Annotated in this window: 56 protein-coding genes and 2 pseudogenes (1 of these 58 cut by a window edge); 35 read left to right on the top strand and 23 right to left on the bottom strand. The window is 70.9% G+C overall.

Features of this window, described 5'->3' with window-relative positions; genetic code table 11:
* Nucleotides 1-311: the end of an NAD(P)H-binding protein gene (locus tag ACZ4O3_RS39175; protein ID WP_467726979.1), read on the top strand. Its footprint begins 535 nt before the window's first position; the window shows 311 of its 846 coding nt (coding positions 536-846); its start codon lies beyond the left edge, outside the window; it ends in the stop codon at nt 309-311.
* Nucleotides 312-331: 20 nt separating this feature from the next.
* On the opposite strand, the gene ACZ4O3_RS39170 is transcribed toward ACZ4O3_RS39175, so the two are convergent.
* The 8 genes from ACZ4O3_RS39170 to ACZ4O3_RS39135 all read right to left on the bottom strand — a co-directional run bounded on the left by ACZ4O3_RS39170 (nt 332) and on the right by ACZ4O3_RS39135 (nt 5,375).
* Nucleotides 332-595, bottom strand: a complete 264-nt coding sequence (locus ACZ4O3_RS39170) for a DUF3099 domain-containing protein (protein ID WP_351708939.1) — start codon at nt 593-595, stop codon at nt 332-334.
* 90 nt (nt 596-685) lie between these two features.
* Nucleotides 686-973, bottom strand: a complete 288-nt coding sequence (locus ACZ4O3_RS39165; RefSeq protein ID WP_003991226.1) for a DUF1416 domain-containing protein — start codon at nt 971-973, stop codon at nt 686-688.
* Between the two features lie 33 nt (nt 974-1,006).
* Nucleotides 1,007-1,846: a sulfurtransferase gene (locus tag ACZ4O3_RS39160; protein ID WP_362723978.1), complete on the bottom strand. Its 840-nt coding sequence runs from the start codon at nt 1,844-1,846 to the stop codon at nt 1,007-1,009.
* 117 nt (nt 1,847-1,963) lie between these two features.
* Nucleotides 1,964-2,044 (bottom strand): Ms5788A family Cys-rich leader peptide, encoded by an 81-nt coding sequence (locus tag ACZ4O3_RS39155; RefSeq protein WP_350751515.1) that lies wholly within the window; start codon nt 2,042-2,044, stop codon nt 1,964-1,966.
* Nucleotides 2,045-2,257: 213 nt separating this feature from the next.
* Nucleotides 2,258-2,995, bottom strand: a complete 738-nt coding sequence (locus ACZ4O3_RS39150; RefSeq protein ID WP_467726977.1) for an LmeA family phospholipid-binding protein — start codon at nt 2,993-2,995, stop codon at nt 2,258-2,260.
* Nucleotides 2,996-3,136: 141 nt separating this feature from the next.
* On the bottom strand, nt 3,137-4,228 hold the full coding sequence (locus tag ACZ4O3_RS39145; RefSeq protein ID WP_362723972.1) for a hypothetical protein: 1,092 nt from the start codon (nt 4,226-4,228) through the stop codon (nt 3,137-3,139).
* 9 nt (nt 4,229-4,237) lie between these two features.
* A complete protein-coding gene (locus tag ACZ4O3_RS39140) occupies nt 4,238-4,492 on the bottom strand; it encodes a MoaD/ThiS family protein (RefSeq protein ID WP_362723969.1) in 255 nt (84 codons plus the stop codon).
* Nucleotides 4,493-4,538: 46 nt separating this feature from the next.
* Nucleotides 4,539-5,375 (bottom strand): alpha/beta hydrolase, encoded by an 837-nt coding sequence (locus ACZ4O3_RS39135; RefSeq protein ID WP_362723966.1) that lies wholly within the window; start codon nt 5,373-5,375, stop codon nt 4,539-4,541.
* A 178-nt stretch (nt 5,376-5,553) separates the two neighbouring features.
* Here ACZ4O3_RS39135 and ACZ4O3_RS39130 point away from each other — a divergent pair, with 178 nt between their 5' ends.
* The 8 genes from ACZ4O3_RS39130 to ACZ4O3_RS39095 all read left to right on the top strand — a co-directional run bounded on the left by ACZ4O3_RS39130 (nt 5,554) and on the right by ACZ4O3_RS39095 (nt 12,871).
* Entirely contained in the window at nt 5,554-6,342 is a 789-nt protein-coding gene (locus ACZ4O3_RS39130; protein WP_362723964.1) for a response regulator transcription factor, read from the top strand.
* 107 nt (nt 6,343-6,449) lie between these two features.
* Nucleotides 6,450-7,472: a LacI family DNA-binding transcriptional regulator gene (locus ACZ4O3_RS39125; RefSeq protein WP_384987314.1), complete on the top strand. Its 1,023-nt coding sequence runs from the start codon at nt 6,450-6,452 to the stop codon at nt 7,470-7,472.
* Between the two features lie 267 nt (nt 7,473-7,739).
* The gene (locus ACZ4O3_RS39120) at nt 7,740-8,852 is read left to right on the top strand and encodes a S1C family serine protease (protein WP_467726974.1); all 1,113 of its coding nucleotides are present in this window, start codon (nt 7,740-7,742) and stop codon (nt 8,850-8,852) included.
* Nucleotides 8,853-8,893: 41 nt separating this feature from the next.
* A complete protein-coding gene (locus tag ACZ4O3_RS39115) occupies nt 8,894-9,124 on the top strand; it encodes a hypothetical protein (protein WP_362727281.1) in 231 nt (76 codons plus the stop codon).
* A 106-nt stretch (nt 9,125-9,230) separates the two neighbouring features.
* Nucleotides 9,231-9,965 carry a response regulator transcription factor gene (locus ACZ4O3_RS39110; RefSeq protein ID WP_467726972.1) on the top strand — a complete coding sequence of 245 codons (735 nt, stop codon included), beginning with the start codon at nt 9,231-9,233 and terminating at the stop codon, nt 9,963-9,965.
* Complete coding sequence (locus tag ACZ4O3_RS39105; RefSeq protein WP_362727277.1) at nt 9,962-11,389, top strand: sensor histidine kinase; 1,428 nt, start codon at nt 9,962-9,964, stop codon at nt 11,387-11,389. The genes ACZ4O3_RS39110 and ACZ4O3_RS39105 overlap by 4 nt, the downstream gene beginning before the upstream one ends.
* Nucleotides 11,390-11,483: 94 nt before the next feature.
* The gene (locus tag ACZ4O3_RS39100; protein WP_467726971.1) at nt 11,484-12,194 is read left to right on the top strand and encodes a PH domain-containing protein; all 711 of its coding nucleotides are present in this window, start codon (nt 11,484-11,486) and stop codon (nt 12,192-12,194) included.
* Nucleotides 12,195-12,268: 74 nt separating this feature from the next.
* Nucleotides 12,269-12,871 (top strand): PH domain-containing protein, encoded by a 603-nt coding sequence (locus tag ACZ4O3_RS39095; protein ID WP_467726969.1) that lies wholly within the window; start codon nt 12,269-12,271, stop codon nt 12,869-12,871.
* A gap of 14 nt (nt 12,872-12,885) precedes the next feature.
* On the opposite strand, the gene ACZ4O3_RS39090 is transcribed toward ACZ4O3_RS39095, so the two are convergent.
* On the bottom strand, nt 12,886-14,673 hold the full coding sequence (locus ACZ4O3_RS39090; protein ID WP_467726967.1) for an ABC transporter ATP-binding protein: 1,788 nt from the start codon (nt 14,671-14,673) through the stop codon (nt 12,886-12,888).
* Nucleotides 14,674-15,158: 485 nt separating this feature from the next.
* Nucleotides 15,159-16,955 carry a bifunctional metallophosphatase/5'-nucleotidase gene (locus ACZ4O3_RS39085; protein ID WP_467726965.1) on the bottom strand — a complete coding sequence of 599 codons (1,797 nt, stop codon included), beginning with the start codon at nt 16,953-16,955 and terminating at the stop codon, nt 15,159-15,161.
* Nucleotides 16,956-17,123: 168 nt separating this feature from the next.
* Between ACZ4O3_RS39085 and mshD the strand changes: the two genes are divergently transcribed.
* The gene (mshD, locus tag ACZ4O3_RS39080) at nt 17,124-18,053 is read left to right on the top strand and encodes a mycothiol synthase (protein ID WP_362721550.1); all 930 of its coding nucleotides are present in this window, start codon (nt 17,124-17,126) and stop codon (nt 18,051-18,053) included.
* A 47-nt stretch (nt 18,054-18,100) separates the two neighbouring features.
* On the opposite strand, the gene ACZ4O3_RS39075 is transcribed toward mshD, so the two are convergent.
* Together ACZ4O3_RS39075 and ACZ4O3_RS39070 are read right to left on the bottom strand one after the other, a co-directional pair.
* Complete coding sequence (locus tag ACZ4O3_RS39075) at nt 18,101-18,634, bottom strand: hypothetical protein (RefSeq protein WP_467727035.1); 534 nt, start codon at nt 18,632-18,634, stop codon at nt 18,101-18,103.
* Nucleotides 18,635-18,655: 21 nt separating this feature from the next.
* Nucleotides 18,656-19,119: pseudogene (locus tag ACZ4O3_RS39070) on the bottom strand (RNA polymerase sigma factor); the annotation flags it as partial.
* A gap of 112 nt (nt 19,120-19,231) precedes the next feature.
* Between ACZ4O3_RS39070 and ACZ4O3_RS39065 the strand changes: the two are divergent.
* From ACZ4O3_RS39065 to ACZ4O3_RS39025, 9 genes are all read left to right on the top strand, one after another.
* A complete protein-coding gene (locus tag ACZ4O3_RS39065; protein WP_362721556.1) occupies nt 19,232-19,660 on the top strand; it encodes a GntR family transcriptional regulator in 429 nt (142 codons plus the stop codon).
* A complete protein-coding gene (locus ACZ4O3_RS39060) occupies nt 19,657-20,535 on the top strand; it encodes an ABC transporter ATP-binding protein (RefSeq protein ID WP_467726963.1) in 879 nt (292 codons plus the stop codon). The genes ACZ4O3_RS39065 and ACZ4O3_RS39060 overlap by 4 nt, the downstream gene beginning before the upstream one ends.
* Nucleotides 20,532-21,446, top strand: a complete 915-nt coding sequence (locus tag ACZ4O3_RS39055; RefSeq protein ID WP_467726961.1) for an ABC transporter permease — start codon at nt 20,532-20,534, stop codon at nt 21,444-21,446. The genes ACZ4O3_RS39060 and ACZ4O3_RS39055 overlap by 4 nt, the downstream gene beginning before the upstream one ends.
* Entirely contained in the window at nt 21,446-22,231 is a 786-nt protein-coding gene (locus tag ACZ4O3_RS39050; protein WP_467726960.1) for a hypothetical protein, read from the top strand. The genes ACZ4O3_RS39055 and ACZ4O3_RS39050 overlap by 1 nt, the downstream gene beginning before the upstream one ends.
* 196 nt (nt 22,232-22,427) lie before the next feature.
* Complete coding sequence (locus ACZ4O3_RS39045) at nt 22,428-24,785, top strand: RNA degradosome polyphosphate kinase (RefSeq protein WP_384987344.1); 2,358 nt, start codon at nt 22,428-22,430, stop codon at nt 24,783-24,785.
* Nucleotides 24,766-25,788 (top strand): CHAD domain-containing protein, encoded by a 1,023-nt coding sequence (locus ACZ4O3_RS39040; RefSeq protein ID WP_384987346.1) that lies wholly within the window; start codon nt 24,766-24,768, stop codon nt 25,786-25,788. The genes ACZ4O3_RS39045 and ACZ4O3_RS39040 overlap by 20 nt, the downstream gene beginning before the upstream one ends.
* Nucleotides 25,785-26,201 (top strand): NUDIX hydrolase, encoded by a 417-nt coding sequence (locus tag ACZ4O3_RS39035; RefSeq protein WP_362727753.1) that lies wholly within the window; start codon nt 25,785-25,787, stop codon nt 26,199-26,201. The genes ACZ4O3_RS39040 and ACZ4O3_RS39035 overlap by 4 nt, the downstream gene beginning before the upstream one ends.
* Before the next feature lie 309 nt (nt 26,202-26,510).
* Entirely contained in the window at nt 26,511-27,365 is an 855-nt protein-coding gene (locus tag ACZ4O3_RS39030; RefSeq protein ID WP_467726958.1) for an SCO4651 family lipoprotein, read from the top strand.
* 110 nt (nt 27,366-27,475) lie between these two features.
* Nucleotides 27,476-27,637, top strand: a complete 162-nt coding sequence (locus ACZ4O3_RS39025) for a hypothetical protein (RefSeq protein ID WP_362727763.1) — start codon at nt 27,476-27,478, stop codon at nt 27,635-27,637.
* 6 nt (nt 27,638-27,643) lie between these two features.
* Here the strand turns inward: ACZ4O3_RS39025 and ACZ4O3_RS39020 are convergent, their stop codons facing one another.
* Nucleotides 27,644-28,006 carry a metal-sensitive transcriptional regulator gene (locus tag ACZ4O3_RS39020; RefSeq protein WP_362727757.1) on the bottom strand — a complete coding sequence of 121 codons (363 nt, stop codon included), beginning with the start codon at nt 28,004-28,006 and terminating at the stop codon, nt 27,644-27,646.
* 197 nt (nt 28,007-28,203) lie between these two features.
* Here ACZ4O3_RS39020 and ACZ4O3_RS39015 point away from each other — a divergent pair, with 197 nt between their 5' ends.
* From ACZ4O3_RS39015 to ACZ4O3_RS39005, 3 genes are read left to right on the top strand one after another with little or no spacing between them, the layout of a single operon-like run.
* The gene (locus ACZ4O3_RS39015) at nt 28,204-28,824 is read left to right on the top strand and encodes a DUF47 domain-containing protein (RefSeq protein WP_362727759.1); all 621 of its coding nucleotides are present in this window, start codon (nt 28,204-28,206) and stop codon (nt 28,822-28,824) included.
* A gap of 7 nt (nt 28,825-28,831) precedes the next feature.
* Nucleotides 28,832-29,830 carry an inorganic phosphate transporter gene (locus tag ACZ4O3_RS39010; protein WP_362727761.1) on the top strand — a complete coding sequence of 333 codons (999 nt, stop codon included), beginning with the start codon at nt 28,832-28,834 and terminating at the stop codon, nt 29,828-29,830.
* 59 nt (nt 29,831-29,889) lie between these two features.
* Nucleotides 29,890-30,801 (top strand): hypothetical protein, encoded by a 912-nt coding sequence (locus tag ACZ4O3_RS39005; protein WP_467726955.1) that lies wholly within the window; start codon nt 29,890-29,892, stop codon nt 30,799-30,801.
* A gap of 127 nt (nt 30,802-30,928) precedes the next feature.
* On the opposite strand, the gene pstB is transcribed toward ACZ4O3_RS39005, so the two are convergent.
* The 4 genes from pstB to pstS all read right to left on the bottom strand — a co-directional run bounded on the left by pstB (nt 30,929) and on the right by pstS (nt 35,083).
* On the bottom strand, nt 30,929-31,705 hold the full coding sequence (gene pstB / locus ACZ4O3_RS39000; RefSeq protein ID WP_467726953.1) for a phosphate ABC transporter ATP-binding protein PstB: 777 nt from the start codon (nt 31,703-31,705) through the stop codon (nt 30,929-30,931).
* Nucleotides 31,706-31,745: 40 nt separating this feature from the next.
* A complete protein-coding gene (gene pstA / locus ACZ4O3_RS38995; protein WP_362714002.1) occupies nt 31,746-32,801 on the bottom strand; it encodes a phosphate ABC transporter permease PstA in 1,056 nt (351 codons plus the stop codon).
* Nucleotides 32,798-33,805, bottom strand: a complete 1,008-nt coding sequence (gene pstC, locus ACZ4O3_RS38990; RefSeq protein ID WP_362714004.1) for a phosphate ABC transporter permease subunit PstC — start codon at nt 33,803-33,805, stop codon at nt 32,798-32,800. Before pstC ends, pstA begins: the two co-directional genes overlap by 4 nt.
* 144 nt (nt 33,806-33,949) lie before the next feature.
* The gene (pstS, locus tag ACZ4O3_RS38985) at nt 33,950-35,083 is read right to left on the bottom strand and encodes a phosphate ABC transporter substrate-binding protein PstS (protein WP_362714036.1); all 1,134 of its coding nucleotides are present in this window, start codon (nt 35,081-35,083) and stop codon (nt 33,950-33,952) included.
* A 364-nt stretch (nt 35,084-35,447) separates the two neighbouring features.
* Between pstS and ACZ4O3_RS38980 the strand changes: the two genes are divergently transcribed.
* Nucleotides 35,448-37,010: an FAD-binding oxidoreductase gene (locus ACZ4O3_RS38980; RefSeq protein WP_467726950.1), complete on the top strand. Its 1,563-nt coding sequence runs from the start codon at nt 35,448-35,450 to the stop codon at nt 37,008-37,010.
* A gap of 101 nt (nt 37,011-37,111) precedes the next feature.
* On the opposite strand, the gene ACZ4O3_RS38975 is transcribed toward ACZ4O3_RS38980, so the two are convergent.
* The 3 genes from ACZ4O3_RS38975 to ACZ4O3_RS38965 all read right to left on the bottom strand — a co-directional run bounded on the left by ACZ4O3_RS38975 (nt 37,112) and on the right by ACZ4O3_RS38965 (nt 39,861).
* Entirely contained in the window at nt 37,112-37,804 is a 693-nt protein-coding gene (locus tag ACZ4O3_RS38975; protein ID WP_362714008.1) for a phosphatase PAP2 family protein, read from the bottom strand.
* Nucleotides 37,805-37,997: 193 nt separating this feature from the next.
* Entirely contained in the window at nt 37,998-39,017 is a 1,020-nt protein-coding gene (locus ACZ4O3_RS38970; RefSeq protein WP_362714010.1) for a C40 family peptidase, read from the bottom strand.
* Between the two features lie 73 nt (nt 39,018-39,090).
* Nucleotides 39,091-39,861 (bottom strand): trypsin-like serine peptidase, encoded by a 771-nt coding sequence (locus ACZ4O3_RS38965; protein WP_362714012.1) that lies wholly within the window; start codon nt 39,859-39,861, stop codon nt 39,091-39,093.
* 436 nt (nt 39,862-40,297) lie between these two features.
* Here ACZ4O3_RS38965 and ACZ4O3_RS38960 point away from each other — a divergent pair, with 436 nt between their 5' ends.
* On the top strand, nt 40,298-40,438 hold the full coding sequence (locus ACZ4O3_RS38960; protein ID WP_467726948.1) for a hypothetical protein: 141 nt from the start codon (nt 40,298-40,300) through the stop codon (nt 40,436-40,438).
* Between the two features lie 53 nt (nt 40,439-40,491).
* Nucleotides 40,492-40,713: pseudogene (locus tag ACZ4O3_RS38955) on the top strand (Imm50 family immunity protein); the annotation flags it as partial.
* A gap of 80 nt (nt 40,714-40,793) precedes the next feature.
* Here ACZ4O3_RS38955 and ACZ4O3_RS38950 read toward each other — a convergent pair.
* Nucleotides 40,794-41,555, bottom strand: a complete 762-nt coding sequence (locus tag ACZ4O3_RS38950; RefSeq protein WP_362714038.1) for an SDR family oxidoreductase — start codon at nt 41,553-41,555, stop codon at nt 40,794-40,796.
* 195 nt (nt 41,556-41,750) lie between these two features.
* On the bottom strand, nt 41,751-42,659 hold the full coding sequence (locus tag ACZ4O3_RS38945; protein ID WP_467726946.1) for an oxidoreductase: 909 nt from the start codon (nt 42,657-42,659) through the stop codon (nt 41,751-41,753).
* Nucleotides 42,660-42,768: 109 nt separating this feature from the next.
* On the opposite strand from ACZ4O3_RS38945, the gene ACZ4O3_RS38940 reads away from it, so the two are divergent.
* The 9 genes from ACZ4O3_RS38940 to ACZ4O3_RS38900 all read left to right on the top strand — a co-directional run bounded on the left by ACZ4O3_RS38940 (nt 42,769) and on the right by ACZ4O3_RS38900 (nt 54,179).
* The gene (locus ACZ4O3_RS38940; protein WP_467726944.1) at nt 42,769-43,371 is read left to right on the top strand and encodes a TetR/AcrR family transcriptional regulator; all 603 of its coding nucleotides are present in this window, start codon (nt 42,769-42,771) and stop codon (nt 43,369-43,371) included.
* 266 nt (nt 43,372-43,637) lie between these two features.
* Nucleotides 43,638-45,011 carry a S53 family peptidase gene (locus ACZ4O3_RS38935; RefSeq protein WP_467726942.1) on the top strand — a complete coding sequence of 458 codons (1,374 nt, stop codon included), beginning with the start codon at nt 43,638-43,640 and terminating at the stop codon, nt 45,009-45,011.
* Nucleotides 45,012-45,382: 371 nt separating this feature from the next.
* Entirely contained in the window at nt 45,383-46,693 is a 1,311-nt protein-coding gene (locus ACZ4O3_RS38930; RefSeq protein WP_467726941.1) for a S53 family peptidase, read from the top strand.
* Nucleotides 46,694-47,042: 349 nt separating this feature from the next.
* Complete coding sequence (locus tag ACZ4O3_RS38925) at nt 47,043-47,351, top strand: hypothetical protein (RefSeq protein ID WP_351328461.1); 309 nt, start codon at nt 47,043-47,045, stop codon at nt 47,349-47,351.
* Between the two features lie 141 nt (nt 47,352-47,492).
* Entirely contained in the window at nt 47,493-48,326 is an 834-nt protein-coding gene (locus tag ACZ4O3_RS38920; protein WP_467726939.1) for a DUF8175 domain-containg protein, read from the top strand.
* On the top strand, nt 48,316-49,635 hold the full coding sequence (locus ACZ4O3_RS38915) for a hypothetical protein (protein WP_362714026.1): 1,320 nt from the start codon (nt 48,316-48,318) through the stop codon (nt 49,633-49,635). The genes ACZ4O3_RS38920 and ACZ4O3_RS38915 overlap by 11 nt, the downstream gene beginning before the upstream one ends.
* Nucleotides 49,632-51,191, top strand: coding sequence for an SCO6880 family protein (locus ACZ4O3_RS38910; RefSeq protein WP_362714028.1), 1,560 nt, complete (start codon nt 49,632-49,634; stop codon nt 51,189-51,191). The genes ACZ4O3_RS38915 and ACZ4O3_RS38910 overlap by 4 nt, the downstream gene beginning before the upstream one ends.
* 14 nt (nt 51,192-51,205) lie before the next feature.
* Nucleotides 51,206-52,624: an ATP-binding protein gene (locus ACZ4O3_RS38905; protein ID WP_362714030.1), complete on the top strand. Its 1,419-nt coding sequence runs from the start codon at nt 51,206-51,208 to the stop codon at nt 52,622-52,624.
* Between the two features lie 13 nt (nt 52,625-52,637).
* Nucleotides 52,638-54,179, top strand: coding sequence for a type IV secretory system conjugative DNA transfer family protein (locus ACZ4O3_RS38900; RefSeq protein WP_362714032.1), 1,542 nt, complete (start codon nt 52,638-52,640; stop codon nt 54,177-54,179).
* Here the strand turns inward: ACZ4O3_RS38900 and ACZ4O3_RS38895 are convergent.
* Nucleotides 54,176-54,733 carry a GNAT family N-acetyltransferase gene (locus ACZ4O3_RS38895; RefSeq protein ID WP_467727032.1) on the bottom strand — a complete coding sequence of 186 codons (558 nt, stop codon included), beginning with the start codon at nt 54,731-54,733 and terminating at the stop codon, nt 54,176-54,178. The genes ACZ4O3_RS38900 and ACZ4O3_RS38895 overlap by 4 nt on opposite strands.
* Before the next feature lie 104 nt (nt 54,734-54,837).
* On the opposite strand from ACZ4O3_RS38895, the gene ACZ4O3_RS38890 reads away from it, so the two are divergent.
* The gene (locus ACZ4O3_RS38890; protein WP_467726937.1) at nt 54,838-55,389 is read left to right on the top strand and encodes an isochorismatase family protein; all 552 of its coding nucleotides are present in this window, start codon (nt 54,838-54,840) and stop codon (nt 55,387-55,389) included.
* The last annotated feature ends 118 nt before the right edge of the window (nt 55,390-55,507 follow it).

Genomic DNA, 55,507 nt, shown 5'->3' with positions numbered 1-55,507 from the left:
TGCGCAAGGACGAACACACCGGCCGGATCTACGAGTTGAACGGACCGGCGGCCGTCACGCCCCAGCAGCAGGCCGAGGCCATCGGTGCGGCGCTCGGCGAGCCGGTCCGGTTCGTCGAGCTGACCCGGGCGGCGGCCTACGCGCGGATGACGGCGTTCATGCCGGAGCCGGTGGTGGCGACGACGCTGGCGGTCCTCGGCGAGCCCAACGCGGGCGAGCTGCGGCTGAGCCCGGACGTCGAGGGGGTGCTCGGCCGGCCGCCCAGGACCTTCGCCACGTGGGCCCAGCGCAACGCCGAGGCGTTCCGGTAGGCCGGGCGGCGTGCCGGGCCTCAGGGCCGGGGGCGTTTCTTCCCGTCCAGCTCGTCCCACCACTCGTCGGACTTGGGATCGCCGGAGGGGTCGTCCCACCAGCGGTCGTCGGGTCCCCGGCGATTCGCGACCATCGCGGCGACGGGCGGGATGACCATGGCCACCACGCACATCCCCACGGCGGCGGGGACGGACCAGATGCGCACGACTCCCCAGGCCAGGACGAAGAGACCGATGCAGATCCCCATCATGACGAAGTAGACGCGACGTCGCCGGGCGAGCATGCATCCAGGGTAGGTCGGGTGGGCGGACACGGCGCAGGGGCCGCACCCCGGGTCTTCGACCCCGGTGGTGCGGCCCCTGCGTCCAGCTGGTCAGACCGCGATCGCGACCTCGGCCAGGCCGCCCTGCTGGGCGACGACCGTGCGGTCGGCGGTGGCGCCGGGAACGAGGGCGCGGACGGTCCAGGTGCCCTCCGCCGCGTAGAAGCGGAACTGTCCGGTGGCGGAGGTGGGAACCTCCGCGGTGAACTCGCCGGTCGAGTCGAGCAGGCGGACGTAGCCGACCACGGGCTCGCCGTCCTTCGTCACCTGCCCCTGGATCGTGGTCTCACCGGGCTTGATCGTCGAGGCGTCCGGGCCGCCGGCCTTCGCTCCACACATACGGAAACTCCAGAGGTCTTGAAAGGTCGGGGCTTACTTGCCGGCGCCGAGCTCGATCGGAACGCCGACGAGGCTGCCGTACTCGGTCCAGGAGCCGTCGTAGTTCTTGACGTTCTCGACACCGAGCAGCTCGTGCAGGACGAACCAGGTCAGCGCGGAGCGCTCACCGATACGGCAGTAGGCGATGGTGTCCTTGGCGAGGTCCACCTGCTCCTGGGCGTAGAGCTCCTTGAGCTCGTCGTCCGACTTGAAGGTGCCGTCGTCGTTGGCGTTCTTCGACCACGGGATGTTCCGGGCGGACGGGACGTGGCCCGGGCGCTGGGACTGCTCCTGCGGCAGGTGGGCCGGGGCGAGCAGCTTGCCGGAGAACTCGTCGGGGGAACGGACGTCGACGAGGTTCTGCGTGCCGATGGCCGCCACGACGTCGTCGCGGAAGGCGCGGATCGCGGTGTTCTGCGGCTTGGCCGTGTAGGTGGTCTCGGTGCGCTCCGGGACCTCCTCGACCAGCTCGCGGGCGTCCAGCTCCCACTTCTTGCGGCCGCCGTCGAGGAGCTTGACGTTCTCGTGGCCGTAGAGCTTGAAGTACCAGTAGGCGTAGGACGCGAACCAGTTGTTGTTGCCGCCGTACAGGATCACCAGCGTGTCGTTGCCGATGCCCTTCGCCGACAGGAGCTTCTCGAAGCCCTCCTGGTCGATGAAGTCGCGGCGGACCGGGTCCTGCAGGTCCTTGGTCCAGTCGATGCGGATCGCGCCGCGGATGTGGTTCTTCTCGTAGGCGGACGTGTCCTCGTCCACCTCCACGATCGCGATGTCGGCGTTGTCCAGGTTGTCCTGGACCCAGTCGGCGTCGACCAGGACGTCGCTGCGGCTCATGCTCTTTCTCCTCCGGGGCAGGTGCGGCGGTGCGTGCGAATGCGGGGGTGCGCGTGGGCGCGCACGGATGCCCTCAGCGGGAGGGCAGGGGGGATGCGGAGGCAGCGGCCTCCACCGTCAGAAGGGGCGACAGAGCATGGCGGCGACGCGGCACAGGTCGACTGCCCGCCGCTTCGTGAGATCCGCCTGACGCTTCATGGGCTCGATCGTAGGGACGGATGACCGGGCATGTCACCGGCATGTCGCATGATGAGACACGATCGTCCGGATTGTGGGACGAGATCCGGCTCGGCGGCATGCCGGGACCGCGGCCGCCCCACCGCACCCTTCACCACATCTGCGGTACGGACGCCCCTGTCTCGACAGATGGACGGTCCCCGGCCGCCGGACCGGCGGCCGCCGTGCCGCCTTCTACCCGGCGAGCCGGACGTTCGAACCCTTCACCCCGATCTCCACACCGTCCGGCGCCGCCTGCACCCTGTCCAGCTGGATGCCGCCGGGGAGCTGACTGATCGCCTGCTGGAAGTCGGAGGCCTGCCGGAACCGGTCCTCGACGAGGCTGACCCCGGCGAGCTTGGGCAGGTTGTCGGCGTGCACCTGCACGGTGTCGTCCTTGACGGCGACCGTGCTGAGGACGTTGACCTTCTGGTGGGCGCCCACCCCGGGGACGGTGACGTCGAGGGTGACCTTGATCTTGCCGTTGCCGCCGTCGGCGAGACCGACGACCTTGCCGGTGAAGCCGAGGCCGAGGTCGGTGGGCTGGGTGTCCACGTTCTTCAGCAGCTCGGCGTAGGAGATGAGCGCGGTACCGGTCGCGGTCCGCGCGGTGGCGGAGCTGTAGTCGCCGGTGAAGGTGACGCCCTTCATGTCGGCCTTCAGATCCTCGATCCGGATCGTCTTGCCCGCGGTGCCGGTGGTGGCGTCGTAGTCCTTGATCCCGACCTCCACGTCGTCCAGCGTGCCGCCGGCGACCTGGGTGAGGAACGGGAAACCCTTGATGGAGACGTCGGGGTCGCTCGCGAGGTTCTCCGTCGTCTTCAGCTTGCCTGCGGCCTCCCCCTCGGCGAAGTGCACGGCGACGCGGTCGACGACCACGAAGAGCACGCCGAGGATGACGACGACGATCAAAAAGATACGCAGGGCTCGCATGGTGGTGGGGTCCCCCGGGTCGGCGTTCGATAACGGCGGGTTCACGCTAACCCTGACCCGGGCGACAGCCGGGAATTTGTCGAACACCTGTGACAGGTTTGAACATCAGGAGGCCCGGGGGCGCTGGTGAGCCGGCCGGGACTACCGGCCGAGCAGCCACACCACAGGTGCCGCGGCGGCCAGCGGCAGCGCCACACCCGCGGTGAAGTGGACGAACTTCGACGGGTAGTCGTAGCTCGCCACACGGTGACCGGCCAGCGCGCACGCCGCGGCACCCGCGCCGATCAGCGCGCCCTTGGTGCCCAGCCCGGTCATGTCGCCCACCGCGATGCCCGCTCCGGTCGCGGCCAGCACCGAGACGACCACCGAGGCCACCGTCGGCAGCGGCAGCGCCCGCGCCACCACGGCCACCGCGACCGCCGCCGCGCCCACCGCCGCCGCGTCCGGGTCCGCGCCCAGGAAGCCCGTCGCGATGATCGCCAGCGCGGAGGAGGCCACCGTGGCCATCAGGCCGTACATACGGGTGTCGGGGTCGGCGTGCGAGCGCAGCTGGAGGACGAGGGAGAGCAGGACCCAGATGCCCAGCGGGCCGAGGATCGCCGCCGGGGCCTGGTCCCGGCCCGCCACCAGGAGCGCGCCGTCCGCCGCCAGCGCGCCCAGGAAGGCGAGGGCGATGCCCTGCCGGGCCGGCCACATGCCGTTCAGCCGGAACCAGCCCGCCGCCGTCAGCGCCTGGAGGATCACCAGCGGGACCACCAGGGCGTACGAGGAGAGCGGGGCGGCCACCGCGAGGAGCAGGCCCAGCAGGCCCGTCAGCAGGGCTGGCTGCATCCCCGGCTCGATGATCGGCGAGCGGCCCTCCAGGCGGGCCCGCTGCGCGTCGGTGACGCGCGCGTTGCCGGCCAGGGTGGCCGGACCGTAGCCGGACCCCGGTCCGCCGGGGCCGGGAGCCGGGGGCGGGGTGTGCGTCGGCTGCTGCGCCGGTGCCTGCGGTTGCTGGGCCGCCGCCTGCGGCTGCTGCTGGGCCGGTGCGTACGTCTGCGGGGACATGTACGCCGTCTCCGCCGCCGACACCTGCGGCTGTGCCGCCTGCACCGGCGTGTGCGTCTGGGTCTCCCAGGTCTGCCCCTGCCACTGCTGGGTGGCGTACTGCTGCTCCTCGTACCCCCACTGGGGCTGGGCGGGGGGCTGCTGCTGGTACGGGTCGTAGCCCTCGTACGGCTGGTTGCTCATCGGTCTCGCTCACCCTCCTGCGAACGGCGGGAGCACCTCGACCGTGCCGCCCTCGGCCAGCCGTACCGTCTCATGCCCGCGTGTCCCCACGGGGTCACCGTCGATGAGGAAGGAGCATCGCCGCAGGACCCGCGCGAGTTCACCGGGGTGTCGCGCACGCACCGCGTCCAGCGCCTCGGCGAGGGTGTCCGCGTCGTACGGCTCCTCGGCGGTGCCGGCCGCGGCCTTCGCGGCCGCCCAGTAGCGCACCGTGACCTTGGGCATCAGCTTCCTCAAGAGACTCGATCGATCGGCTGTGTACGGGCTCAGGCTAGCCCGCCCGGGAGGCCGCCCAGTCGCCGATCCTGGCCAGCAGCCGGTCGTCGGCCGCGTGCTCGGCGTGGCCCATGCCGGGCTCCAGCCACAGCTCGGCCGTGTCACCGGCGGCGTCCGCGAGCATCCGGGGGTGGTCGACCGGGAAGTAGCCGTCGCTGTCGCCGTGCACGATCAGCAGCGGGGTGGGGGCGATCCTGGGCACCGCCTCCACCGGCGACAGCGGCACCGGGTTCCAGTCCCGGTGGTGGATACGGGTACGGAAGCCGTAGCGGCCGACCAGCCGGCCCGCCGGTCTGGTGACCAGCCAGTGGACGCGGCGCATGGGGGCGGTGCCCCGGTAGTACCAGCGGGCGGGCGACGACACCGAGACCACGGCGTCCACGCCGGGATGCAGCGCCGCGTGCCGCAGCACCACCGAGCCGCCCATCGAGAAGCCGACGGTCACCACCCGGGCGGCCCCGAAGCCCCGCGCCCAGCGCACCGCCGCCGCCAGGTCGAGGACCTCGCGGTCGCCGACGGTGGTGCGGCCGCCGGAGCGGCCGTGGCCCCGGAAGGAGAAGCTGACCACCGGGGCGTAATCCGTCAGGGCGGTCACCACCCGTCGTACATGCGGCCGGTCCACGTCGCCGGTGAAGCCGTGGGCCAGGACGAACACCAGGTCACGGGAGGGTGGCCGGGAGCCGTCGTATACGACCGAGGCGGGATCGTATACGGAATCAATGGAAATCCCGTCGTCCGTGCGCAGAAACGTCCGGATAGGAGTGCTTCTGCTCGTCTCACAGTTCGGACGAATGGCGGAACGTGCCACATGACCTGCCGGACCATTGCTCATGTGGGCTATTCTGCTGTGCAGAGGACTCGGGCAGCGCCGCCACCGGGTCCTTTTGTGCTTTCGGAACCTCTGTATACGAAGCGGGAAACTCCAGGTGACCGCGGATGTACGGGGCTCGGGAGCGCAGCGCAGTGCCCTTGCACACAGTCCTCGCAGGGACCGAGGAGGAACCAGTCTTATGAGTTCTCTGCTGCTCCTGACCAACGCCCTCCAGCCGTCTACAGAGGTGTTGCCGGCCCTCGGGCTGCTCCTGCACAACGTGCGGGTGGCTCCGGCCGAAGGCCCCGCCCTCGTCGACACCCCCGGTGCCGACGTCATCCTCATCGACGGCCGCCGCGACCTCCCCCAGGTCCGCAGCCTCTGTCAGCTACTGCGGTCGACCGGCCCCGGCTGTCCGCTGATCCTGGTCGTCACCGAGGGCGGTCTCGCCGCCGTCACCGCCGACTGGGGTATCGACGACGTGCTCCTCGACACCGCCGGCCCGGCTGAGGTCGAGGCCCGGCTGCGCCTCGCCATGGGCCGCCAGCAGATCGTCAACGACGACTCCCCCATGGAGATCCGCAACGGCGACCTCTCGGTGGACGAGGCGACGTACAGCGCCAAGCTCAAGGGACGGGTCCTCGACCTCACCTTCAAGGAGTTCGAGCTGCTCAAGTACCTCGCCCAGCACCCCGGCCGGGTGTTCACTCGTGCACAGCTGCTCCAGGAGGTCTGGGGGTACGACTACTTCGGCGGCACCCGGACCGTCGACGTACACGTACGACGGCTGCGCGCCAAGCTCGGCGTGGAGCACGAGTCCTTGATCGGGACCGTCCGGAACGTCGGTTATCGATTCGTTACCCCGGAGAAGGGTGACCGGGGCGAGCGGGTCGGCGACGAGGCCAGGGCACGGGCGGAGGGTCCAAAGCCGGAGGATGCGGACGCTTCGGCGGCCCTGGACACGGCCGAGGTACCGGCGGAGGCGTAGTGGCCGTCCGGGGGCGGCTCGGCCGCCGTCCGGACAGGGCATTGCTCCCGCAAGCCAAGCTTCGATACGCCCTGCCCAGAGCGGGTCCATCCGCGTAGACTCCGCGCGTGGCCAAGGTGACTCGGGATGATGTGGCGCGGCTGGCGGGTACGTCCACCGCCGTTGTCAGTTATGTCATCAACAACGGACCCCGGCCGGTCGCACCGGCCACGCGCGAGCGTGTCCTCGCCGCGATCAAGGAGCTGGGGTACCGGCCCGACCGGGTCGCCCAGGCGATGGCGTCCCGGCGCACGGACCTCATAGGTCTGATCATCCCGGACGCCCGGCAGCCCTTCTTCGGCGAGATGGCGCACGCGGTGGAGCAGGCCGCGTCCGAGCGCGGAAAAATGGTCCTGGTCGGCAACACCGACTACGTCGCCGAGCGCGAGGTGCACTATCTGCGCGCGTTCCTCGGGATGCGGGTCTCGGGCCTCATCCTCGTCTCCCACGCGCTGAACGATCTGGCCGCCGCGGAGATAGACGCCTGGGACGCCCGGGTGGTGCTGCTGCACGAGCGGCCGGAGGCGATCGACGACGTGGCGGTGGTGACGGACGACCTGGGCGGCGCCCAGCTCGCCGTCCGGCACCTGCTGGAGCACGGCTACGAGTACGTGGCCTGCATGGGCGGCACCGCCGAGACCCCCGCCGTCGGCGACCCGGTCTCCGACCACGTCGAGGGCTGGAAGCGGGCCATGGCGGAGGCGGGCCTGACCACGGAGGGCCGGCTGTTCGAGGCGCCGTACAACAGGTACGACGCGTACCGGGTGGCCCTGGAGACGCTGGCCGGCCCCGACCGGCCGCCGGCCATCTTCTGCTCCACCGACGACCAGGCGATCGGCGTGCTGCGGGCGGCCCGCGAGCTGCGCATCGAGGTGCCGGGGGAGCTGGCGGTGGCCGGCTTCGACGACATCAAGGAGGCGGGGCTGGCGGATCCGCCGCTGACAACGATCGCATCGGACCGTCCGGCGATGGCTCGGGCGGCGGTGGACCTCGTCCTCGACGACGGGCTGCGGGTCGCGGGGTCGCGCCGGGAGCGGTTGAAGACGTTTCCCTCGCGGCTGGTGGTGCGGGGGTCCTGCGGCTGCGGGTAGTTCCTCGGCCGCGGCCCGGTGGGGGCTTGTCGCGCAGTTCCCCGCGCCCCTTCGGGGGCGCTCACCGCGGCGCCCTGCTTTCAGGGGCGCGGGGAACTGCGCGAACGGCCCCCACCGGCCCGCACTCGCCACGAAGCCTTCATGAACGGCTTCTGAGAGACCCGCCCGACCCGCGAGAAGGTTCCTTATATCGGGCAAACGCGCTTCTCGCGGCGTTCTCAGCGGGCCCTCAGCCAGCTCTCATGGTCGCGGGACAAGCTAAATGTCATGACCGAGAGCCTCCGCCGCAGTGGCGAGTACGAGAACCCCCAGGGTCCCCAGGGTGACGCCTACCAGGGCGCGTACCCCCAGCAGCAGCACGCCTCCGCCCCCGTGAACCCGGAGTGGCCGCCCCCGCCGGCCCACCAGCCGGCCCCGCAGGCCGCCCCCGAGCCGCAGACCGCGCGGTTCCCGGAGTACACGGCGGAGCACCCGGAGCACTCGGTCCACGCCGGGCAGAAGCGCACCCGGGGCCCGATAGCCCTCCTCGCCGCGGTCGCGATCGTCGCGGCGGCCGTCGGCGGCGGCACGGCGTACGCCTTCCAGGAGCTGACCGGCAAGAACGACACCGTCTCCTCCAGCACCTCCACCAACGTGGTGCCCTCCAGCAAGAAGGGTGACGTCGCCACCATCGCCGCCGCCGTCAGCCCGAGCGTCGTCGAGATCACCGCCACCCTCAGCAACGGCACCTCCACCGGTTCCGGCGTCGTCATCAGCAGCAACGGCGAGATCGTCACCAACAACCACGTGATCTCCGGCGCCCAGTCGATCAAGGCGACGACCAGCACCGGCAAGTCCTACACCGCCGAGGTCGTCGGCACCGACAGCGCCAAGGACCTCGCCCTCGTCAAGCTCCAGGGCGCCTCCGGGCTCAAGACCGCCGCCCTCGGCGACTCCGACGGCGTCCAGGTCGGCGACACGGTCGTCGCGATCGGCTCCCCCGAGGGCCTCAGCGGCACCGTCACCAGCGGCATCGTCTCCGCGCTCGACCGGGACGTGACCGTCGCCACCGACGAGGGCCAGGACCAGCAGAGCCAGGGCGGCGGCGACGGCCAGTGGCCGTTCTCCTTCGGCGGCCGGCAGTTCAACGGCGACACGGGCTCGTCCACGACGACCTACAAGGCGATCCAGACCGACGCCTCGCTGAACCCCGGCAACTCCGGCGGCGCGCTGATCGACGCCGGCGGCAACATCATCGGCATCAACTCGGCGATGTACTCGGCCGGTTCGGACTCCTCGTCGTCCTCCTCGGACGAGGGCAGCGTCGGCCTCGGCTTCGCCATCCCGATCAACACCGTCAAGTCCGACCTGGCCAAGCTGCGGGCGGGCTCCACCAGCTGAAGCACGGCACCACGAGCAGACCGAGCGCAAGGGAGTACGTCATGATCAAGCAGATTATGCACCTCACGAGCGGTGACGACCCGGCCGGCTTCGACCTCGCCCTCGAGGTGGCGTACGAACTCAACGCACCGGCCAGGGCCGCGGCGGTGACCGTGGCGCCGCGCGCCCCGGAGATCGTGCCGGCCCCGCAGCTGATGGGCCTGCGCACGTCCGCGGACCGCCCGCACCAGCGGAAGGTGCCGCTGAGCCGGATGACCCTGGTGCGCGGTTAGGGGCGTATCGCCCCACCGGCGTGCATACCCGACAGCCCGGAAACATGCGAGGCTGAGAGGCGCCCCACCCCACCCGGAACCACCACACCCCGAGGAACCGCGAGCGATGAGCCCCGCCGAAGGCGACCGTGACCCCCAGCGCATCCTGATCGTCGACGACGAGCCGGCCGTACGTGAGGCACTCCAGCGCAGCCTCGTCTTCGAGGGGTACGAGACCGAGGTCGCCGTCGACGGAGCGGACGCGCTGGACAAGGCCACGGCCTGCAAGCCGGACCTGATCGTCCTCGACATCCAGATGCCGCGGATGGACGGCATGACCGCCGCCCGCCGCATCCGCGGGGCCGGCGACAGGACCCCGATCCTGATGCTGACGGCCCGCGACACGGTCGGCGACCGGGTCACCGGCCTCGACGCCGGGGCGGACGACTACCTGGTCAAGCCCTTCGAACTCGACGAACTCTTCGCCCGTATCCGTGCTCTCCTGCGCCGCAGCTCCTACGCGGGCACGGTCGCCGAAGGCGGCCAGGAGGACGAGGCGCTCACCTTCGCCGACCTGCGCATGGACCTGGCGACTCGCGAGGTCACCCGGGCCGGACGGCAGGTGGAGCTGACCCGCACGGAGTTCACGCTCCTGGAGATGTTCATGGCCCACCCACGCCAGGTCCTCACCCGCGAGCAGATCCTCAAGGCCGTCTGGGGCTTCGACTTCGAGCCCTCCTCCAACTCCCTCGACGTCTACGTCATGTACCTCCGCCGCAAGACCGAGGCCGGCGGCGAGCCCCGCCTCGTCCACACCGTGCGCGGCGTCGGATACGTCCTGCGCCAGGGTGGCGCCGAGTGACCGGCCTCGCCCGCCGCTTCCGCAACCTCCCGATCCGCGCCCGACTGTCGATGCTGGTCGCGGCGGCGGTGGCGTTCGCGGTGGCGGCGGTGTCGGTGACCTGCTGGTTCATCGTGCAGGGGAAGCTGTACGAGCAGTTGGAGAGCGATCTGCAGAAGCAGCAGCGCGGACCTGTGGTGTTCGACATCCTCAGCCACGCCCTCGCCGACTGCTCCCCCACCCCCCAGGACACGAACAGCTTCCGCACCAACTACGGCCAGGCGGTCACGACAAGTGGCAAGGTCTGTCTGCTGACCGGCTCGACGGGCGCGGTCGAGGTCACCCAGGGCGACAAGGACATCATCAAGTCCGGGGACACCAACACGCTCTACTTCCGCAACGGCACCGACGGGGCCGGAAACGCCGTACGCGTGATGACGCAGGTGTTCCCCACCGATACCGGGTCCTACGTCGGACTGATCGCCGCCGTTCCCCTGAAGAGCACCCAGGACACCCTCAAGGACCTCGCCCTGATCCTCCTTCTCGTCTCCGGTATCGGGGTCATCGGTGCCGGAGCCGCGGGCCTGGCTGTCGCCCGCGCCGGTCTACGCCCCGTCGACGAACTCACCGAGGCCGTCGAACACGTCGCCCGTACCGAGGACCTGAGCATCCGCATCCCGGTGGAGGAGGAGTCGGACGACGAGATCGCCCGGCTGTCCCGGTCGTTCAACAGCATGACCACCTCCCTGGCGAGCTCCCGCGAACTCCAGCGGCAGCTCATCGCCGACGCCGGCCACGAACTGCGCACCCCCCTGACCTCCCTCCGCACGAACATAGAGCTCCTCACCCGCAGCGAGGAGACGGGCCGCCCGATCCCCCCGGCGGACCGCAGGGCGCTGCTGTCCTCGGTGAAGGCGCAGATGACGGAGCTGGCGTCGCTGATCGGCGATCTCCAGGAGCTGTCCCGCTCGGAGGGCCAGCGCGGCGAACGCGTGCAGGTGGTCGCCCTCCAGGACACGATCGAGGCGGCCCTGCGCCGCGCCCGTCTGCGCGGCCCGGAACTGAAGATCACGGCGGACGTCCGGCCGTGGTTCGTGCGCGCCGAACCCTCCGCGCTGGAGCGGGCGATCGTCAACATCCTCGACAACGCCGTGAAGTTCAGCCCCGAGGGCGGCACGATCGACGTCGTCCTCGACCACGGCGTCCTCACGGTCCGCGACCACGGCCCGGGCATCCCCGCGGACGAACTCCCCCACGTCTTCGACCGCTTCTGGCGCAGCCCGAGCGCACGCGCCCTGCCGGGCTCCGGCCTCGGCCTGTCCATCGTGGCCCGCACGGTCCAGCAGGCCGGCGGCGAGGTCACCCTGGCCCACGCGTCCGGCGGCGGCACGGTGGCGACCGTACGGCTGCCGGGAGCGTCCACGCCTCCGCCCGAGACCGCGTAGCCGCCTCCTGACCTGCCTGAAGACGCCGCATCGAGGCGGCCTATCCTCTCCCCAGTCGCGCACCCGTCCGGTGCGCGCGGGGAGGGGTTCGGGCGTGGGCGAGGGTGAGTTCGAGCGGGAGTACCGCAAGCGGCGAAGACCGCCGGGAGCGTATCTGCTCCTGCTCGGGGTGGTGCTGCTCAACGCGCTCTTCCAGGCCGGCCGTCCCCATGGCGAGGGCGGGTACCGGTGGGGGCCGCCGGTCATGATCGTGCTGATCATCGTGACCCTGGTGCGGGTCCTGCTGGAGCAGTACCGGGCGTACACCAGGGTCACCAGCGCCGGGATCACCGCGCGGCGGCCCCTGCGGACCCGCACCTGGGCCTGGTCCGAGGTGTACGACATCCGGGTCGAGCCACTCCCGCGGGGCTCCGGCCGGCAGGGTCCCCGGTGGTTCACCTACCTGTACGACTACGACGGACGCCGCTTCCTGCTCCCGCACCTCGACGACTGGCAACTGCCCGACCCCTACGCCGAGGTCTCGGAGCTGTGCCTGACGGCGGACCCGGAGCGCAGCCTCAGCTGGGGACGGCGCCCGGACGTCGAGGAGCGGATCCGGCGCGGGGCCCTGCGCCGCAGGGCACGGCTGTGGGGCGGGTACGGAGCCGTCGCCATGATGGTGGTGATGTTCGTGGTCAGCCTGGCGCTGGTGTTCGCGGACCGGGCCGACCACCCCTTCCTGCTGATCGTGTGCGTGCCGGTGGTCTCGGGCGTCGCGCTGAGCGCCGTACTCCAGTGGTACTGGACCGTCCGACCGCGCAACTGACGTCACAGTGCATGGTCTTATCCTCTCCTCAGCCGCGCACCAGTTCGGTGCGGGCCCGGATGAGGGGGGCCTCGATGGGGGAGGCGACAGGCGTGGAGCGCGTGTACCGGAGACGCCGCAGGCTGCCGGGGCGGTACTTCCTGGTGGTGGGCGCGGTGATGGGGGGAGCGTTCCTACGGCTCTACACGGACGACACCGGGCTGCGCAGATGGGGCGCGCTCGGGTTCGGGCTGCTGTTCCTGGTGATCCTCGTCATGGTCCCGCTGAACCAGTACCGGGCACACACCCGGATCACGGCCCAGGGCGTCACCGCGCAGTGGGCCCTGCGCGCGCGGACCTGGGCGTGGCGGGAGGTGTACGGCATCCGGGTCGAGCGCGTCCCGGGCGGCGGCTCCGGGGTGACGTATCCGGACTGGGTCGTCTTCCTGTACGACTTCGACGGCCGCCGGTTCCCGCTGCCGCAGCTCAACAACTGGCAGCTGGACGACCCGTACGCCGAGATCACCGACATCTGCCTGACCGCGGTCCCCTACCGCGGCTTCGACTGGGAGCTGCGTCCGGCCGTCGAGGAGCAGATCGTGCGGCGGATCGCCCGGCGCAAGACGTGGTCGGTGGTGGTGGGCCTGGCGGTGGCGGTGGCGATCGTGGTGGCCGTCGTCGCCGTCGTCACCCTCTGAACCACCGCGCGCCGCTACCACCTGAGGATCAGCGTCTCGTCGGGCACCGGCGCCGGTGCCGCCGCGGTCGTCTCCGGGAGGGGACGGGCCAGGGCGGCGTAGGCGCCGCCCCGGGCGAGGAGTTCGGTGTGCGTGCCCGCCTCCACCAGGCGGCCGGCGTCGACGACCAGGACGCGGTCGGCGTCGGGGGCGAGGGTGAGGTCGTGCGTGATCACGATGGCCGTACGGCCCGCCATCAGCCTGCGCAGCGGGGCCACCACCTGGCGGGCGGCGATCGCGTCCAGGCCGGCCGTCGGCTCGTCGAGGACGAGGACCGGGGCGGCGCGCAGCATCGCGCGGGCGATGGCGATCCGCTGGAGCTGGCCGCCGGAGAGGGCGGCCGTGCCGGGGGCGATGCGGGTGTCGTAGCCCTCGGGGAGGGCGGCGACGAAGTCGTGGGCGGCGGCGGCGCGGGCCGCCTGCTCGATGTCCCCGTCCGTGGCGCCGGGGCGGCCGCACCCGATGTTCTCGCGGACGGTGCCGTTGAGGATCAGGGTCTGCTGCGGGAGCAGGGCCACGTTCTCGCGGAGGAACGCCAGGGGTATCTCCGGAAGCGGGACGCCGTCCAGGCGGATCACGCCGGCCGAGGGGTCGTAGAAACGGGTGAGGAGCTTGGAGAGGGTGGACTTGCCGGCGCCGCTCCTGCCGGTGACCAGGACCAGTTCGCCGGGTCCGGCCGCGAGGTCGATGTCGCGAAGGGAGGCGCGGCGGGCGCCCGGGTAGCGGAAGGAAACGCCGTGGAAGCTGACCCAGCCGCGCACCGGCCAGGGGCCGGCCGGACGGACGGGGTCGGTGACGGCGGGCTCGGCGTCCAGGATCTCGCCGATGCGTTCCGCGCCCGCGGTGGCCGCGGTGAGGGTGAGGCCGAGCCGGCCGAGGCTGCGGACCGGCGGGTAGAGGTAGCCGAGGAAGGCGGCGAAGGCCAGCAACTGGCCGAGGGTCATACGGCCGGCGGAGATCTCCCAGACGCCCAGCCCGATGACGGCGAGGACGCACAGGGTCTCGACGACCTCGACGAACTGCGCGTACATCTCGCTGAGCCGGGCGCCGCGCACGCTCGCCCGCATCCAGGCGCGAGCCTCGGCGTCCAGGCGCTTCTCCTCGTCCCGGTGCCGGTTGTACGCCTGGGTGAGGACGATGTTGCCGAGGGACTCCTCGACCACGGAGGTGATCGCGCCGTCGGCGGTCCGCTCGTCCTTGGCTGCCTTCCCTATCCGGCCGGAGAAGCGGCGGGCGGCGAGCAGGAACAGGGGCGCGAGGACGAAGGTGACCAGGGCCAGGTCCCAGCGCAGCCGGCAGGCGGCGGCCGCGTAGAAGACGGCGGAGAACGCGGCGGCGACGGTGCCGACGGCCCCGGACACGACCATCTGCTCGATGGCCTCGACGTCACCGGTGAGGCGCTCCACCAGGTCGCCCCGGCGGTGCTCCTGGAAGAAGTGCGGGGGCAGGCCCTGGAGGTGCCGGAAGACCTTGGCGCGCAGCCGCAGGACGAATCTCTCGGCGGTCCAGGTGGCCAGCGAGTTGCCGAGGTAGCCGACGAACGCGCCGAGTGCGGCGACGCCGAGCCAGGCGCCGGCCGGTCCCCAGAAGGCGGACAGGGAACCGGCCGCCAGGGCGTTGTCGGTGAGGTCGGCGAAGAGCAGGATCGCGGCGGTCTCGGCGAGCGCGGCCACCACCACGCAGGCGATGATCGCGCCGAGCCACCCGCGGTCACCGCGGGTCAGCGGCCAGAAGCGGCGGAAGGCCACCCGGGCTTCTCTCATGGTCGACGACTCCCTTCTGTCATCCGTCCGGGCCCGGACATGGCCGAGGCGGGGCCTCCGGCACGACCGTGCTCAACCGGTGACCCCGCCTCGCCGCAGGCCTGTGAATTGCTTTTAATTACGCCTGTAAATTCCTTGTCAGCAATTGTCGCCGACGGGGCGACGCTTCGGTTCCGGCCTCTTCGGCGCGAGCTTCCTCGGGGCCGGAGCGGGCTTGTGGTGCTTCTTGACAGGGGCGATCTTGTGGAAGCTCATGGTGTTCTCCTTCGTTGTGTCGTCTGCGCCGTTCGCTTTCGACCTGGAAAACATTACGTGCCCCACGGGCCGAAGAAAGCCATTTTCACTTAGACCTCAATGAATTACGGCTGAGATTAATTTTCAGAAGCAATGTGGAACCAAACACCGTCTCACACAGGTTTTACCGAACAGAACGGGCCCGGTGCGCGCGGGGTGCGCACACCGGGCCCGTACGGATGCCGGGGGGGTTACTGCACGATCGTGATCCGGTCCGTGGCCGGCGGCGCGAGCGGAGCCGCGGCCGAGGAGCCGGCCGTCAGGTAGTCCGCCAGGGCCGACAGGTCGTCGGTGCCGACGACGTCGCCGGTTCCCTGGCCGAGGGTGGTGAAGCCGTCGCCGCCGCCCGCGAGGAAGGAGTTGGTGGCGACGCGGTAGGTGGCCGCCGGGTCGATGGCGGTGCCGTTCAGCTTCACGGAGCCGGTGACCACACGGTCCGCGCCCGTCTTCGTCAGGTCCAGGGTGTAGGTGAGGCCCTTCGACGGCAGCAGGATCTTCGGCGCGGCCGCGTTGCCGCCGCTCACCTGCTCCTTGAGCACCTGGATGACCTGCGCCCCGGTGAAGTCCTGGAGGTTGACGGTGTTGGCGAACGGCTGGACCGTGAAGCCCTCAGCGTAGGTCACCACGCCGTCGCCCTCGGTCCCCTTGGCCGCATAGGTCAGTCCGGCCCGCACCCCGCCCGGGTTCATCAGCGCCAGATCCGTCTCCGGGTCCAGCTTCCTGCCGTACGCCAGTTGCGCGTCGGCGATCAGGTCGCCCATCGGGGACTCGGTGCCGGTGCTGTTGACGTCGGCGGAGATGTGGCCGATGGCGCGGTTGCCGATCGGGGCGGCGAGGGTGTTCCACTTCCCGATCAGCGCGGTCATGTCGGGCGCCTTGGCGACGTCCCGGGTGACCACGTGGTTGGCCGACTTCACGGCCGTGCGCGCGATGTCGCCGGTACGGCGGTCGTAGGTCAGCGTGGTGTCGGTGTAGAGGCGCCCGAAGGAGGCGGCGGACGTGACCATGCGGGGGTTGCCCGCCGGGTCGTCGACCGTGCAGACGTACGCGGTGTGGGTGTGGCCGGTGACCAGCGCGTCCACGGCCGGCGACACGTTCTTCGCGATGTCGACGATCGGGCCGGAGATGCCGCTGCCGGCGCCCGGCGCGTCACAGTCGTAGTTGTAGCTGGACGAAGCGGGGAAACCGCCCTCGTGCACCAGTGCCACGATCGACTGGACGCCCTGGCGCTGGAGCACCTTGGCGTACTTGTTGATCGTCTCGACCTCGTCCTTGAAGGCCAGCCCCTTGACACCGTCGGCGGAGACGATGCCCGGCGTGCCCTCCAGGGTGACGCCGATGAAGCCGATCCTGACGTCCTTCTTCTTCCAGACCCAGTACGGCTTCAGGATCGGCTTGTCGGTCCTGTCGTCGAGGACGTTGGCGGCCAGGTAGGGGAAGTCGGCGCCCTTGAACCTCTTGTCCGTGTAGCAGCCGTCGGTGGGGTGGCAGCCGCCGTTCTGCAGCCGCGCGAGTTCCCTGGCGCCCTCGTCGAACTCGTGGTTGCCGACCGTCGTCACGTCCAGGTCGAGCTTGTTGAGCGCCTCGATGGTGGGCTCGTCGTGGAAGAGCCCGGAGATCAGCGGGGAGGCGCCGACCATGTCACCGCCGGCGGCCGTGACCGAGTACGGGTTGCCCTTGCGGGCCTCGCGCAGGTGCGTGGCGAGGTACTCCACACCGCCCGCGTCGATCGTCTTCGTCGTCCCGTCGGCCTGGGTCTCGGTCACCCGGCCCGACGAGCCCGACGGCGGTTCCAGGTTGCCGTGCAGGTCGTTGAAGGAGAGCAGTTGGACGTCCTGGTAGCGGCTGGGGCCGTGGTGCCCGTGTCCCTTGCCGGAGTGCGCGTCGGCGGGCAGCGCGCTCGCCAGGGCTGCGACGGTGGCGAGCCCGGCGGCCGACGCGAGCAGCGCGTACGTACGCCCTCTGGACGGTCTGGACTTCGCTTGCATGGAACCCCCCTGTGGGTCTGCTGAGAAGTGGCCCGGTCCGGCGCAGCCTAGGGTCAACGCGCGTAGCACAACAGGGGGTTCATGGTTACATCTTGGTTGCCGGTTGCCCTGCCCTTTACCCTCCCCGGTGTCGCCACTTTGCCGGTCCGGCCCCGTACCCTCGTACGCATGACCAGCGACGACACCGCACGGCCGCCCATGCACTCCCGTTCCATCGACACCTACTCCGCGCTCACCCCGGACCAGGCCGAGGCCGTGCTGGGGCTGCTGGTGGAGGCGGCCCGGTCCGACGGCCAGCAGCCGGTGTCCGAGCAGGGCCGTATCCAGATCCGCGGCGGCGCCCGCGAGGGCGTCTCCCATCTGCTGCTGACCGTCGGCGGCGAACTCGTCGGCTACGCCCAACTGGAGGACACCGACCCGGTGGAGGCGCCGGCCGCGGAACTCGTCGTCCATCCCGCCCACCGGGGCCACGGCCACGGCCGCGCGCTCGGCTCCGCCCTCCTCGCGGCCTCCGGCAAGCGGCTGCGCGTGTGGGCCCACGGCGGCCACTCGGCGGCCCGCCATCTCGCCCAGGTGCTCGGCCTCACCCTGTTCCGCGAACTGCGTCAGATGCGACGCCCGCTGACCGGCCTTGACCTGCCCGACCCGAAGCTCCCCGAGGGCGTGACGGTCCGGACGTTCGTGCCCGGCCAGGACGACAGCGCCTGGCTCGCCCTGAACGCGGCCGCCTTCGCCCACCACCCCGAACAGGGCTCGCTCACCCAGCGCGACCTGGACGACCGCAGGTCCCAGCCCTGGTTCGACCCGGCGGGCTTCTTCCTGGCGGAGCGGGACGGCGAGTTGCTCGGCTTCCACTGGACGAAGGTGCACGACCAGGAACTCCTGGGCGAGGTCTACGTCCTCGGCGTCTCCCCCACCGCGCAGGGCGGCGGACTCGGCAAGTCCCTCACCACGATCGGCCTGCGCCACCTCGCGGACCGGGGCCTGCCGACGGCGATGCTCTACGTCGACGCCGACAACACGGCCGCGGTGGCGGTGTACGAACGCCTCGGCTTCACCACCCACGAGACGGACCTGATGTACCGCACGGAGACGTGAGGACCGTCGGCCGGTCGGGAGGGCTCGCCGCCGCCACGGCTCCGCCGTCAGCCGTTCCCGCAGTCGTTCTTGCCCTGCGGGACCGGCACGCCCAGCAGCCGGGCCGCCTCCGCCGCGGTCGTCCGTGACGGGGTCAGCTCGGGCCAGTGGGCCTTCACCCGGGCCGCGATCGTGTCGTGCGGAGCCCGGAACAGGCTCCGTACGACCTCGGCGACCTGTGCCGAGACGCCCATGCCGCCGCCGTCCGGGGTGAGGACCGCCGCCGGGCCGGTAAGGCTGTCGTCGCTGCGGAGCCGGCGGAAGGTGGCCTCCGGGGTGGCGTCGGCGAGCCACATCGTCGTGACCCCGCGGGCGTCGCACAGGTCGAGGGCCGCCGCCTCGTCGCCCGTCACCAGGACCCGGGCGACACCGACGGCGAACTCGAGGACCCGGTTGCCGCCCCACTGGGTGCCGACGGTGACCGTGTCCCGGGCCGAACCGGTCGTCAGGGCGCCGTCCGTGGTCAGGTCGGTGATCTCCTGGATGCGCTGGCGGACGGTGAGCCGGGCCGTGGCCGCCGCGCCGCCCGCCTCGGCCCGCACCCGGCGCTCCACCCCCGCCCAGCCGGCCGTCCAGCCGAGCAGGACCGCCGCCCCCGGGTGGTCAGCCCGTCGATCACCGTCGCCTGGAGCACCGCCCGCAGCTCCGGCGAGAACCTGACCAGGGCCCCGGCGAGGTCCCCGTGCTCCACCCCCGCGAGCACGCGTTCCTCCGCCGAGGCCTCGTCCCGGTGCCGCAGCCGGCCCCGGGCTCCGTCACCGCGCAGCGCGTCGACCAGCCGCCGTGACCCGATCCGCCACAGCCACCCGGCGGCGTCGCCCTCCGCGTGGTAGCGGGCCGTTCCCCGCCACACCGCGAGGAACGTCTCCTGCGCGACGTCGTCGACGACCGCCGGATCGGCGCACCGGCCGCGCAGCCGCGCGGTCAGCCACGGCGCGTACCGCCGGTACAGCTCCTCGAAGGCGCGCCGGTCCGAGTCCGCGGCGACCGCCCGCAGCAGTTCCCCGTCGCTTCTCGTTCCGCTCACGTCTCCTCATCGCACGAGCCCCGCCGACCGGTTCACAGAGGCCCGCCTTGACTTTCCCGGCAGCCTTCCACCACCCTTTCACTACTCAATTAGTGAAAGGGTGGTTGTACGGGTGGTCGAGTACCGCATCGACCGGCGCTCCGGCGTCGCCACCTACGTCCAGATCGTCCAGCAGACCAAGCAGGCGCTCCGGCTCGGTCACATACAGCCGGGGGACAGGCTGCCGACCGCGCGCGAGGTGGTCGAGGCCACGGCCATCAACCCCAACACGGTCCTCAAGGCCTACCGGGAGCTGGAGCGGGAGGGCCTGGTGGAGGCCCGGCGCGGCCTGGGCACGTTCGTGAAGCGCGCCCTGGGCACCGCGTCGGCCGAGTCCCCGCTGCACGGGGAGCTGGACGTCTGGGCCGTGCGGGCCCGGGAGTCCGGCCTGGACCGGGACGACGTGGCCGCGCTCTTCACCGCCGTACTGGAGAAGCACTTCGCCGCAGTGGAGAAGGACTTCGGCGTGCACGAGAAGCACTTCCAAGGAGAGAGTTCATGACCGAGACCGCGATAGCGGCCACCGCGCTCGGCAAGCGGTTCGGCCGGCGCGGGGGCTGGGCGCTGCGCGACTGCGGCTTCCGGCTGCCGACCGGCCGCGTGTGTGCCGTCGTAGGCCCAAACGGGGCGGGCAAATCCACCCTCCTCGCCCTCGCCGCCGGTCTGCTGGGCCCGAACGAGGGCGAGCTGACCGTCCTCGGCACCACCCCGGCCGAGGCACGCAGCCGGGTCGGATACCTCGCCCAGGACAAGCCGCTGTATCCGCAGCTCACCATCGCCGAGACGCTCCGGATGGGCGCCGGTCTCAACCCGGACCGCTGGGACGCGGCCGCCGCCGAGCACGTCGTGGCCGGCGGCGACCTGGACCCCAGGTCCCGGGTCCGCTCCCTCTCCGGCGGCCAGCGCACCCGGGTCGCGCTCGCCCTCGCGCTCGGCAAGCGGCCCGAACTGCTGCTCCTGGACGAGCCGATGGCCGACCTGGACCCGCTGGCCCGGCACGAACTGATGGGCCTGCTCATGGTGGAGGCCGCCCAGCACGGCACCACCATCGCGATGTCCTCGCACGTGGTCGCCGAGCTGGAGGACTCCTGCGACCACCTGCTGCTGATCGGCGGCGGCCGGGTCAGGCTGGCCGGCGAGATCGACGACCTGCTCGCCGCGCACGCCCGGGTCACCGCCCCCGCCGGCGCCGGCCTCGCCCCGCACACCGTCGTGGACTCCCGGACCACCGGGCGGCAGCTCAGCGCCATGATCCGCCCCGCGGGCCCGGTGCCCGCCGACTGGCGCACGGACGCGCCCTCCCTGGAGGAGCTGGTCCTCGCCCACCTCCGCAACCCCGAGGCCCCGGCCCTGACCGCGGTGGAGGCTGCCGCATGACCGCCCTGACCACCGCGACCGCACCCGCGCCTGCCTCCCGGGCCCACCTCGCCCGCTGGCTGCTGCGCCTGCACCGCCCGGCGCTGTACGTCTGGTCGGGCCTGGTCCTGGCCCTCACCGTCCTGCTCCTCCTCCTGCACGGTCCACTGACCGACGCCGCGGCCGACGCCTGGCGCCACTACGACGCCTGCACGGGAACGGGGCCGTGCAGGTACGACCAGAAAGCGATCCTGCGCTACAAGGACTGGTACAACTACGCCACCCTGACCGTGGCCGCGGTCCCCCTCCTGGCCGCCGGCTGGGCCGGTGGCGCGTTCGGCAAGGAGCTGGAGTCCGGCACCGCCCGGCTGGCCTGGACCCAGTCCAGCACCCCCGTGCGCTGGCTGGCCGTGCGGCTCGCGGTACCGGCCGCGGCCGTCGCCGCCGGGACCGCGCTGCTGGTCTGGCTGCACCACCTGGCCTGGGCCGCGGGCCACGACCGGATCGACAGCCCCAAGGAGTGGTACGACGTCTGGACGTTCTACGCCAACGGACCGACCCTCGTCGCCCTGGTCCTGTGCGGTCTGGCCGCGGGCGCGCTGACCGGCCTGCTCTCCCGCCGCGCCCTGCCCGGCCTCGGTCTCGGCCTGCTCCTCACCGGCGCTCTCTGGGCCGCCGTCCAGCTGCTCATGCCCCACCTGTGGCCGTGGCGGACCCGTACCGGACAGGCCCTCTTCGACCTGCCCCACACCACCTGGACCTGGCGGTCGGGCACGCTCGCCCACGACGTCCCCTACGGCGACTACCACCCGGCCTCGCACCAGTGGCCGCTCCAGCTGACCACCACCGCCGTGCTCCTCGCCGTGGCGGCCCTGCTGACCCTGGGCTGCTTCCTCGCGCTGCGCCGCCTGACCGGAAGGACGACCGCCTGATGACCGCCCTGTCCGCCGCCCCCGCTCCCGGTCCCGCGGGCGCCCGGCGCTCCCTGCGGCGGCTGCACCGCCCGGCGCTGCTCGTGTGGACCGCCTTCGGACTGCTCGTCACGGGCTGGCTGCTCTGGCTGCACTTCTCCCGGGTGCCCGCCGAGCGGGCCTGCCAGGGCTTCCACTACTCCGCCGACGGCGACCTCCCCGCCTGCGGCTACTCGGCGTTCACGGACGCCGACAACGTCTTCGACTTCCTCGGCGAGGCCCTCGGCTGGTCCTGCGTAGCGGTCGCCGCCTGGGCGGGCGCCGCGCTGACCGGCCGGGAACTGGAGTCGGGCACCGCCAGACTGGCCTGGACCCAGTCGGTCTCCCCGGCCCGCTGGCTGGCCGGGAAGCTGATCGCGGCCGCCGTACCGCTGCTCGCCGGCGGCGGCGTGCTGGCGCTGGCCTTCGGCTGGGTGTGGACCTCGGACCAGGGCGCCCTGGTCACGAACTGGACCTGGGACCGGGTCTTCATCCCGCGCGGCCCGCTGCTGCCGGCCCTGCTGCTGCTCGGCCTCGCCGTCGGCACGCTCGCCGGGATCGCGCTGCGCCGCGCCCTGCCCGCGCTGGCCGTGGCCGCCGCCGTGACCCTGGTGATCAGGCTCTGCCTGCGCACGGCGTGGCAGCCCCTGCACGGCCCCCTGCACGGTTTCTGGGCCGTCCACCTCGCGGCCACCGCCATGGTGCTCGTCCTCGCCGCGGCGGCGTTCACCGGCGCGTTCTCCCTCTTGCGTCACCGGGCCCGCTGAGGGACCGTCGGATCCGTGCGTCCCCCCGTCGGCGGAAGGGCGCACGGGTTCCGTGGGAAGGTCGTACACGAACGTCGCTTTCGCGATCCCCACGGGCGCCGCGGCCCGATCCCCGACGTCCGCGAGCCTCCCGCAGCTATCCCATACGCCATGTCTTCGTAACCATTGGTTCAGGCAGTCTTGCGACGCTCAGCCAATGAAGCCCGCCGCGCCAGAGCCTCCGCCGCCCCCGCAGGGGTTCGCGGGAAACGGGGTCGTTCAGCTCCCACCCGCGCGTTCCGACGCGCCCGTCACGCCCCGGGCGCGGAAGAATGGGGTCATGAGTCAGCAGAACGCCCAGGCAGCCGAGGTCCAGCAGGGCCAGCCCTCCGTAGGCTCCATAGCCGCGCACCGCCCGCACACCGTGGCCGCCGCGGTCTCCGACCTGGAACCCGACATCGACGCGGATCTCGACGCGTACGAGGAGTCACCGTACGACGGGCCCCAACTGCCCCAGGGACGTTTCCTCGACCGGGAGCGCAGCTGGCTCGCGTTCAACGAGCGGGTCCTGGAACTCGCCGAGGACCCGAACACCCCCCTGCTGGAGCGGGCCAACTTCCTGGCGATCTTCGCGAGCAACCTGGACGAGTTCTTCATGGTCCGGGTGGCCGGCCTGAAGCGGCGTATCGCCACCGGCGTGGCCACCAGGTCCGCCTCCGGCCTGCAGCCCCGCGAGGTGCTGGAGATGATCTGGGCCCGCTCCCGTGAGCTGATGGCCCGGCACGCCGCCTGCTACCACGAGGACATCGCCCCCTCACTCGCGGAGGAGGGCATCCATCTGGTGCGCTGGGCCGAGCTGACCGAGAAGGAGCAGGCCCGGCTCTTCACACTCTTCCGGCACCAGATCTTCCCGGTCCTGACCCCGCTGGCGGTCGACCCGGCGCACCCCTTCCCGTACATCTCGGGCCTCTCCCTGAACCTGGCCGTGGTGGTACGCAACCCGGTCAGCGGCCACAAGCACTTCGCCCGGGTCAAGGTGCCGCCGTCGCTGTCCCGCTTCCTGGAGAGCAGCCCGGGCCGGTACGTCCCGATCGAGGACGTCATCGGCGCCCACCTGGAGGAGCTGTTCCCGGGCATGGAGGTCGTGGAGCACCACGCCTTCCGCCTCACCCGGAACGAGGACCTGGAGGTCGAGGAGGACGACGCCGAGAACCTGCTCCAGGCCCTGGAGAAGGAACTCATGCGGCGCCGCTTCGGGCCGCCGGTGCGCCTGGAGGTCGAGGAGTCCATCGACCGCGAGGTCCTCGACCTGCTGGTCCGTGAGCTGAAGGTCTCCGAGGCCGAGGTCTACCCGCTGCCCGGCCCGCTCGACCTGACCGGCCTGTTCCGCATCCACGGCCTGGACCGGCCGGAGCTGAAGTACCGCAAGTTCATCGCGGGCACCCACCGCGATCTCGCCGAGGTCGAGTCGGCGTCCGCGCCCGACATCTTCGCCGCCCTGCGCGAGCGGGACGTCCTGCTGCACCACCCGTACGACAGCTTCTCCACCTCCGTGCAGGCCTTCATCGAGCAGGCCGCCGAGGACCCGGACGTCCTCGCCATCAAGCAGACCCTGTACCGGACCTCGGGCGACTCCCCGATCGTCAACGCGCTCGTCGACGCCGCAGAGGCAGGCAAGCAGGTCCTCGTCCTGGTCGAGATCAAGGCCCGCTTCGACGAGCACGCCAACATCAAGTGGGCCAAGCGCCTGGAAGAGGCCGGCTGCCACGTCGTCTACGGCCTGGTGGGCCTGAAGACGCACTGCAAGCTGTCCCTGGTGGTCCGCCAGGAGGGCGAGACGCTCCGCCGCTACAGCCATGTCGGCACCGGCAACTACCACCCGAAGACGGCACGGCTCTACGAGGACCTCGGCCTGCTCACCGCCGACACCCAGGTCGGCGCGGACCTGTCCGACCTGTTCAACCGGCTCTCCGGCTACTCGCGCCGGGAGACCTACCGCCGCCTGCTGGTGGCACCCAAGTCGCTGCGCGACGGACTGATCGCGCGGATCAACAAGGAAGTACAGCACCACCGGGCCGGCCGTCCCGCGTTCATCCGCATCAAGGTCAACTCGATGGTCGACGAGGCGATCATCGACGCCCTGTACCGCGCGTCCATGGCGGGCGTGCCGGTCGACATCTGGGTCCGCGGCATCTGCGCGATCCGGCCGGGCGTCACGGGCCTTTCGGAGAACGTCCGGGTCCGCTCGATCCTCGGCCGCTTCCTGGAGCACTCCCGGGTCTTCGCCTTCGGCAACGGCGGCGAGCCCGAGGTGTGGATAGGCAGCGCCGACATGATGCACCGCAACCTCGACCGCCGGATAGAGGCCTTGGTCCGGGTCATCGACCCCGCCCACCGGGCCGCGCTCACCCGGCTCTTCGAAACCGGTATGTCCGACTCCACCTCCTCCTGGCACCTGGGCGCGGACGGTGAGTGGACCCGGCACGCGACCGACGCGGACGGACAGCCCCTGCGCAACATCCAGGAGATGCTCATAGACGCCCGGAGGCGCCGGCGTGGCACAGCAACACCTTGAACCGACGGACCCCACGGCCCGGGCTTCGACCGGGGACGCCCTCGCGGGCTACCTGCGCGCCCAGGCCACGGAGTTCCTCCGCGCGCTGCGCCTGCACCGGGAGACCGGGTCGGCGGGCGCGGCGGAGGGGTCCGTCGACGCGGCCCGCGCGCTGCGCCGCTCGGCCCGGCGCGTCAGCGGCAGCCTGCACACCTTCCGCCCCCTCCTGGAGGCCGACTGGTCGGAGGAGATCCGCCCCGAACTGGCCTGGCTGTCGGGCACACTGGGACTCGAGCACGCCTACGAGGCAAGACTGGAGCGCCTGTTGCTGGCACTCCACCGGCTCTCCGGCTCGACGGCGCTGCCGAGCCAGGCCACTTCGGAGACCTCGGTCGAGCGCGGCACCCTCACCGTGGGCGCCGCCAAGGCGGGCGCCCTGCTCGACCGCCAGCTCACCCTCGCCCGCACCCGGGCCCACTCCACGGCCCTCCAGGCGCTCGGCTCCTCGCGCTTCCACGCGGTCGCCGACAAGGTCGCGGTACTGGCCAGCGAGGTCCCGCTCACCGCCGCGGCGCCCACGGCCGACCTGCGTCCGCTCGCCTCGGCGGCCGAGGAGCGCCTCACCGACGCCATCGCGGCCCTCCCGCTGGTCACCGCAGGCCACCCCTACAACGCGGAGGCCCTGGTCCACGGCCTGTCCCCGGACCCCTCCCCGCACCCCCAGGACGGTCCCTGGCACCAGGTCCGCCTCCTGCTGCGCCTGCACCGCTACGCCCGCGAGGTGCTGCACGGCGCGGGCGCACCCGTGGACGTACGGCTGCTCGCGGCGGGCCAGGCCCTGAACCGGCACCGCGACGCCTCCGAGGCGGCGGCGGCCGCGGCGGCCGCCGCCCGCACCCCGCGCATCGCGCCGGCCACCGCCTACGCCCTCGGTGTCCTCCACGCCGACCAGCGGCACGAGGTGGAGGCGGCCCGGTTCGCCTTCCAGCAGGCCTGGCAGAAGCAGCGGCTGGAGGCGGTGTGAACGACACCCCGGTGCTGGCCGCCGGCTGCGTCCTGTGGCGCCGCTCACCGGTGGACGGGGACCTGGAGGTCTGCCTCGTCCACCGCCCCAAGTACGACGACTGGTCCCACCCCAAGGGCAAGCTCAAGCACGGCGAGGACGCCGTCACGGGCGCCCTGCGCGAGGTGGCGGAGGAGACCGGCTACGCGGCACACCTCGGCAGCGAACTCTCCACCGCCCTCTACTACGCCAACGACCGCCCCAAGCAGGTCCGTTACTGGGCGGGAGCGGCGGGAGAGGGCCACTTCACCCCGAACGACGAGGTGGACAGGATCCTCTGGCTCCGCCCGGCGGACGCACGACGGCGGCTGACCCAGCCGAGGGACGCCGAGCTGGTGGACGAACTGCTGGCCTCGCTGCGCAGCACGCCGTAGCGGAGCCTTCTCAGCCGCCCCCACCGCTCACGTGCCCCGCCCCGTCCGTCCGCGCGAGGCTCCGAGCCCGGCGCGCCGGCCCCCGCCACCCACACGTGCACCGCGCGTAACAGAACGGCCCGTGCTCGACGAGCCGCGTTTCGTGCTCCCGCCCCTGCACCGCCCGCCCGGAACCGTTCTTCTCCACCACTTCGACAACGTTACCCACGCCCGGTAAAGGGCCGGTATGCGTGACGGGCCCACCCACCCCTCGTTAAGCGGAACAACAGGGGGCCCGTGACGGACGTACCGGCTGGGGGTAGGCAGGCGATGGATCGGCGGCAGCACAGGCGCGCTGGAAAGACGGCCGTCACCGTGGGGCTCGTGGTCGGCCTCGGCGCGTGCGCAACCGGCTGCGGCGGTGCCGCCGCCGAAGGCGCCGGAGGCGGCACCGGCGACACCACGGTCGCCGTACTGAAGGAGGCGGCGGACGCCCTGCGGACCGCCGCCACCTCCAGGGCGACCACCTCGATGGAGATGGCGACCGGCGGCACCCGGGTCACCATCCGCGGCAAGGGCCGCTACGACTTCCGCAACCAGCTCGGCGAACTCACGGTCGTCCTCCCGCAGGATCCCGCCGGCACCCCCGAGCACCGCCCGATCACCGAACTGCTCGCCCCGGGCGCGCTGTTCATGAAGAACAGGGGCGCCGGGGTGCCCGCCGACAAATGGGTCCGGGTGGAGACCGCGAGCCTCTCCGACGGCAACCTGGTCACCGGCGGCGCGACCGACCCGTCCGCCGCGGCCGAGCTGCTCCTCGGCACCCGCACCGCGACCTACGTGGGCAGGACCCGGGTCGCCGGGACCGAGGTCCGGCACTACCGGGGCACCGCCGACCTGGCCGCCGCGGCCCGTGCCGCCTCCGCCGGCAACCGGTCCGCCCTCGCCGCCGCGGCAAAGGGGTTCGCCACCGCCGAGGTCCCGTTCGACGCGTACCTCGACGACCAGGGCCGTATCCGCAAGCTGCGGCAGCGGTTCAGCTTCGTCAACGACAGCAGCAAGGGCACGGTGGCGGTCGCCTCGACGACCCTGCTGTACGACTTCGGCACTCCGGTGGACGTAAGGTTGCCGCGTTCCCGGGACATCTACGCGGGCCGGATCGCCGAAAACCAGCCAGCGCACTAGTCCGGGATCGGCTCTGTACAACCTGTGAACTAGCCCGTCCGTGCCATGCGCGGTGTGTAGACCGCTCCCTACTCTAGGAAGTCGGTGACGGCAGAGAAGAGGTGACGCACGTGGCTCCGGCCGGCGGTACGGCAGTCCAGGACCACGTGGCCCTCGCCGAGATCGAGCTGTGCGGAGAGCTGATCATCGCCGCGTCGGCCGCCGAGGAGCGGCTCAGTCTGGAGAGCATCGACGAGGTGCTGCGCGTGGCCGAGGAGCGCGGGGAGGGCTGACTTCGGTCAGGTCCGCAGCAGGCGGGCGATGGCCTGGGTGGCCTCCTCCACCTTCGCGTCGATCTCCGAACCACCCGTGCCGGTGCCCTGGGCGGAGCTCTGGACGGCCGCGGTGGCGACGCAGTGCCGCAGGTGCTCCTCCAGGAGCTGCAGGGCGAACGACTGCAGGGCCTTGGTGGAGGCGGACACCTGGGTGAGTATGTCGATGCAGTAGGTGTCCTCGTCGACCATGCGCTGCAGGCCACGGATCTGGCCCTCGATCCGGCGCAGCCGCTTGAGGTGCTCGTCCTTCTGCTTGTGGTAGCCGTGCGTGGCCGCCGGAGCCCCGTTCCCGGAGGGCTTCGTGGCGCCGGCCTCGGTGGTCGTCATCGCGTCCTCCGCTGTGCCGATACATATACCCCTAGCGGGTATATGGTAACGAATTCTGCTGGGTATAGGGCCCTCGGGACGCCCCCGTGCTGATCGCCATGCCCGATGGGTGACACTGGAGGACGGCCCATTAGCCGTGGCCGGATGATGCGCCTAGCATCACCCTGACCGAAACCCATGCATACCGAGGACCCCAAGTGCGCTTTCGTCTGACCCCCAGGGAGACGAGCTTCTACGACATGTTCGCCGCGTCCGCGGACAACATCGTCACGGGCTCGAAACTCCTGATGGAACTGCTCGGGGCGGACGCGTCTGCCCGGGCCGAGATCGCGGAGCGTATGCGGGCAGCGGAGCACGCGGGTGACGACGCCACGCACGCGATCTTCCACCAGCTGAACTCCTCGTTCATCACGCCCTTCGACCGCGAGGACATCTACACCCTCGCGTCCTCTCTCGACGACATCATGGACTTCATGGAGGAGGCCGTCGACCTGGTCGTCCTCTACAACGTCGAGGAGCTGCCCAAGGGCGTGGAGCAGCAGATCGAGGTGCTGGCCCGGGCCGCCGACCTGACCGCCGAGGCCATGCCCAACCTGCGCACGATGGACAACCTCACCGAGTACTGGATCGAGGTCAACCGTCTGGAGAACCAGGCCGACCAGATCCACCGCAAGCTCCTCGCCCACCTCTTCAACGGCAAGTACGACGCGATCGAGGTGCTGAAGCTCAAGCAGATCGTGGACGTCCTGGAAGAGGCGGCGGACGCGTTCGAGCACGTGGCGAACACGGTGGAGACCATCGCCGTCAAGGAGTCCTGAGGCGTCGATGGACACCTTCGCGCTCGTCGTGACCATCCTGGTCGCGCTCTTCTTCACGTACACGAACGGCTTCCACGACTCGGCGAACGCGATCGCGACCTCGGTCTCCACCCGGGCGCTGACACCCCGCGCGGCCCTGGCGATGGCCGCCGTGATGAACCTCGCGGGCGCCTTCCTGGGTTCCGGGGTCGCCAAGACGGTCAGCGAGGGCCTGATCGAGACCCCGAAGGGCTCCACGGGCATGGGGATCCTCTTCGCGGCGCTGGTCGGCGCGATCGTGTGGAACCTCGTCACCTGGTACTTCGGCCTGCCCTCGTCCTCCTCCCACGCGCTGTTCGGCGGTCTGGTGGGCGCGGCGCTGGCAGGCGGCACGGATGTGCTGTGGAACGGCGTCATCGACAAGGTCATCATCCCGATGTTCGTGTCGCCCGTCGTCGGCCTGCTCCTCGGCTACCTGGTCATGACCGCCATCATGTGGCTGTTCCGCCGCTCCAACCCGCACAAGGCGAAGCGGGGCTTCCGGATAGCCCAGACCGTCTCGGCGGCCGGTATGGCCCTCGGTCACGGCCTCCAGGACGCCCAGAAGACGATGGGCGTCGTCGTGATGGCGCTGGTGATCTCCGGCCACGAGACCTACGGCGACGCGATCCCCGTCTGGGTCAAGATCGTCTGCGCCATGATGCTCTCCCTCGGCACCTACGCCGGCGGCTGGCGCATCATGCGCACCCTCGGCCGCAAGATCATCGAGCTCGACCCCCCGCAGGGCTTCGCGGCCGAGGCGACGGGCGCGTCGATCATGTTCACCACGGCGTTCCTCTTCAAGGCGCCGATCTCCACGACCCACGTCATCACCTCGGCCATCATGGGCGTCGGCGCGACGAAGCGCGTGAACGCGGTCCGCTGGGGCGTGGCCAAGAACATCGTCCTGGGCTGGTTCATCACCATGCCGGCGGCGGCCCTGGTGGCGGCGGCGGCCTTCGGCCTCGTGGACCTGGCGGTCCTGTAGCGGCTGCGGAACGGAGCGGTGAGGCTTCAGTGGGTCTGAGGGCAGGAACGCTGCACGTCATGGCCGGCAACGGCCTCGGTGACTTCGTGGCCGCGGCGCTGGCCCGCCGGCCCGGCGCGACGGATCGGGTGGCGACCGTCGTGCTCGTCGGCGACGAGGGCCGGTCCGTGCCCGGGCAGGCCGGCGGCGCGCCCGGCGTCGTACGCCTCACGCCCGGCCTCCTGGGCACTCTGCCACCGGACCTGGACTGGGTCCGGGCGGCCGGCGCGCTACCCGTCCAGCTGGTGCTGGTGGATCAGGACCTGCCGACCGCGGGCGTCCTGGACGTGCTGGCCGCGCTCCGGCGGGAGCTCGGTGACCCGGCCGTCGAGGTGGTGTCCGTCGGCGGGCCGTTCCGGTGTTCCTGCGGGTCGGGGGTGCGGTTGCTGCCGCCCGGCCCCGCCGGGGACGCCGTACAGGCGCTGCTCGCGCCGCTGGAGCACTTCACCGTCTGTCTGCTGGGGTCCGGGTGGGCGGCGGACCACTGGGCGTTCGTGTCCGCGCTGACCTCGGCCGAGGGCACGAGGGTCGGGGAGGACACCGCCCGGGAGTACGGCACGTGTGTCGCGCACGACTGCTCGGACGCCCTGGCGCTGGTCTGTGCGGGGGCGCTCGGCTTCGAGGGGAAGGTCGCGACCTTCCCTCGCGGGGAGATCACGTGGGTGGACCGGAGTACGGCCTCGGTGGTCCGGTTCGCGGCCGCGGACGAGCCCCTCGCCCTGGTGCCGCACGCGTGTGGTGCCGGGCCGGCTCCCGGCCGGACGGCCGCGGCCGAAGCCGCCGGCCGGCCGGACGCGGTGACCTGGCGGCGGCTGGCCCAGACCATGGGGCTGACCGGCCCGCGAGTGGTCGAGCGGGCCGTGGCCGCGTTGCCGGAGTCGGGAGCGGACCCGGCCGCCTTCCCCGTCCACAGGGTGTGGACGGGGAACTGAATTCCCCGCCCCGCTCCCCGCCCTGCCCCGGAGACGCGGACGGGCCCGCCCCCGGGAGCCAGGGGCGGGCCCTTTTGCATCCTCGCGGTGGCACCGCCATGCAGCACCGCGAGGGGTCTGTTCCGGCCTAGCCGAAGCGCCCGGAGATGTAGTCCTCGGTCGCCTGGACCGACGGGTTGGAGAAGATGCGCTCCGTGTCGTCGATCTCGATCAGCCGGCCGGGCTGGCCGACGGCGGCCAGGTTGAAGAATGCGGTGCGGTCCGAGACACGCGCGGCCTGCTGCATGTTGTGCGTCACGATGACGATCGTGAAGCGTTCCTTGAGCTCACCGATCAGGTCCTCGATGGCGAGGGTGGAGATCGGGTCGAGGGCCGAGCAGGGCTCGTCCATCAGCAGCACCTTCGGCTCGACCGCGATCGCGCGGGCGATGCACAGACGCTGCTGCTGACCGCCGGAGAGGCCGGAGCCCGGCTTGTTCAGACGGTCCTTGACCTCGTTCCAGAGGTTGGCGCCCTTGAGCGACTTCTCGACGATGTCGTTGAGCTGGCTCTTCTTGTAGTTGCCGTTCAGCCTCAGGCCCGCGGCCACGTTGTCGAAGATCGACATGGTGGGGAACGGGTTCGGACGCTGGAACACCATGCCGATCTCACGGCGCACCGACACGGGGTCGATACCGGCGCCGTAGAGGTTCTCGTCGTCGAGGAGGACCTTGCCCTCGACACGGCCGCCGGGGGTGACCTCGTGCATGCGGTTGAGCGTGCGCAGGAACGTCGACTTGCCGCAGCCGGAGGGGCCGATGAACGCGGTGACGGTGCGCGGCTCGATGTTCATCGAGATGTCGTCGATGGCCTTGTGGGAGCCGTAGTAGGCGGTGAGCCCGCTTACGTCGATTCGCTTGGACATTTACTTCTTCACTTCCAGGGAGTCGGTCGCTGCAGGCCGGTCAGCGACCGGTCTTGGGGGCCTTCCAGCGGGCGATGCCGCGAGCCACCAGGTTCAGGATCATCACAAAGGCGATCAGCGTGAGCGAAGCCGCCCAGGCGCGGTCGTACGCGGCGTTGGCACCCGCGCTGTTCGCGTACTGCTGGTAGATGAACAGCGGCAGCGACGACTGCGCACCCTCGAAGGGGTTGTTGTTGATGAACGGGTTGCCGAACACCAGCAGCAGCACCGGGGCGGTCTCACCCGCGATACGGGCGATGGCCAGCATGACACCGGTGGTGATACCGCCGATGGAGGTCGGCAGGACCACCTTCAGGATCGTGCGCCACTTCGGCACGCCGAGGGCCAGCGAGGCCTCGCGCAGCTCGTTCGGGACGAGCTTGAGCATCTCCTCGGTGGAGCGGACCACGACCGGCATCATCAGGATGGCCAGGGCCAGCGATCCGGCGAAGCCGAAGGGCTGCATGTCGAAGATCAGCATGAGGCTGAGGATGAACAGACCCGCGACGATCGACGGGATACCCGTCATCACGTCCACGAAGAAGGTGACCGCCTTGGCGAGCCGGCCGCGGCCGTACTCGACGAGGTAGACGGCGGTGAGGATGCCGATCGGGGCACCGATCACGGTGGCGAGACCGACCTGCTCCAGGGAGCCGATGATGGCGGCGTAGGCGCCACCGCCGGCCTCGGAGTCGGCGACCACACCCATGGAGTGGCTGAGGAAGTAGGGGTCCAGGACCTTCACACCGCGCGAGATGGTCACCCAGATCAGGGAGACCAGCGGGATGACGGCGATGATGAAGGCGACCCAGACCAGCGAGGTCGCGATCCGGTCCTTCGCCTGGCGGCGGCCCTCGACCCGGGCGGCGATGCCGTAGGTGCCGAAGATGTAGAGGAGGGCGGCGATCAGACCCCACTGGATCTTGCTGTCCAGGCCGCCGGCGAGGCCGATGACCACGCCGAGGACGATGGACCCGCCGATGATGGCGTAGGGGGCCCACTTGGGGAGGGTGGCACCTTGCAGGGTGCTGGGGCGCTTGACTGCTGCGGTGCTCATGCGTTGGCCCCCGAGTACTCCGCGCGACGCTGGATGATGATGCGGGCCGCGCCGTTGACCAGCAGGGTGATGACGAACAGGACCAGACCGGACGCGATCAGCGCGTCACGGCCGTCCGCGGTCGCCTCGCTGAACTTGCTGGCGATGTTCTGGGCGAAGGTGCCGCCGCCCGGGTTGAGCAGGCTGGCGTGGATGTCGAAGTCCGGGGAGAGCACGGTGGCGACGGCCATCGTCTCGCCGAGCGCGCGGCCGAGGCCGAGCATCGAGGCGGAGATCACGCCGGAGCGGCCGAAGGGCAGCACCGACATGCGGATGACCTCCCAGCGCGTGGCGCCGAGGGCGAGTGCGGCTTCCTCGTGCATCTGCGGGACCTGACGGAAGACCTCGCGGCTCACGTTGGTGATGATCGGCAGGATCATGATCGCGAGCAGGACGCCGACGGTCAGCATCGAGCGGGGGGCACCGCCGTCCCAGGAGAAGATCCCGGTCCAGCCGAAGTACTTGTCGAGCCAGCCGAACAGGCCGGTCATGTGCGGTACCAGGACCAGCGCGCCCCACAGGCCGTACACGATGGACGGCACCGCGGCGAGCAGGTCGATCACATAGCCGATGGTGCCGCCGAGCCTGCGCGGCGAGTAGTGCGTGATGAACAGCGCGATCGCGACGGCGACCGGGACGGCGATGGCCATGGCGATGATCGAGGAGACCACCGTGCCGAAGGCCAGGACCGCGATGCCGAAGGTCGGCGGGACGAGGTTGGTGTTCCACTCGAAAGTGGTGAGGAAGTTGCCGTGGTCGCGGCTGATCGCGAGGGCGGCGCGGTAGGTGAGGAAGACCGCGATCGCGGCCATGATCACCAGAAGCAGGATGCCGGATCCACGGGAGAGACCGAGGAAGACCCGGTCACCCGCGCGGGTGGCACCCCGGGCGTTGCGCTTCTGCTCGGCCGTGCCGTGCCGTGGGGTGGGGGGCGATGCGTCTGTTGTCTGGGTAGATATGTCCATCGGGTTCTCCGGTCTGCGGAGCCGCTCGAGAGGCGGCTCGGAGAAGCCGTACGCCCCCGGCTTGAGGGGTGTACGGCTCCGGGCGGCGGTGCACCGGACGGTGCGGCCGGGCTCCTTGCGGAACTCGGCCGCACTCGCGGATCTTTAGCTCAGGCCCTCGATGGTGGAGCGGACCTTGGTGATGATCTCGTCGGGGACCGGGGCGTAGTCGATCGTGGAGAGGACCTTCTGGCCGTCCTCGGAGGCGATGTAGCGCAGGAACGCCTTGGTCGCCGGGAGGGTGTCGGCCTTGTTGCCCTTGTCGCAGACGATCTCGTACGTGACCAGGGTCATCGGGTACGCACCCTCGGCCTTGGTCTTGTAGTCCAGCTGCAGCGCCAGGTCCTTGCCGGTGCCGACGACCTTGGCGGCCGCGATGTCGGCGGTGGCGGACTCGGTGGACGGGGCGACCGGCTTGCTGGCACCCGTGTCGATCGAGACGGCCTTGACGCCGTCCGAGACGTAGGAGAGCTCGAAGTAGCCGATGGCGCCGGAGGTCTGCTTGACCTGCTGGGCGACACCCGCGGACTGCGGAGCGGACTGCCCGCCCTTGGCCTGCCAGGCCTTACCGCCCGAGTACTTCCAGTTGGACGGGGTGGCGGCGATCAGGTACTTGGTGAAGTTGTCCGTCGTGCCCGACTCGTCCGAGCGGTGGAACGCCTGGATCTTGAGGTCGGGGAGCTTCGCGTCGGGGTTCAGCTTCTTGATCGCGGCGTCGTTCCACTTGGTGATCTTGCTGTCGAAGATCTTCGCGATCGTCGGCGCGTCCAGGACCAGGTTGTCGACACCCGGGACGTTGTAACCGAGGGCGATCGGGCCGCCGACCATCGGGAGGTCGACGCCCTGGCCGCCGGAGCAGACCTTCTTGGAGGCGGTGACCTCTTCCGGCTTCAGCGCCGAGTCGGAGCCGGCGAAGGCGACCTGGCCCTGCGTGAAGGCGGTCACACCGGCGCCGGAGCCGGAGCCCTTGTAGTTGATCTGCACGCCACAGGCCTGGGAGAAGGCCTTCACCCAGGCGTCGATCGCGTTCTTCTGCGCGGAGGAGCCATCGGCGAGCAGCTGGCCCTTGGCGTCGTCGCACTTGATGGAGCTGGCGTTCGCGGAGGCCGAGGCGTTGCCCGAAGAACCGCTGCCGCCACCGTTGTCGTCCGAGCCGCACGCCGAGAGGGTCAGGGCACCGGTGACGGCGACAGCACCGAGAGACAGGGCGCGCAGCCGGTTCTTGCGCTGAAGCTTCACTTTCGGGAGTTCCTTCCAGAGGCGCCACCTTCGGCGGCGTGCGAAGTAGTAGTGATGGGTGAGGGCCTCCCGACTGGGCATTTGCGGCCGCTCTCCGCATCCGGTACGGCCGAAATTAGGCAGAACAGGTGAAGGCGCCGATGGCCATAGGTAAACGGAGGGTGAACCCCTGCCGTCAACCCGGTTAGGTCACGGAACGCTCACGGTGAGGGCACGCGCCGGTTCCAACTGCCGGGTTACGCGAACATTTATTCGCCGTTCGCCATCGCAGTCGTTACGACGTCACAGCGCTCGTTACTCCGCACGGGAACCCGTGTGCGACGGACGCCGTCTCGTCCCACGAAAGCCGACGAAAGGCACGGGCATGGAACGGCGTTCCTTCATATCGGGCGGGGCGGCCGCCCTCGCGGCGACCGCACTGACGGGGTGCAGCTCCGGCGGGCCCACCGCGTCCCACACGACCGGCGCGCCACTCGCGTCCACATCCTCTCGTACGGCGCTGAAGACCACCAGCGCAGCGGCCGCGGCCAACTGGACCGCCCTGGCGCACGCCCTGGACGGCACGCTGGTCCGCCCCGGCGAGGCGAGCTGGACGACGGCGCATCAGCTCTACAACACCCGCTTCGACGGACTGAAGCCGTCCGCCGTGGCGTACGTGGCTCACGCCGACGACATCCGTACCACGCTGTCGTACGCCCAGGCCCACCATCTGAAGGTCTCGATCCGCAACGGCGGCCACTCCTACGCGGGCTACTCCTCGGGCGACGGCCGCCTGATCCTCGACGTCTCCAAGCTCAACCGCATCCGGGTCGGCGGCGGCACCGCCGTCGTCGGCGCCGGCGCCAAGCTGATCGACGTCTACCGCGGGCTCGCCGCCAAGGGCGTGACCATCCCGGCGGGCTCCTGCCCCACCGTCGGCGTCTCCGGCCTGGTGCTCGGCGGCGGCCACGGGGTCGCGTCCCGCGCCTACGGCCTGACCTGCGACAGCCTCACCCAGGCGACGCTGATCACGGCGGACGGCACGCAGGTGATCGCCAACGCGAGCACCGACAAGGACCTCTTCTGGGCGCTGCGCGGGGCCGGCAACGGCAACTTCGGCGTCGTGACCGAGCTGCAGTTCCGGACCCACCCCACCCCGCAGGGCGTGACGGCCTACCTGACCTGGCCGTGGTCGAAGGCCGCGCAGGTCCTCAAGGCCTGGCAGGAGTGGGGCCCGTCCCAGCCCGACGAGATCTGGTCCTCCCTGCACCTGGAGAACTCGGGCAGCGGCCCGCGCGTCTCGGTCGCCTGCTTCTCGATGGGCACCTACGGCGAACTCCAGAACGCGGTCGACGCCCTCGCCCACAAGGCGGGCGCCAACGCCTCCTCCGTCTCGCTGCGCCGCCACGGCTACGAGGAGGCGATGGAGATCTACGCCGGCTGCTCCTCCTTCGCCACCGAGCCCCAGTGCCACCTGCCCGGCTCCACGCCGGGCCGCTCCACGGCGGGCAGGCTGGGCCGGGAGACCTACGCGGCCCGCTCCGACTTCTTCGACCGCTCGCTCTCGTCGGCCGGCATCCAGACGGCCCTGCGGCAGATCGGGGCGGTGCGCGGCGGCGCCGGCAGCATCGCCTTCACGGCGCTCGGTGGTGCGGTGAACCGGGTCTCCCCGACGGCGACGGCGTTCGTGCACCGCCGGTCGCGGATGCTGGCGCAGTACATAGTGTCGTGGGGTGCCGCTTCCTCCGGGAGCACGGGCCAGGCGTGGCTGAACGCGGCGCACACCGCGATGCGGCCGTACGCCTCCGGTGCCGCGTACCAGAACTACACGGACCCGACGCTGACCGGCTGGAAGAAGGCGTACTACGGGGACGCGGTGACGAAGCTCGGCAAGGTGAAGGCGCAGTACGACCCGCAGCGGTTCTTCTCCTACGCGCAGGGCCTGTAGGCGGCACGTGTCGCGCCCCGACAGGGGCGCTGGGGGTGCCCCCGGCCGGAGGCTGGGGGAGGAACTGCGCGACCAGCCCCCCGGCCCGCAGGCTCACCCGGCTACGCCGCCAGGTCCCGTTCCTCGGACTCCACCGAGGGGCGGGCGCCCGGAACCAACCCGACCTTCGCCGACCGCCCACGCACGAGCCACGCCCCCCTCGGAGAGGACTCCACCGCCTTCATCACCGGCGTCAGCAGCGCGGTGGCCGGCGGGGAGAGGAGGAGGACGACGGCGGTGCCCAGGGCGAAGCCACCCACCACGTCGGTCGGGTAGTGCACCCCCATGTACACCCGGCAGAACCCCTCCAGCAGCGCCAGGCCGATCCCCGCGAGACCGAACTTCCGGTTCGCGACGAACAGCCCGACGCCCAGCGCCATGGTGATCGTCGCGTGGTCGCTCACGAAGGAGTAGTCGGTCTTCCCGGAGACCAGGACGTCGACCCCCTGATGGGTGAGGAAGGGCCTCGGCCGCTCGACGAAACCGCGGATGGGCACGTTCACCAGCACGGCGATCGCGGCGGCGAGCGGTGTCCACACCAGCGCGGCCACCGTGCCCGCGGCGTCCTCGTCCCCCCGGCGCCGCACGGACCACCAGCACCACACCACCAGCAGGACCATCGCGACCAGCAGCCCGTACTCCCCGACGAACGCCATGCCCCGGTCGAACCAGTGCGGTGCGTCCTCGGCCAGGCCGTTGATGTCGTAGAGCAGGTCGACGTCGGGGTTGGATCCGGATTCGGCGAGTACAGCCATCGTGCCTGCGGCCCCTTCGTCGTCGTCCCGGACGCACCTCGTGTGCGCCGCTCGCTGCCACCCCCGTGGTCGGCTACGTCAACAGGAACGCACGGCCCCCGTCACTACGTTCCAGGTTCCACCGAATGATCACGCAGACGTTATCGAAGAGAGACACAAAGCCCCAGCTCAGGGGGTGGGTTATACGCTCCGTTCACACCGTGGTGGGCAGCGCTTTCGCGCCATCCTCGGTGACCCGGGTGGCCCCGAAGTAGTCGGCGCCGTCGATGGGATCGAAGCGGATGACCGCCCCGGTGTACGGCGCGTCGATCATGTACCCGCCGCCTACGTAGATACCCACGTGGTGGATGGCGCGGGAGTTGGACAGGTCGGTGGAGAAGAAGACCAGGTCCCCCGGGAGCAGTTCGCCCCGCGAGGGGTGCGGACCGGCGTTGTACTGATCGTTGGCGACGCGGGGCAGCGTGATCCCGACACTCGCGTACGCCGCCTTGGTCAGTCCGGAACAGTCGAACCGGCCGCCGTCCTGAGCTGTGCCGTTCCCGCCCCAGAGGTAGAGGGTGCCGAGCTTCTTCTGGGCGTACTCGATCGCGCCGGCGGCCTGCTTGGTCGGGGAGAGCCGGCTGACCGGCGCGGCGAAGCTGTCCGCGAGGGTGGTGATCGTCCTGACGTAGTTCTGGGTCTCCTTGTACGGCGGCACACCCTTGTACTTGATGACCGCGTACGCCCCCGCGTTGTAGGCGGCGAGCATGTTGTCGGACGTGTTGCCGGGGACGTCCTTGACGTACGAGGCGAGCTGGCAGTCGTAGGAGGCGGCCGACGGAATCGCGTCATTCGGGTCCCAGACGTCCCGGTCCCCGTCACCGTCGCCGTCGATGCCGTGGGTGGCCCAGGTCCCCGGGATGAACTGAGCTATTCCCTGCGCGGCCGCCGCGCTCTGCGCCCTCGGGTTGAACCCGCTCTCCTGGTAGAGCTGCGCCGCGAGCAGGGCGGGGTTGATCGCGGAGCACAGGTTGCCCCACCTCTGCACGAGCGTGGAGTAGGCGGCCGGTACCGCTCCCTTGGCCAGCGCCTTGCCCGCGCCGCCGGCACCGCCCAGCAGGTTCCCGGCGACGACGTACACCCCGACGACGAGCAGCATGACGAAGCTCAGCCCGAGGCCGACCGCCGCGCCACCGATCACCCAAACTTTCCGCACGCCCCAACCCTCCCCCATGTCAGGGCTGTTCAACGCCATTTCGGCCGAGAGTGGCGCTATTTCGCGGCAGGACGGCGCGCCTGACGCCGTTTCACCCGGCTGCGGCGTCCCGGTACAGCTCGCCGGCCTCGCTCCCGAGGACGACACTGTAGGACGTGTCGGCGGTCGAGCCGCCCCGCTCGTGCCCGCCCAGCACCCCGACCACCTCGTGGTCCCCGTTCACCCAGGGGCTCCCGCTGGTGCCGCCGGTCAACTCGGGACAGTCGATCCGCTGCTGGGTGGCGCTGTGGGCGACCGGCTTGTTGGTGCAACTGACCGGCACCTCACGGGAGTCGGGGTACCCGGTCACGGTCACGGCGGTGGCCCCGGTGGCCATGCCGCTGACGAAACGGTTGGCCCCGGTCACCTCCTCGACCCGCCTGCCGTCCAGTTCCCCGACGACGGCGAAGGCCACGTCGCTGTCCTCGTCCCGCCCCTTCTCCCATCCGTCGGGCAGGTACCGCCGCCCCACCTTCCACACCCCGTACGGCGCCTGCCCGTCCCGGTACCCCGGCACGAAGACGAGTCCGCCGGCGTCGTCCCCGTCGACGCAGTGCGCCGCACTGACGATCAGGTCCCGCTGCGGGCTGTGCACGACGGAGGCGGTGCAGAAGTGGTGGCCGGCCAGGTTCCCGGCCCGGTCGGCACCGAACAGCGCCCCGACCCGCGCGCTCTCCGCGGTCGGCCCGACCACCGCGGTCACCCCGAAGGGTCCGGGGCCGTCGTCGGCGGCCGCCACCGAGGCCGAGGTGGCGGCAAGCACGGCCGCCGCGCCGAGCGCGACACGGCGCGTGACGGAAGAGATGCGCGAGGTGCCCTTCATCAGCCCCCACTGTGTCCCACAAAGGTGAGAAACGGCTCCCTGCTTCACTGAGATTTCCCTGTGAACCCCACCCCCCGCCGACCACCCACGGCGCACCACCGGACGATCTAACCACTCTCCATAGTGTCTTGGGTTGGCATGCACAGAGTGAAGTACGGGGGTGGGGACCGCCGCGTGGAACACCGACGCGAGGCCCACCCTCCTTCGAGGAGGCGAGGGCGACGGCTCCGCGTGACGCCGGTATTCCCGAGGGGACCGCGCCACTCGAGATCGACGACTACGTTCCGGCGACGACACCGGAATGGCAGGGCGCCAGGCAGTTGACGGGCGCGGACCACCAACCGCGAGGGGCACTATCACTGTGACCGTTGACGGACTTCTCGTTGGTCCGGGTCCGCTTCACTCCCTGTACGGCCGCGTTCCCGACCTGACAGGCGTGCGGATTCGTCCGGTCGACCTGAAGGGGCGGGGACCCACGGTCACCCTGCGCGTCGCCTCACCCTCCTCTCCCCACGCGGCCAAGGTCGATTCGCGCCGGCACACCGCCCTCCCCGACACCGACGAGAAGACGTTCTAGACGAGAAGACGTTCCATGAGCGCTGACTGGTCACGGCTCCTCGCGGAACCCCGGTGACCCTGGGTTTCGGTGCCCGGGCGCTCCCCGTGAACGTTCCCCCGGAGTGGCGGGAGCGCGGGTTCAGCAGCTTCGAGTTCCCCCTCGTGTTCGAGGGGGTGACCCGGCTCCGGGTCACCGGCTGGGGCGCCGCCGAGGCCGAGCACATCGCCATGACCTCGCGCGAAGGGGCCTTCGACGTGGCCCTCGGGTCCGGTGACTCGGCAATCGCGTTCGGGGCCGCCACGGTCCGGCCGGCCAGGACGCGCGTACGTCGCCGCGGGCAGACCCTGAGCAGGCCCGACAGCCCTCACCCCGCTCAGAACGTCGTCGTCATGCCGCCGTCCACCGCGATCGTCTGGCCGGTGATGAAGGAGGCCGCGTCGCTCGCCAGGAAGACGACGATGCCGGCGATCTCGGCGGGGCGGCCCCAGCGGCCCAGTGCCGTGCGCGTGCGCAGCCACCGCTCCCACTCCGGGTCCTGCGCGAGCTCCGCGTTGACGTCCGTCGCGAACGTACCGGGGGCCACGGAGTTCACCGTCGTGCCGCTGGGTCCGAGGTCGGCCGCCAGCGCCCGGGTCAGACCGTCCAGGCCCGCCTTCGCCGTGGCGTAGGCGACGTCGCCGGTGCGGCCCAGCTGGCCGACGACCGACGAGACGTTGATGATGCGGCCCGGGGTGTCCCGCGCCGCCAGGCCCCGGGCGACCGTCTGGCTCAGCGCGTACGCCGAGGTCAGGTGGACGTCGAGGAGCGCGGACAGCTCGTCCGGGGTCAGCTCGTGGACCCCGCGCCGATCGCGGTGGCCCACGTTGTTGACCAGGATGTCGATCGCACCGAGGGCGGTCACCGCCTCCTCGGCGGCCTCCCGGTCGGTGACGTCGAACGCGGCGCCCGTCACGTCGAGACCGTCGTCGCGCAGCCCCCCGGCCACCTCCTCCAGCGGCGCCGGGTCACGGCCGTTCAGGACCACCCGCGCGCCCGCGCCCGCCAGGCCCCGGGCCATCTCCAGGCCCAGACCGCGCACGGAGCCGGTCACCAGGGCCGTACGCCCGTCGAGCGCGAAGTCCACGCCACCGCTCATCCGGCCGCCTCCCGGAGAACCGTCGTATCCGTCGTGTCCGTCGTGTCCGCTCACCGTATCCGGCGGGTGCGGACCGGCCGAGGGGCGCCCGGGTCCTGGACGACCGGGTACGGGGCGCCCGGGTACGAGGCGACGGCCACCGGGCCGCCATCTTCACCGCCGCCCCTGGACAGCCGCCACCTCCACCGCCGCCCCTCAGACGGCCTCCACCCCGAGCGGCCACTTCACGCCCGTCATCTCCTCCGACAGCGTCCACAGCCTGCGGGCCGCCACCGGGTCGCTCGCCGCCGGGCTGCGGCCGGCCAGCGCCGGAGCGCCCCGCATGCCGCCCATGCCGTCCGGGCCGACATAGCTGGCGCCGGGCAGGTCCTGGGTCGCCGCGTACAGCGTGGGAAGCGCGCCGGCGCGGTCGTCCTGGGCCACGAGGAGGTTGCCGAGGCGCATGCCGAGCCGGGCCAGCGGATTGGCGGTGTGGCTCTGGAGGTTGGTCGCCGCGTAGCCGGGGTGCGCGGCCAGCGCGCGGACCGGGGAGCCGGCCTCCGCCAGCCGGCGCTGGAGTTCCAGGGTGAACAACAGGTTGGCCAGCTTGGACTGGGCGTAGGCGCGGGACGGATTGTAGGTGCCGCGCAGGTTGACGTCGGCGAAGTGGATCACACCCTCGCCGCCCCGGTGCAGCCCGGAGGAGAGCGTCACCACCCGGTCCGTGAGATACGGCAGCAGCAGGTTGGTCAGCGCGAAGTGCCCCAGGTGGTTCGTGCCGAACTGCATCTCGAAGCCGTCCTTGGTGGACTGCTCCGGGAGCATCATCACGCCCGCGTTGTTGATCAGAAGGTCCAGCGGACGGTCCCAGGCGGCCGCGAACTCCCGTACCGAGGACAGGTCCGCCAGGTCCAGACGGCGCACCTCCGTGCTGCCGGTCACCCGCGCGGCGGCCACGCGCCCGCGCTCCGGGTCCCGTACCGCGAACACCACGTGCGCACCGGCCCGGGCCAGCGCGTCGGCGGCGGTGAGGCCGATGCCGCTGTTGGCGCCGGTGACCACGGCCGTGCGGCCGGCGAGGTCGGGAAGGTCGGATGCGGTCCATGTACCAGTCTTCTCAGCCATGGGCGCCAATGTAGACGCCGACAACAATGCTGTCAATGACAACAAAGATGGCATCGCCAACAATGCTGACGACGCCAACAAAGCTGGCACCGCCAACATCCGGGTTACGATGACCTTCATGCCGCCAAGCCGCCCCTACCACCACGGAGACCTGCGCGCCGCCCTGCTCACCAGCGCCGAGCGCACCCTGCGCGAGAAGGGCGTCGCCGCGCTGTCCCTGCGCGAACTGGCCCGCGACATCGGCGTCAGCCACGCCGCACCCGGCCGCCACTTCAAGGACAAGCAGGCCCTGCTGGACGCGCTCGCGCTCAGCGGCTACGACCGCCTGCAGCGCACCCTGAACGCGGCCGACGACCCGGCCGCGCCCCTCGAACCGCGGGTCAGCGCGCTCGCCCGGGCCTATCTCACCTTCGCGGTGGACCACCCCGAACTGCTGGAGCTGATGTTCGCGCGCAAGCACGATCCGGAGAGCTCCGTGCCGACCGCCGAGGTGATCGACGCGTCCCTGGGGTCCTTCACCCGCCTGGTCGCCGACGCGCAGGCCCGGGGCGAGATCATCGAGGGCGATCCGGAGCGGCTCACCCTCGTCGCGGCCGCGAGCATCCACGGTCTGGCCGCCCTCATCGCCGGCTGCGCCCTGCCGGCCCACGAGGCCCTGGCCGGACTCGACGAACACGTCCACCACGTCCTGCACGGCCTGAAGCCCCGCTGACCGCCGGGTACGCCCGGTCAACGCGCATTGAGCCGCCCCCTCCGGCGCCCCCGGGTCAACCGGACCCCAACGTCCCGCCATCCGCGGCCCAATGATCAGTAAGCCCCGGCCGTCCTTCAGTAACGCGGAAGTCAGGATTCCGAAACCCACCTTGTTGTCGCGTACTGAACAACGCGATGGTCGTCGCGGGCCGCCGCCCCCACCGGCAACCCCGCCGGTGGCCCCCACCCGCAGGCCTCTGTCCCCCTCTTCCAGGAGGCTGTACGTTGCGTACGACCACCCCCAACTCCCCCCACATACGCGGCAGATGGCGCCGCGTCGGCTCGGCAGCCGCGGCCACCGCCGCCCTGCTCGCGGCCGGACTCGGCACCGCGGCGCACGCCACCGCGGCCACCGCCACCACCACCGTGGCCCACCAGGCCGACGCCAAGGCCGTCGCCGCCCAGGTCGCCAAGGCCCATGTGCGGTACGAGAAGGCCGGCTGCGGTACCACCCCGAAGAAGGGCTTCGCCGCCTGCGACGCCCTGCGGGTCACCGGCGGCACCACCGCCTTCATGGAGAGGCAGGCCGCACTCAAGGGTGTGACGCCGAAGACCGTCAAGCCGGACGCCGCGTCCGCCTCCCCCACCGGATACGGCCCGAGCGACCTCCAGTCGGCCTACGGCCTGACCTCCGCCGCCGCCTCCGACGGCTCGGGCGAGACGGTCGCGATCGTCGACGCGTACGACGACCCGAACGCCGCGGCGGACCTCGCGACCTACCGGTCGCACTACGGCCTCTCCGCCTGCACCACGGCCAACGGCTGCTTCACGAAGGTCTCCCAGACCGGCTCCACGACCTCCCTGCCCGCCGCCGACAGCGGCTGGGCCGGCGAGGAGTCCCTCGACCTCGACATGGTCAGCGCGATCTGCCCCAACTGCGACATCCTGCTCGTCGAGGCCAAGTCGGCCTCGGACGCCAACCTGGGCACCGCGGTGAACGAGGCGGTCAAGCTGGGCGCCAAGTTCGTCTCCAACAGCTACGGCGGCTCCGAGTCCTCCTCGGACACGTCGTACGACACCTCGTACTACAAGCACGCGGGCGTGGCCATCACCGCGAGCGCCGGCGACGAGGGCTACGGCGCCGAGTACCCGGCAGGCTCCCGCTACGTGACCGCCGTCGGCGGCACCGCCCTGAAGACCTCCTCCACCAGCCGTGGCTGGACCGAGTCGGTCTGGAAGACGTCGAGCACCGAGGGCACCGGCTCCGGCTGCTCCGCCTACGACGCCAAGCCCACCTGGCAGACCGACACCGGCTGCACCAAGCGCATGATCTCCGACGTCTCCGCCGTCGCCGACCCGGCCACCGGCGTCTCCGTCTACGACTCCTACGGCGCGGACGGCACCGGCTGGAACACCTACGGCGGCACCAGCGCCTCCTCGCCGATCATCGCCTCGGTCTACGCACTGGCCGGCACCCCGGGCAGCGGCGACTACCCGGCCCAGTACCCCTACGCGGCGGCCGGCAGCTCCGCCCTGAACGACGTGACGAGCGGATCCAACGGCTCGTGCTCCACGTCGTACTTCTGCACCGCCAGGTCGGGCTACGACGGTCCGACCGGCTGGGGCACCCCGGAAGGGACCGACGCCTTCACCGGCTAGGACCCGGAAGGACCTCCCCGTCGGGTCACGGGGAGCCGCCACCGTGAGGGGGACGTGGGGTCCCCTCGGCGGCGCCGAAAGGGAAACGGGTCACGGCAGCCGGCCGTGACCCGTTTTCCGCAGCTCCCGCCACCTTGGCAACTCCCGTGAACCGCCTGTGCGTTGCGTCAAGCACCCGCCATCCTCAGGACAACGGCCGGCCATCGGCGGGTCACGCGAACACCCTGATCGGCAATGCGGAAGTCATGATTCCTGAACCCTCTTGTTGTCGCGTACTCAACAAAGGATTCTCGACGCGCACCACCACGCACCAGATCGCACCCGCACCGCCCCTGTTCCTCCCCCATACCGGAACTCAGGAGGCTGCACGCATGCGTTCCACTCCCCTCGACAGAGCTTCGCTACGCGGTGGCTGGCGCCGCCTCGGCACCGCGGCGGCGGCCACGGCCGCACTGCTGCTCGCCGGATTCGGCACCGCCGTCCAGGCCGACGCCGCGCCTTCCGTGTCCCCCGCCAAGGTGACCTACACCGCGACCCCCTGTGCCACCCCCAAGCACACGGGCGAACTCGCCTGCAACTCCTACCGCGTCACCGGCGGCCTCACCGCCTACCAGAAGCAGCAGGCCGCGAGGACCGGCGTCACCCCCAAGGCCGCCGACGCCTCCACCCCCTCCGGCTACAGCCCGACCAGCCTCCGGACGGCCTACGGCCTGACCTCCGCCGCGGCCTCCAACGGCTCGGGCGAGACCATCGCGATCGTCGACGCGTACAACGACCCCAACGCCGAGACCGACCTCGCGACCTACCGTTCCTACTACGGCCTCTCCGCCTGCACCACGGCCAACGGCTGCTTCAAGAAGGTCTCCCAGACCGGCTCCACGACCTCCCTGCCCTCCTCCGACGCCGGCTGGTCCGAGGAGATCTCCCTCGACCTCGACATGGCGAGCGCGATCTGCCCCAACTGCAACATCCTGCTGGTCGAGGCCAAGAGCGCCACCATGGCCAACCTCGGCACCGCGGTGAACGAGGCGGTCACCCTGGGCGCCAAGTTCGTCTCCAACAGCTACGGCGGCAGCGAGTCCTCCTCGGACACCTCGTACGACACCTCGTACTTCAACCACACCGGAGTCGCCATCACCGTCTCCGCCGGCGACGAGGGCTACGGCGCCGAGTACCCGGCCGCGTCGAAGTACGTGACCTCGGTGGGCGGCACCAAGCTGTCGACGTCCTCCACCACCCGCGGCTGGACCGAGACGGTGTGGAAGACGTCGAGCACCGAGGGCACCGGCTCCGGCTGCTCCGCCTACGACGCCAAGCCCACCTGGCAGACCGACACCGGCTGCACCAAGCGCATGATCTCCGACGTCTCCGCCGTCGCCGACCCGGCCACCGGCGTCTCCGTCTACGACTCCTACGGCGTCACCGCCGGCTGGTACACCTTCGGCGGCACCAGCGTCTCCGCGCCGATCATCGCCGGCGTCTACGCCCTCGCCGGGAACCCGTCCAGCGGCTCCTACCCGGCCAAGTTCCCGTACGCCCACGCCGGTACCTCGTCCCTCAACGACGTCACGAGCGGCAACAACGGCACCTGCACCACCTCGTACTACTGCACCGCCACGACCGGCTACGACGGTCCGACCGGCTGGGGCACCCCGGAGGGTGTCGCCGCCTTCACCGGCTGACCATCCGTCACCACCCCAGTGGGCTCCGGCATCAGCCGGGGCCCACTGGCCATTTCCCCCTGACCCCCGTGAGAACATCGTCTCGACCCGTCACCCCACCGGCCGTCATGAAACGTGCCAGGTCGTAAAGGGGGTTAACGACGGAACCGCACGACAGGTTCCGCTCAGGCCTCATTGCCCGGCGTGACCTGCCGTGATACACAGAGTGACCGTGCGAGCCTTTCGTACGAAACCCGCCAATCGATGACGTCAAGTCGACATACTCCGGCGACGTTTTCGGCGAGAATGATGCGTGACCTCTGCACCCGGCAGGGGCGAACGGAACTACCCACCAGGGGCGGTGACTTACGTGTTCTATGCGGCCGACAAGGGAGACATCAACACCATCATCGGCGGGATCGCTCCGGACTGGGGCCCCTTCGGCAGCCTGGGCAACGAGGCGAAGACGATGATCCAGGTGGTCATGGCCGTCGCCATCCTGCTCTGCCTCGGCATCGCCGTCTGGGGCGCCGCCAAACAGCGCATCGGCGCCACGGCCCTCCGCGACACCTTCAGTGCCGAACAGGGCAAGGGCCTCATCATCGCCGGACTGACCGGAGTCTTCATCATCGGCTCACTCGGCACCCTGTTCACGATCGTGTACGGCATGGCCGTCTAGCCAATCTGCACCTCCCTCACCCCCGCTCCGAGGTTGCGTCTCCCTGATGTCGAGTCACCACACCGCGCCCGCGCGGGAACCAGCACGGCTACCGTCGTACTGCTACGCGTTCCGGTTCGACGTGGAGGGGGAGTACGCGGCATGAGCCTCGGAGACGAGCCCGGCTACCCGGAGACGGGCCACACCCGCACCCGCCTGCCCGAGAGCGACCCCTACGGCGGAGCCTCCCGCCGGGGCGGCCGCTCCTCGTCCAGAAGCCTGGTGACGGTCGTCGGCGTGGTCGTCCTCCTGATCGCGGCGATCGCCTTCGCGAACAGAGGCGGAGACGGGGACTCGCCGTCGGCGAAGACCACAGGCGGCAACGGGTCCCAGCCGAGCACCTCGTCAACGGCGGCGAGCGGCACGAAGCCGGTGGAGACGAAGAGCACCGGGGGAATCCCAACCGGCTTCGCACACAGCGAGCAGGGAGCACAGAGCGCGGCGGCGAACTACTCCGTTGCACTCGGCTCGACGGACATGTTCGTCATGGCCAAGCGGCACGCCATCGTGGACACGATCTACGCCCCGGACGCCGCGGCGAACAGACAAGCAGGGCTGGACAGCGCCTACTCCAGCGCGGAGTTCCTCACGAACATCGGCCTCAACAAGGACGGCAGTGCCCCAACCGGCGAAACCTTCGTCTCCCGGGTCGTCCCAGTCGGCACCAAGGTCACCGTGTTCAGCACGGACTCCGCCACGGTCGAGGTCTGGTACACCTCGCTCTTCGGACTGTCCGGGGCGGCCTCGACCAACCCGGTGACCGAGAGCTGGTACACCACCACCTACGAACTGACGTGGGTCGACAACGACTGGAAGATCACCGATTTCCAGCAGAAGGACGGACCGGTTCCTCTCGGTCGTGACCAGCAGGCATCCACTGCCGACGACATGACCAGGGCCGTGGAGGAGTTCGGAGGGTTCACGTATGCGCGCTAACCACCGTTTCCTCAAAGTCGGCGCGATCCTCGGCACCCTGCAAACGGCTGCGGTGCTGCTGGGAACCGCCGCCGTCGCCGCCCCCTCGCCGTCGCCCACCGCCAGCAACGACGCCTGCGACCTCATCCGCGGTCCCGCGAAGGACTACTGCGAGAAGGGCGGCGGCAGCGGCGGCGGTTCCACCACCGACCCCCTGACCTCCACCCTCGACCCCCTCTCCTCGCTCGCTCAGGGGTGTGCCAAGGCCGCCTCCTGGACCGTCGACAAGCTCAGTGACGCCGTGAAGGAGACCGCCAACGTCGACTTCACCAACCAGAAGTTCCTCCAGCAGTACGCCGTCGTCTTCGCCGCGTCGACGATCCTCACGCTCCTGCTCTGGCTCCTGGCCGTCGCCAAACGCGCAGTGCGAGGCGTCCCCCTCAGCACCGCGATCTCCGAAGCCGTCGGCTTCCTCTGGCTGACGGTCCTGGCGTCCGCCTTCACGCCCCTCATCCTCTACACCGTCGTCTCGGCCACCGACGGCGTCACCGACGTCCTCGCCAAGACCACCGGCAACCAGACGGACACGTTCTTCGGCACCTTCTCCGGCGCCCTCAACAAGGGCGACGACATCGGCGGCGGCCCGATCATGCTGATCGTCGTCTCCCTGGTCAGCATCCTCGCCGCCGGAGTGCTCTGGCTGGAGCTCGTCATCAGGGCCGCCCTGCTCTACGTCGGCGCCCTCCTCGGCACCGTCGTCTACGCCGGCCTCGTCGACAAGAACCTGTGGGGCCACGTCCGCCGCTGGGCCGGCATCATGATCGCCGTCATCCTCGTCAAGCCGGTCATCGTGATAGTGCTCGGCCTCGCCGGCGCCCTGTCCACCGACGGCGGCCCCGACGCCTTCTCCGCCGTCGTCTCCGGCCTGGCCATCATCCTGCTCGCCATCTTCGCCAGCGCGATGATCTACCGCTTCGTCCCCGGCTTCGGCGACGAGATCGCGGCCGGCCGCAGCAACCGCATCATGTCGGGCGCCGAGGGCAAGGCCGCCGCGGTCATCAGCAGCCCCGCCAACCTGGTCGCCCAGGGCATCAGGACACACAGCGCCCGCGCCGACAACAACGGCGGGGGCGGCGGTTCCGCCTCCTCCGGTGCCCGCCCGTCCAACCCCGCCTCGGGCGGCGTCGCCGCGCACAGCACGCGCACCCCGAACGGTGGTGGCGGCGGATCTGTCCCCTCCGCCGCACCCGCACCCCGCGCGCCCGGCCCGATGAACACCCCGCACGCCGGCAACACCCGCAACAACAGCTCGGGAGGTGAAGGGCGTTGACGACCGAGTCCCATCTGTCCCATCCGATCACGCCCCGCCGTACGTATCTGATCGGCCGCGCCCGGCCGAACGCGATCGTCGGCAGGAACCGTGAATCCGGCGAGATCGTGCTGATCATCGCGGGCGCGTTCCTCGGCATGATGTGCGGGCTCCTCGTCCCGGTCCTCTCCCTGCGGATCGTGCTCCTCATGGGCTTCCCCCTGCTCGCGCTGGCGGCGGTCTACGTCCCGTACAAGCGCCGCACGTTCTACAAGTGGTTCGAGATCAACCGCAGTTACAAGCGGAGCCTGCGCCAGGGCACGGTCTACCGTTCCGCCGCGGCCGAGGCAGGCACCCGTATCGATGGCCGTGAGGTCGAGATCGGCCCCCCGCCCGGCATCGGCCGGATCAGCTGGCTCGCCGCGCCCTTCGGCCCCGACGAGATCGCCGTACTCCTGCACGCCGACCGCAAGACGGTCACCGCCGCGATCGAGATCGAGGGCCCCGGCGTCGGCTTGCGCGACTCCGAGGACCAGGAAGCCCTCGTCGACCGCTTCGGCACCCTGCTCAAGCACGTGGCCAACGGCGACGGCTTCGTCACCCGCCTCCAGATGCTCGCTCGCACCCTCCCGGCCGACCCCGACGCCCACGCCAAGGACGTCGCCCAGCGCGGCGACGAGAAGGCCCCGAGCTGGCTGTCGCAGTCGTACGACCAGCTGCAGTCCATGGTCTCCACCAGCAGCGAGCAGCACCGCGCCTACCTCGTCGCCTGCATGCACTACTCCCGCGAACTGGCCGCCGAGGCCCAGGCGATGGCCCGCGCGGCCCGCCCCCAGGCCGGCCGCAAGCTGGACCGCGACGCCGGTCTCGCGGTCGTCATGGCCCGTGAACTGACGGACATCTGCTCCCGCCTCCAGGAAGCGGACATCCGCGTCCGCCAGCCCCTCGGCCAGGGCCGGCTCGCCTCCCTCATCCACTCCATGTACGACCCCGACCACCCCATCGACCACATCCAGGCGATGACCCAGCGCAACGCCTGGCCGGCCGAACTGGACGCCATGGAACCCACGTTCCTCCAGGCGAAGACCCGCGAGTCCAGCACCCGCGCGCCCTGGTGCCACGCCACGGCCTGGGTGAAGGAGTGGCCGATGACCCCCGTCGGCGTCAACTTCCTCGCCCCGCTGCTCGTCCACACCCCGGACGTCATCCGCACGGTGGCGGTCACCATGGACCTCGAACCCACCGAGGTCGCCATCGAGCGCATGCTGACCGAGAAGACCAACGACGAGGCGGAGGCGTCCCGCGCCGCCAAGATGAACCGGACCGTCGACCCCCGCGACATCGCCGCCCACAACCGCCTCGACCAGCGCGGCGAGGACCTGGCCAGCGGCGCGGCCGGCGTCAACCTGGTCGGCTACATCACGGTCTCCTCCCGCACCCCGGAAGCCCTCAACCGTGACAAGCGCACGATAAGGGCGTCCGCCGGAAAGTCGTACCTCAAACTGGAATGGTGCGACCGCGAGCACCACCGCGCCTTCGTGAACACACTGCCCTTCGCCACCGGAATCCGAAGGTAGAGGCTGATGCGCTGATGAGGGACCCGCTGTCCGTCCTCACCGAAGCCTTCACGTCCTTCCTGTTCGGGAAGGTCGAGACGACCCGCTCCCCGGTCCGCACCTCGACCGGCCAGGCCCAGGCGGTCTACCTGCCCACCGCCGCGCCCGGCCTGGGCGACTCGGGCGTCATCATCGGCCGTGAGGTGTACTCCGGAAAGGGCTACATCTACGACCCGTTCCAGCTCTACGGCCAGCAGCTCCCGGCCCCGCACTGGCTGGTCCTCGGCGAGTCCGGCAACGGCAAGTCGGCCCTGGAGAAGACCTACGTCCTGCGGCAGCTGCGCTTCCGCGACCGGCAGGTCGTCGTCCTGGACGCCCAGGGCGAGGACGGCGTCGGCGAGTGGAACCTCATCGCGGAAGAGCTGGGGATAACCCCCATCCGGCTCGATCCGACGGCCGCCCTGAACCACGGCATCCGCCTGAACCCGCTGGACCCGTCGATCACCACCACCGGCCAGCTGGCGCTGCTCCGCACCATCATCGAGGTGGCGATGGGCCACGGCCTCGACGAACGCTCGGGCTTCGCCCTCAAGGTCGCCCACTCCTACGTCAACGAGACGATCCTCGACCGCCAGCCGGTCCTGATGGACATCGTCGAGCAGCTACGGCACCCGGAGCCGGAGTCCGCGGAGGCGATGAACGTCGCCATAGACGACGTACGGGCCTGGGGCCTGGACGTCGCCCTGGTCCTGGACCGTCTGGTCGACGGTGACCTCAGGGGCATGTTCGACGGGCCGACGACCGTCGGCATCGACCTCGACGCCCCGCTCATCGTCTTCGACCTCTCCCACATCGACCGCAACTCCATCGCCATGCCCATCCTGATGGCGATCGTCGGCGTGTGGCTGGAGCACACCTGGATCCGCCCCGACCGGAAGAAGCGCATCTTCCTGGTCGAGGAGGCCTGGCACATCATCAACAGCCCGTTCGTGGCCCAGCTCTTCCAGCGCCTGCTGAAGTTCGGCCGCCGGCTCGGCCTCTCCTTCGTCGCCGTCGTCCACCACCTCTCCGACGTCGTCGACGGCGCGGCCGCCAAGGAGGCGGCGGCGATCCTCAAGATGGCGTCGACCCGGACCATCTACGCCCAGAAGGCGGACGAGGCACGCGCCACCGGCCGGGTGCTGGGCCTGCCCCGCTGGGCGGTGGAGATCATCCCGACCCTCACCCCCGGCATCGCCGTCTGGGACGTCAACGGCAACGTCCAGGTGGTCAAGCACCTGGTCACCGAGACGGAACGCCCGCTCGTCTTCACGGACCGCGCGATGACCGAGTCGTCCGCCGACCAGCTCGCCGCCGCCGACGACGCCCTGCACGCCGCGGAGCTGGAGGCGGAGCAACGGGCGGCGGCCTTCGTCGAACAGCACCTCGGCGACTCGGAATCGACGGTGGCATAGGGAGGACCCGATCGTGAGACCGGACCCCCGGCAGGAACGCGAACAGCGCAGCGGCGGCGGCATTCCCGACGGCCTGCTGATCGGCATACTCGCGTTCCTGCTCGGCATCACGGCACTGGTGTGGACGGCGACCGGCCTGGCGGCCTGGTTCTCCCACGGCAGCTGGCCGTCGACCGTCGACCTGGCCCACACCCCGCCCGCGATGCGCCACCTCATCGGCGAACCGCGGGACGTCGCAGGCGCCTGGCCGGACACACCGCCGGCCCGGCTGTCGGGATGGGGCCTGTTCTGGGGCCTGTTCATCGGCCAGCTGATGATCCTGCTGGTCCTGACGGTCTTCGTGATGGGCACGGTGGCGAGATGGCGTGCGGGAAGAAGAAGACGCACCGCGGAGAGACTCGCCGCGGCGACGACACCGGTCCCCGAGCCACGCGCGGAACCGCAAACCGGCCCGCAGCCGACCGTCCTCCTCGCCCCGGAGCCGATCGTCCCGGAACCCCTGGTCCTCGAGTCGACGGGCCCGGAAGCGGGCCTCGCGCCCACGGCCGGTCGGCGGACCGGCGCCGCCCCCGACGGCTTCTACCCTCACCCCGCCCCAGGCGGGGAACGGCTGAACGGCTGGACGAAGATCCACGTCGCCCCCCGGGAAGCCCGCCACGCCACGGCGGCCCAGGCCATCCGCGACGCGGCCGGCCCCACCCTCGTCATCACCTCGAACCCGGCCCTCTGGTCGGACACGAAGGACGCCCGGGCCAAGCTCGGCCCGAACCTCCTCTACGACCCGAACCACCTCTGCGACACCCCGGCCCGCTTCCACTGGTCCCCCACGGCCCACTGCGAGGACAAGCAGACCGCGGTGCAGCGCGCCCAGGCACTCCTCACCCCCGTGAAACCCACCGCCAGGATCGACCAGGCGGTCACCGACACGGCCGAGACCCTCCTGCGCAGCTACCTGCACGCAGCCGCCCTGGAGAACCGCACGGTCCGCCACGTCCACCGCTGGGCCCAGGGCACCGGAGTCCAGGACGCCGTACGAACCCTCCGTACCCATCCGAAGGCGGCCCCCGGCGCGGCCGGCGAACTCGAAGCCGCTCTTACCTCGCACCCCGAACGCCGGGACATCGCCCAGGAGTTGACCGCACGGGCCCTCGCGGCCCTCTTCACGGTCAACATCCGCGAAGCCTGCACGCCCAACCGATCCGATGCACTCGCCCTGGATTCCTTCGTCTCCGAAGGGGGCACGCTTTATGTGGTCGGTGAATCCATCGAAGACCCCAGGACCAACCCGGGCGCGATGCCTCTTCTGACGGCTCTCGCCTCCAGCGTGGTCGAGCGCGGCCGGCGCATGGCCGAACGGTCATCCTCCGGTCGGCTCGACCCACCACTGACCCTGGTCCTGGACGACGTCGCGGCCGTCGCCCCGCTCCCCCAACTGCCCGATCTGCTCACCACCGGTGTCGAGCAGGGCCTGCCGACCCTCGCCCTGCTCCGCTCGCACGAACAGGCCAGGTCCCGCTGGCCGCACCGCGAACTGCCGGTCCAGCCGACCGCCTAGGAAGGCCACTCCAGAACGAACTCGACCTCGTTCTCCGTCTCGTCCTTGACGAACGGCATGAGCACCCCGCTCGGCACGAACCCCGCCTTGCGGTACGCCCCTTGGGCCCGTGGGTTGCCCTCGTGCACCAGCAGCCTCACCCGCTCGGCACCCTGCTCGCGCGCCCAGGCCACACCGGTGTCGAACAGCGCCTTGATCAGGCCGTTCCCCCGGTGCTCCGGCCGCACGAACACCCCGACCACATGCCCCTGCCGCCGCTCGACCCGGGCCCCGGCCCAGTCCGTCGACCCGGCCTCCTCGATCAGCACGGTCAGACTCCCGACCCACTCCCCGCCCGCCGTCTCGGCGATGAACTGCCGCGCACCGCTGGGTTCCTCGGCCGACCGCGCGGCCCGATCCTGGTAGAAGGAGTCCGGCCGGTCCACGGCGTCCTCGTAGGTCTCCAGGAACGCGATACGCGCCACGGGGTCCCGCAGCGCGACCAGCCGCAGCCGCTTCACGGCTTCCCACTCGTCGGCCCGTATCCCGCGAACACCGTAGTCACCGCTGGTCATCGCATCCATACGGCCACGGTAGCCGCCACCGTCCACCTCGCTCACCTCGTTTACGGCAGCTCGCAGAGGGCCCGGTGTCAGTGCCCCGGCCTAGTGTGGACGCCATGACGACTCTGCCGAACCGCCCGAACACCGCCCTGCTGATCGTCGATGTGCAGAACGGGGTGGTGGACAGCTCCCACAACCGCGACGAGGTCATCGCCAACATCAACACCCTGCTCGCCAAGGCCCGTTCCGAGACGGTCCCGGTGGTCTGGATCCAGCACTCCAGCGACGAGCTGACGCCGGACAGCGCTCCTTGGCAGTACGTTCCGGAGCTGTCCCGTGAGGAAGCCACCGAGCCCCTCATCCACAAGCGTTACGGAGACTCCTTCGAGGACACCGAGCTGGAGTCCGTCCTGGCCGCACACGGCGTGGGCCGCGTGATCGTCACGGGCGCCCAGACCGACGCCTGCATCCGCTCCACCCTGCACGGCGCGATGGTCCGCGGGTACGACGCGACCCTGGTCGGCGACGCCCACACCACGGAGGACCTCACCGCGTACGGTGCGCCGGCTCCGGAGCAGGTCGTCTCGCACACCAACCTCTACTGGCAGTGGCAGGAGGCCCCCGGCCGAAAAGGCGGCACGGTCGCCACGGCAGACGTGACGTTCTGACGGGACAACACCCCTAAATACAGAAAGGCCCACGCCATATGGCGTGGGCCTTTCCCAAAATTTGTTCGGCGGTGTCCTACTCTCCCACAGGGTCCCCCCTGCAGTACCATCGGCGCTG

The organism is Streptomyces sp. NPDC026515 (genome assembly GCF_055567595.1).
This window is presented reverse-complemented; position numbering and strand designations above follow the sequence as displayed.

Excerpts from the sequence above, each read along its gene's own strand:
- ACZ4O3_RS39170 (WP_351708939.1), bottom strand. The coding sequence starts at position 595 with ATGCTCGCCCGGCGACGTCGCGTCTACTTCGTCATGATGGGGATCTGC.
- ACZ4O3_RS39165 (WP_003991226.1), bottom strand. The coding sequence starts at position 973 with ATGTGTGGAGCGAAGGCCGGCGGCCCGGACGCCTCGACGATCAAGCCC.
- ACZ4O3_RS39160 (WP_362723978.1), bottom strand. The coding sequence starts at position 1,846 with ATGAGCCGCAGCGACGTCCTGGTCGACGCCGACTGGGTCCAGGACAAC.
- ACZ4O3_RS39155 (WP_350751515.1), bottom strand. The coding sequence starts at position 2,044 with ATGAAGCGTCAGGCGGATCTCACGAAGCGGCGGGCAGTCGACCTGTGC.
- ACZ4O3_RS39150 (WP_467726977.1), bottom strand. The coding sequence starts at position 2,995 with ATGCGAGCCCTGCGTATCTTTTTGATCGTCGTCGTCATCCTCGGCGTG.
- ACZ4O3_RS39145 (WP_362723972.1), bottom strand. The coding sequence starts at position 4,228 with ATGAGCAACCAGCCGTACGAGGGCTACGACCCGTACCAGCAGCAGCCC.
- ACZ4O3_RS39140 (WP_362723969.1), bottom strand. The coding sequence starts at position 4,492 with ATGCCCAAGGTCACGGTGCGCTACTGGGCGGCCGCGAAGGCCGCGGCC.
- ACZ4O3_RS39135 (WP_362723966.1), bottom strand. The coding sequence starts at position 5,375 with ATGAGCAATGGTCCGGCAGGTCATGTGGCACGTTCCGCCATTCGTCCG.
- ACZ4O3_RS39130 (WP_362723964.1), top strand. The coding sequence starts at position 5,554 with ATGAGTTCTCTGCTGCTCCTGACCAACGCCCTCCAGCCGTCTACAGAG.
- ACZ4O3_RS39120 (WP_467726974.1), top strand. The coding sequence starts at position 7,740 with ATGACCGAGAGCCTCCGCCGCAGTGGCGAGTACGAGAACCCCCAGGGT.
- ACZ4O3_RS39115 (WP_362727281.1), top strand. The coding sequence starts at position 8,894 with ATGATCAAGCAGATTATGCACCTCACGAGCGGTGACGACCCGGCCGGC.
- ACZ4O3_RS39110 (WP_467726972.1), top strand. The coding sequence starts at position 9,231 with ATGAGCCCCGCCGAAGGCGACCGTGACCCCCAGCGCATCCTGATCGTC.
- ACZ4O3_RS39095 (WP_467726969.1), top strand. The coding sequence starts at position 12,269 with ATGGGGGAGGCGACAGGCGTGGAGCGCGTGTACCGGAGACGCCGCAGG.
- ACZ4O3_RS39090 (WP_467726967.1), bottom strand. The coding sequence starts at position 14,673 with ATGAGAGAAGCCCGGGTGGCCTTCCGCCGCTTCTGGCCGCTGACCCGC.
- ACZ4O3_RS39085 (WP_467726965.1), bottom strand. The coding sequence starts at position 16,955 with ATGCAAGCGAAGTCCAGACCGTCCAGAGGGCGTACGTACGCGCTGCTC.
- mshD (WP_362721550.1), top strand. The coding sequence starts at position 17,124 with ATGACCAGCGACGACACCGCACGGCCGCCCATGCACTCCCGTTCCATC.
- ACZ4O3_RS39060 (WP_467726963.1), top strand. The coding sequence starts at position 19,657 with ATGACCGAGACCGCGATAGCGGCCACCGCGCTCGGCAAGCGGTTCGGC.
- ACZ4O3_RS39055 (WP_467726961.1), top strand. The coding sequence starts at position 20,532 with ATGACCGCCCTGACCACCGCGACCGCACCCGCGCCTGCCTCCCGGGCC.
- ACZ4O3_RS39050 (WP_467726960.1), top strand. The coding sequence starts at position 21,446 with ATGACCGCCCTGTCCGCCGCCCCCGCTCCCGGTCCCGCGGGCGCCCGG.
- ACZ4O3_RS39045 (WP_384987344.1), top strand. The coding sequence starts at position 22,428 with ATGAAGCCCGCCGCGCCAGAGCCTCCGCCGCCCCCGCAGGGGTTCGCG.
- ACZ4O3_RS39030 (WP_467726958.1), top strand. The coding sequence starts at position 26,511 with ATGGATCGGCGGCAGCACAGGCGCGCTGGAAAGACGGCCGTCACCGTG.
- ACZ4O3_RS39020 (WP_362727757.1), bottom strand. The coding sequence starts at position 28,006 with ATGACGACCACCGAGGCCGGCGCCACGAAGCCCTCCGGGAACGGGGCT.
- ACZ4O3_RS39010 (WP_362727761.1), top strand. The coding sequence starts at position 28,832 with ATGGACACCTTCGCGCTCGTCGTGACCATCCTGGTCGCGCTCTTCTTC.
- ACZ4O3_RS39005 (WP_467726955.1), top strand. The coding sequence starts at position 29,890 with ATGGCCGGCAACGGCCTCGGTGACTTCGTGGCCGCGGCGCTGGCCCGC.
- pstB (WP_467726953.1), bottom strand. The coding sequence starts at position 31,705 with ATGTCCAAGCGAATCGACGTAAGCGGGCTCACCGCCTACTACGGCTCC.
- pstA (WP_362714002.1), bottom strand. The coding sequence starts at position 32,801 with ATGAGCACCGCAGCAGTCAAGCGCCCCAGCACCCTGCAAGGTGCCACC.
- pstC (WP_362714004.1), bottom strand. The coding sequence starts at position 33,805 with ATGGACATATCTACCCAGACAACAGACGCATCGCCCCCCACCCCACGG.
- ACZ4O3_RS38980 (WP_467726950.1), top strand. The coding sequence starts at position 35,448 with ATGGAACGGCGTTCCTTCATATCGGGCGGGGCGGCCGCCCTCGCGGCG.
- ACZ4O3_RS38975 (WP_362714008.1), bottom strand. The coding sequence starts at position 37,804 with ATGGCTGTACTCGCCGAATCCGGATCCAACCCCGACGTCGACCTGCTC.
- ACZ4O3_RS38970 (WP_362714010.1), bottom strand. The coding sequence starts at position 39,017 with ATGGGGGAGGGTTGGGGCGTGCGGAAAGTTTGGGTGATCGGTGGCGCG.
- ACZ4O3_RS38965 (WP_362714012.1), bottom strand. The coding sequence starts at position 39,861 with ATGAAGGGCACCTCGCGCATCTCTTCCGTCACGCGCCGTGTCGCGCTC.
- ACZ4O3_RS38950 (WP_362714038.1), bottom strand. The coding sequence starts at position 41,555 with ATGAGCGGTGGCGTGGACTTCGCGCTCGACGGGCGTACGGCCCTGGTG.
- ACZ4O3_RS38945 (WP_467726946.1), bottom strand. The coding sequence starts at position 42,659 with ATGGCTGAGAAGACTGGTACATGGACCGCATCCGACCTTCCCGACCTC.
- ACZ4O3_RS38940 (WP_467726944.1), top strand. The coding sequence starts at position 42,769 with ATGACCTTCATGCCGCCAAGCCGCCCCTACCACCACGGAGACCTGCGC.
- ACZ4O3_RS38930 (WP_467726941.1), top strand. The coding sequence starts at position 45,383 with ATGCGTTCCACTCCCCTCGACAGAGCTTCGCTACGCGGTGGCTGGCGC.
- ACZ4O3_RS38920 (WP_467726939.1), top strand. The coding sequence starts at position 47,493 with ATGAGCCTCGGAGACGAGCCCGGCTACCCGGAGACGGGCCACACCCGC.
- ACZ4O3_RS38915 (WP_362714026.1), top strand. The coding sequence starts at position 48,316 with ATGCGCGCTAACCACCGTTTCCTCAAAGTCGGCGCGATCCTCGGCACC.
- ACZ4O3_RS38905 (WP_362714030.1), top strand. The coding sequence starts at position 51,206 with ATGAGGGACCCGCTGTCCGTCCTCACCGAAGCCTTCACGTCCTTCCTG.
- ACZ4O3_RS38895 (WP_467727032.1), bottom strand. The coding sequence starts at position 54,733 with ATGACCAGCGGTGACTACGGTGTTCGCGGGATACGGGCCGACGAGTGG.
- ACZ4O3_RS38890 (WP_467726937.1), top strand. The coding sequence starts at position 54,838 with ATGACGACTCTGCCGAACCGCCCGAACACCGCCCTGCTGATCGTCGAT.